At 57.9% G+C, this 57,671-nt stretch carries 45 protein-coding genes, 2 tRNA genes and 1 other RNA gene (1 of these 48 running past the window's edge); 28 read left to right on the top strand and 20 right to left on the bottom strand.

Annotation, left to right across the window (positions count from 1 at the left end):
* The 6 genes from feoB to QZT71_RS02985 form a co-directional block, all read left to right on the top strand.
* Nucleotides 1-246, top strand: partial view of a ferrous iron transport protein B gene (gene feoB / locus QZT71_RS03010; RefSeq protein WP_295912247.1) — the final stretch only. It extends 2,415 nt beyond the left edge of the window; 246 of the gene's 2,661 nt are visible here — the last part of the coding sequence; its start codon lies off the left edge, out of view; it ends in the stop codon at nucleotides 244-246.
* 442 nt (nucleotides 247-688) lie between these two features.
* Entirely contained in the window at nucleotides 689-1,084 is a 396-nt protein-coding gene (locus tag QZT71_RS03005) for a CidA/LrgA family protein (RefSeq protein ID WP_295912246.1), read from the top strand.
* On the top strand, nucleotides 1,074-1,772 hold the full coding sequence (locus tag QZT71_RS03000) for an LrgB family protein (protein WP_295912245.1): 699 nt from the start codon (nucleotides 1,074-1,076) through the stop codon (nucleotides 1,770-1,772). The genes QZT71_RS03005 and QZT71_RS03000 overlap by 11 nt, the downstream gene beginning before the upstream one ends.
* A 279-nt stretch (nucleotides 1,773-2,051) precedes the next feature.
* Nucleotides 2,052-3,716 (top strand): putative transporter, encoded by a 1,665-nt coding sequence (locus QZT71_RS02995; RefSeq protein WP_295912244.1) that lies wholly within the window; start codon nucleotides 2,052-2,054, stop codon nucleotides 3,714-3,716.
* A 214-nt stretch (nucleotides 3,717-3,930) separates the two neighbouring features.
* Nucleotides 3,931-5,118 carry an aminotransferase class I/II-fold pyridoxal phosphate-dependent enzyme gene (locus QZT71_RS02990; protein WP_295912242.1) on the top strand — a complete coding sequence of 396 codons (1,188 nt, stop codon included), beginning with the start codon at nucleotides 3,931-3,933 and terminating at the stop codon, nucleotides 5,116-5,118.
* 298 nt (nucleotides 5,119-5,416) lie between these two features.
* Nucleotides 5,417-6,265, top strand: a complete 849-nt coding sequence (locus QZT71_RS02985) for a GNAT family N-acetyltransferase (RefSeq protein WP_295912240.1) — start codon at nucleotides 5,417-5,419, stop codon at nucleotides 6,263-6,265.
* Nucleotides 6,266-6,395: 130 nt separating this feature from the next.
* Here QZT71_RS02985 and QZT71_RS02980 read toward each other — a convergent pair whose 3' ends face one another.
* Together QZT71_RS02980 and purT are read right to left on the bottom strand one after the other, a co-directional pair.
* Nucleotides 6,396-6,836: a peptidylprolyl isomerase gene (locus QZT71_RS02980; RefSeq protein ID WP_295912239.1), complete on the bottom strand. Its 441-nt coding sequence runs from the start codon at nucleotides 6,834-6,836 to the stop codon at nucleotides 6,396-6,398.
* Nucleotides 6,837-6,857: 21 nt separating this feature from the next.
* Nucleotides 6,858-8,036 (bottom strand): formate-dependent phosphoribosylglycinamide formyltransferase, encoded by a 1,179-nt coding sequence (purT, locus tag QZT71_RS02975; RefSeq protein ID WP_295912237.1) that lies wholly within the window; start codon nucleotides 8,034-8,036, stop codon nucleotides 6,858-6,860.
* Between the two features lie 219 nt (nucleotides 8,037-8,255).
* Between purT and QZT71_RS02970 the strand changes: the two genes are divergently transcribed.
* Nucleotides 8,256-10,025 carry a PQQ-binding-like beta-propeller repeat protein gene (locus tag QZT71_RS02970; protein WP_295912234.1) on the top strand — a complete coding sequence of 590 codons (1,770 nt, stop codon included), beginning with the start codon at nucleotides 8,256-8,258 and terminating at the stop codon, nucleotides 10,023-10,025.
* 152 nt (nucleotides 10,026-10,177) lie between these two features.
* Entirely contained in the window at nucleotides 10,178-12,154 is a 1,977-nt protein-coding gene (locus QZT71_RS02965) for an LruC domain-containing protein (protein WP_295912231.1), read from the top strand.
* Between the two features lie 467 nt (nucleotides 12,155-12,621).
* On the opposite strand, the gene ssrA is transcribed toward QZT71_RS02965, so the two are convergent.
* Both ssrA and QZT71_RS02955 read right to left on the bottom strand, forming a co-directional pair.
* Nucleotides 12,622-13,025, bottom strand: a transfer-messenger RNA (tmRNA) gene (gene ssrA / locus QZT71_RS02960).
* Between the two features lie 121 nt (nucleotides 13,026-13,146).
* A complete protein-coding gene (locus tag QZT71_RS02955; RefSeq protein ID WP_295912228.1) occupies nucleotides 13,147-16,341 on the bottom strand; it encodes an ATP-binding protein in 3,195 nt (1,064 codons plus the stop codon).
* A gap of 251 nt (nucleotides 16,342-16,592) precedes the next feature.
* Here QZT71_RS02955 and QZT71_RS02950 point away from each other — a divergent pair, with 251 nt between their 5' ends.
* The 3 genes from QZT71_RS02950 (at nucleotide 16,593) to udk (ending at nucleotide 20,237) form a co-directional block, all read left to right on the top strand.
* Entirely contained in the window at nucleotides 16,593-17,330 is a 738-nt protein-coding gene (locus tag QZT71_RS02950) for a cell division ATP-binding protein FtsE (protein WP_295912225.1), read from the top strand.
* A gap of 255 nt (nucleotides 17,331-17,585) precedes the next feature.
* Nucleotides 17,586-19,541, top strand: a complete 1,956-nt coding sequence (gyrB, locus tag QZT71_RS02945) for a DNA topoisomerase (ATP-hydrolyzing) subunit B (protein ID WP_295912222.1) — start codon at nucleotides 17,586-17,588, stop codon at nucleotides 19,539-19,541.
* Between the two features lie 72 nt (nucleotides 19,542-19,613).
* The gene (gene udk, locus QZT71_RS02940) at nucleotides 19,614-20,237 is read left to right on the top strand and encodes a uridine kinase (RefSeq protein WP_295912219.1); all 624 of its coding nucleotides are present in this window, start codon (nucleotides 19,614-19,616) and stop codon (nucleotides 20,235-20,237) included.
* A gap of 154 nt (nucleotides 20,238-20,391) precedes the next feature.
* Here the strand turns inward: udk and QZT71_RS02935 are convergent, their stop codons facing one another.
* The 4 genes from QZT71_RS02935 to QZT71_RS02920 all read right to left on the bottom strand — a co-directional run bounded on the left by QZT71_RS02935 (nucleotide 20,392) and on the right by QZT71_RS02920 (nucleotide 26,381).
* Complete coding sequence (locus QZT71_RS02935) at nucleotides 20,392-21,528, bottom strand: WG repeat-containing protein (RefSeq protein ID WP_295912217.1); 1,137 nt, start codon at nucleotides 21,526-21,528, stop codon at nucleotides 20,392-20,394.
* Nucleotides 21,529-21,608: 80 nt separating this feature from the next.
* Nucleotides 21,609-24,239 carry a DNA mismatch repair protein MutS gene (gene mutS, locus QZT71_RS02930; protein WP_295912416.1) on the bottom strand — a complete coding sequence of 877 codons (2,631 nt, stop codon included), beginning with the start codon at nucleotides 24,237-24,239 and terminating at the stop codon, nucleotides 21,609-21,611.
* Between the two features lie 158 nt (nucleotides 24,240-24,397).
* On the bottom strand, nucleotides 24,398-24,973 hold the full coding sequence (locus tag QZT71_RS02925; RefSeq protein WP_295912215.1) for a uracil-DNA glycosylase family protein: 576 nt from the start codon (nucleotides 24,971-24,973) through the stop codon (nucleotides 24,398-24,400).
* A complete protein-coding gene (locus QZT71_RS02920; RefSeq protein ID WP_295912213.1) occupies nucleotides 24,966-26,381 on the bottom strand; it encodes an AAA family ATPase in 1,416 nt (471 codons plus the stop codon). Before QZT71_RS02920 ends, QZT71_RS02925 begins: the two co-directional genes overlap by 8 nt.
* A 53-nt stretch (nucleotides 26,382-26,434) precedes the next feature.
* Between QZT71_RS02920 and QZT71_RS02915 the strand changes: the two genes are divergently transcribed.
* The 5 genes from QZT71_RS02915 to QZT71_RS02895 all read left to right on the top strand — a co-directional run bounded on the left by QZT71_RS02915 (nucleotide 26,435) and on the right by QZT71_RS02895 (nucleotide 29,625).
* On the top strand, nucleotides 26,435-27,067 hold the full coding sequence (locus tag QZT71_RS02915; protein WP_295912211.1) for a hypothetical protein: 633 nt from the start codon (nucleotides 26,435-26,437) through the stop codon (nucleotides 27,065-27,067).
* Nucleotides 27,068-27,089: 22 nt separating this feature from the next.
* Nucleotides 27,090-27,656 (top strand): hypothetical protein, encoded by a 567-nt coding sequence (locus QZT71_RS02910; protein WP_295912210.1) that lies wholly within the window; start codon nucleotides 27,090-27,092, stop codon nucleotides 27,654-27,656.
* On the top strand, nucleotides 27,647-28,180 hold the full coding sequence (locus QZT71_RS02905) for an RsmD family RNA methyltransferase (protein WP_295912208.1): 534 nt from the start codon (nucleotides 27,647-27,649) through the stop codon (nucleotides 28,178-28,180). The genes QZT71_RS02910 and QZT71_RS02905 overlap by 10 nt, the downstream gene beginning before the upstream one ends.
* Before the next feature lie 58 nt (nucleotides 28,181-28,238).
* A tRNA-Asp gene (locus QZT71_RS02900) sits at nucleotides 28,239-28,312 on the top strand.
* A 152-nt stretch (nucleotides 28,313-28,464) separates the two neighbouring features.
* Nucleotides 28,465-29,625 carry a MalY/PatB family protein gene (locus QZT71_RS02895; RefSeq protein ID WP_295912206.1) on the top strand — a complete coding sequence of 387 codons (1,161 nt, stop codon included), beginning with the start codon at nucleotides 28,465-28,467 and terminating at the stop codon, nucleotides 29,623-29,625.
* A gap of 112 nt (nucleotides 29,626-29,737) precedes the next feature.
* Here QZT71_RS02895 and QZT71_RS02890 read toward each other — a convergent pair whose 3' ends face one another.
* Together QZT71_RS02890 and QZT71_RS02885 are read right to left on the bottom strand one after the other, a co-directional pair.
* Entirely contained in the window at nucleotides 29,738-30,673 is a 936-nt protein-coding gene (locus QZT71_RS02890; RefSeq protein ID WP_295912202.1) for a DUF1848 domain-containing protein, read from the bottom strand.
* A gap of 27 nt (nucleotides 30,674-30,700) precedes the next feature.
* On the bottom strand, nucleotides 30,701-31,606 hold the full coding sequence (locus QZT71_RS02885; RefSeq protein ID WP_295912200.1) for a DMT family transporter: 906 nt from the start codon (nucleotides 31,604-31,606) through the stop codon (nucleotides 30,701-30,703).
* Between the two features lie 283 nt (nucleotides 31,607-31,889).
* Here QZT71_RS02885 and QZT71_RS02880 point away from each other — a divergent pair, with 283 nt between their 5' ends.
* The 4 genes from QZT71_RS02880 to QZT71_RS02865 are packed head-to-tail and all read left to right on the top strand — an operon-like array spanning nucleotide 31,890 to nucleotide 34,998.
* Nucleotides 31,890-32,342, top strand: a complete 453-nt coding sequence (locus QZT71_RS02880) for a LexA family transcriptional regulator (RefSeq protein WP_295912196.1) — start codon at nucleotides 31,890-31,892, stop codon at nucleotides 32,340-32,342.
* A 6-nt stretch (nucleotides 32,343-32,348) separates the two neighbouring features.
* Nucleotides 32,349-33,095, top strand: coding sequence for an SDR family oxidoreductase (locus QZT71_RS02875; RefSeq protein WP_295912194.1), 747 nt, complete (start codon nucleotides 32,349-32,351; stop codon nucleotides 33,093-33,095).
* Between the two features lie 2 nt (nucleotides 33,096-33,097).
* Nucleotides 33,098-34,360 (top strand): Y-family DNA polymerase, encoded by a 1,263-nt coding sequence (locus QZT71_RS02870; protein WP_295912192.1) that lies wholly within the window; start codon nucleotides 33,098-33,100, stop codon nucleotides 34,358-34,360.
* 11 nt (nucleotides 34,361-34,371) lie between these two features.
* The gene (locus QZT71_RS02865; RefSeq protein WP_295912190.1) at nucleotides 34,372-34,998 is read left to right on the top strand and encodes a CatB-related O-acetyltransferase; all 627 of its coding nucleotides are present in this window, start codon (nucleotides 34,372-34,374) and stop codon (nucleotides 34,996-34,998) included.
* 207 nt (nucleotides 34,999-35,205) lie between these two features.
* Here QZT71_RS02865 and QZT71_RS02860 read toward each other — a convergent pair whose 3' ends face one another.
* From QZT71_RS02860 to QZT71_RS02815, 10 genes are all read right to left on the bottom strand, one after another.
* A complete protein-coding gene (locus QZT71_RS02860) occupies nucleotides 35,206-36,132 on the bottom strand; it encodes a bifunctional methionine sulfoxide reductase B/A protein (protein WP_295912189.1) in 927 nt (308 codons plus the stop codon).
* A gap of 81 nt (nucleotides 36,133-36,213) precedes the next feature.
* Nucleotides 36,214-37,455, bottom strand: coding sequence for an imidazolonepropionase (gene hutI, locus QZT71_RS02855; RefSeq protein WP_295912186.1), 1,242 nt, complete (start codon nucleotides 37,453-37,455; stop codon nucleotides 36,214-36,216).
* Nucleotides 37,452-38,933: a histidine ammonia-lyase gene (gene hutH, locus QZT71_RS02850; protein ID WP_295912182.1), complete on the bottom strand. Its 1,482-nt coding sequence runs from the start codon at nucleotides 38,931-38,933 to the stop codon at nucleotides 37,452-37,454. The genes hutI and hutH overlap by 4 nt, the downstream gene beginning before the upstream one ends.
* A gap of 16 nt (nucleotides 38,934-38,949) precedes the next feature.
* Nucleotides 38,950-40,971 (bottom strand): urocanate hydratase, encoded by a 2,022-nt coding sequence (locus QZT71_RS02845; RefSeq protein WP_295912179.1) that lies wholly within the window; start codon nucleotides 40,969-40,971, stop codon nucleotides 38,950-38,952.
* Between the two features lie 5 nt (nucleotides 40,972-40,976).
* Nucleotides 40,977-42,674, bottom strand: coding sequence for a glutamate formimidoyltransferase (gene ftcD / locus QZT71_RS02840; RefSeq protein ID WP_295912176.1), 1,698 nt, complete (start codon nucleotides 42,672-42,674; stop codon nucleotides 40,977-40,979).
* Between the two features lie 227 nt (nucleotides 42,675-42,901).
* Nucleotides 42,902-44,884 (bottom strand): TonB-dependent receptor, encoded by a 1,983-nt coding sequence (locus QZT71_RS02835; protein WP_295912173.1) that lies wholly within the window; start codon nucleotides 44,882-44,884, stop codon nucleotides 42,902-42,904.
* A 390-nt stretch (nucleotides 44,885-45,274) separates the two neighbouring features.
* Nucleotides 45,275-46,567 carry a cysteate synthase gene (locus QZT71_RS02830; RefSeq protein WP_295912170.1) on the bottom strand — a complete coding sequence of 431 codons (1,293 nt, stop codon included), beginning with the start codon at nucleotides 46,565-46,567 and terminating at the stop codon, nucleotides 45,275-45,277.
* 19 nt (nucleotides 46,568-46,586) lie between these two features.
* Nucleotides 46,587-47,717, bottom strand: coding sequence for a carboxynorspermidine decarboxylase (gene nspC / locus QZT71_RS02825; RefSeq protein WP_295912167.1), 1,131 nt, complete (start codon nucleotides 47,715-47,717; stop codon nucleotides 46,587-46,589).
* A 399-nt stretch (nucleotides 47,718-48,116) separates the two neighbouring features.
* Nucleotides 48,117-49,232 carry an OmpA family protein gene (locus QZT71_RS02820; protein ID WP_295912164.1) on the bottom strand — a complete coding sequence of 372 codons (1,116 nt, stop codon included), beginning with the start codon at nucleotides 49,230-49,232 and terminating at the stop codon, nucleotides 48,117-48,119.
* Nucleotides 49,233-49,616: 384 nt separating this feature from the next.
* Entirely contained in the window at nucleotides 49,617-50,807 is a 1,191-nt protein-coding gene (locus tag QZT71_RS02815; RefSeq protein WP_295912162.1) for a saccharopine dehydrogenase family protein, read from the bottom strand.
* A gap of 128 nt (nucleotides 50,808-50,935) precedes the next feature.
* Here QZT71_RS02815 and QZT71_RS02810 point away from each other — a divergent pair.
* The 8 genes from QZT71_RS02810 to QZT71_RS12495 form a co-directional block, all read left to right on the top strand.
* Nucleotides 50,936-51,008: transfer RNA gene (locus QZT71_RS02810), tRNA-Lys, on the top strand.
* Nucleotides 51,009-51,178: 170 nt separating this feature from the next.
* On the top strand, nucleotides 51,179-52,243 hold the full coding sequence (locus tag QZT71_RS02805) for a nucleotidyltransferase family protein (RefSeq protein ID WP_295912159.1): 1,065 nt from the start codon (nucleotides 51,179-51,181) through the stop codon (nucleotides 52,241-52,243).
* 472 nt (nucleotides 52,244-52,715) lie between these two features.
* Nucleotides 52,716-53,255, top strand: coding sequence for a UpxY family transcription antiterminator (locus QZT71_RS02800; RefSeq protein WP_295912156.1), 540 nt, complete (start codon nucleotides 52,716-52,718; stop codon nucleotides 53,253-53,255).
* A 45-nt stretch (nucleotides 53,256-53,300) separates the two neighbouring features.
* The gene (locus QZT71_RS02795; RefSeq protein WP_295912153.1) at nucleotides 53,301-54,692 is read left to right on the top strand and encodes an undecaprenyl-phosphate glucose phosphotransferase; all 1,392 of its coding nucleotides are present in this window, start codon (nucleotides 53,301-53,303) and stop codon (nucleotides 54,690-54,692) included.
* A gap of 14 nt (nucleotides 54,693-54,706) precedes the next feature.
* Nucleotides 54,707-55,426 carry a WecB/TagA/CpsF family glycosyltransferase gene (locus QZT71_RS02790; protein WP_295912151.1) on the top strand — a complete coding sequence of 240 codons (720 nt, stop codon included), beginning with the start codon at nucleotides 54,707-54,709 and terminating at the stop codon, nucleotides 55,424-55,426.
* Nucleotides 55,427-55,432: 6 nt separating this feature from the next.
* Nucleotides 55,433-56,515 (top strand): GDP-mannose 4,6-dehydratase, encoded by a 1,083-nt coding sequence (gmd, locus tag QZT71_RS02785; RefSeq protein WP_295912149.1) that lies wholly within the window; start codon nucleotides 55,433-55,435, stop codon nucleotides 56,513-56,515.
* A complete protein-coding gene (locus tag QZT71_RS02780) occupies nucleotides 56,516-57,595 on the top strand; it encodes a GDP-L-fucose synthase (protein ID WP_295912146.1) in 1,080 nt (359 codons plus the stop codon).
* A 19-nt stretch (nucleotides 57,596-57,614) separates the two neighbouring features.
* Nucleotides 57,615-57,671 (top strand): sugar phosphate nucleotidyltransferase (locus tag QZT71_RS12495; RefSeq protein ID WP_367112540.1); only part of this gene is annotated, 57 nt, incomplete at its 3' end.

The raw sequence follows: 57,671 nt of genomic DNA, 5'->3' as shown, positions 1-57,671 counted from the left end.
AGGCTCGCCGGAGAAGACGAGGAAACGGTAAACCTCTCCCGCAAACTGTTGGCCAGCGGCGATTTCACACCCGCCTCGGCGCTGGCGTTCCTCGTGTTCATCCTCCTGTACTTCCCCTGCATCGCCACAATCGCGGCCATCGGCGCCGAAGCCGGTTGGAAATGGGCCGCAGCGGCCGTAATCTACAATACGGCACTCGCCTGGGTGGCGGCGTGGGCGGTCTATCACCTCGTCATGTGGCTCTGACATGGACTGGCAGGATTATATTGTCTGGGCCATCGGCCTTGCCGTTGCGGCGTTGCTGGTACGGCGGCTCCGGTGCTTTGTCCGGGGCAGGCGCAAAGGCGGATGCGCATCGTGCGACAGCACGCACTGCCCGCTGAAAGCGGCACGGCGCGGGCATAAGACGGGCCGCCGTTGAAAATACGGAATACACGGCAGCCCTGTGCACAGCGTTGTGTCCACCCGGAAACAGCATGCGGCTACCGCATAAACATAACGCGAAAATGCGGGCTGCTGCCGAAAATACCCGCAGCGCCATTCGAACTGGTACATATACAGATTTGCATTTACATAGACACGGAGGCACCCCGGCACTCTCCGCCCGAAACCCGCATAAATCGCGGCCGAAGGTACAACTTCCGGCAGTAAACGCTATCTTTGCCCCCGGAATCAAGCGGACGACACGATGACCGGACTATTTTACATTCTCTTTTTCTGGCTGGCCGGCAATGCATTGAGCATGCTCACCGGCGGCTATGTTTCAGGTAACATCATCGGCATGATCCTGCTCTTCGCGGCCCTGTGCCTGCATTGGGTCAAAGCCGAAACCGTGCGTCCGGCGGCGAAATTCCTGCTCGGAGCCATGGCGCTGTTCTTCGTGCCCTACGGCGTGGGGCTGATGGACTCCTACCATGTAATCCTCGACAACCTGTGGGCCATCGTCATTTCGGGTATCGCATCGACAATCGTCGTACTGCTCGTGACGGGCCAGACGTTCCAGAGCCTGAACCGCCGTTCGCGCCTGCGCCGCATCAGGCATCTTCGTGAAATCCCCGTAAACGCTCCGGACAATGATCGATAAGGCTTTCCTCTCCAACGACCTCTTCCTGCTGACGCTCACCGTGGGGCTCTACTGCCTCGGGACGCTCATATACCGCCGTGTACGGACGCCGCTGCTGCACCCCGTGCTGCTTACGTTCCTCGCCGTAATCGTGTTCCTGCGCACGGCGGACATCGGATACGAACGCTACCGGGAGGCGACGGGCATGCTCGACTTCGCCCTCGGCATGTCGGTCGTAGCCCTCGGATACCTGCTCTACGAGCAGGTGGAACAACTGCGCGGCAGCCTGCTCCCCGTCGGCATCGCCACCCTCGCAGGGTGCGTAGCGGGCGTGTTGAGCGTCGTATACATCGCCATGGCGTTCGGCGCCGGACGCGAGATACTCAACTCGCTGGCTCCAAAATCCGTGACCGTGCCAATCGCCGTTTCGGTTTCGGGGCCGCTGGGCGGCATCATTCCCATCACGTCGGTCGTGGTATTCTGCGTGGGAATCTTCGGCAGCATCTTCGGCGAGTGGATTCTGCGCCGCTGCGGCGTGCGGGACGCCGAGGCCCGGGGATTTGCCCTGGGGGCCGCGGCACACGGCATCGGAACGGCGCGCGCCATCGAAATGGGTGCCGTCGAAGGTGCCTTGAGCGGACTGGCCATGGCCCTGATGGGACTGGCGACGGCCTTGCTCATACCCCTGATGGAGCGCTACCTCTACTGACACCGGCAAAACCCGGAAGCCGCACGTACCGCAAAAACCGCCGGGGCCGTATCGCTTCCCCGGCACGGGTCTGCCGGCCCCGCCATGCAAACCCGCATCCGGCGCAAAGCACCATTCCGGGAACTGCTCGATTCGGAAGCCGCCCCACAGCCGGTTTGCCGCGCAACATCTCCCGTTTGCAGCGACTGCACGGAAAAATCCCCGTTAAAGTTTTTAAAATTCTGTAATAAGCACTACTTTTGCACAATCTCTTGTCAAATCGCACAAAAGTAGGTTAATATGGAGTGGTTATATTCCCTGTTTTTCGGTAGCGGCATCGCCCATGCCGTGCTGACCTTCGCGTTGGTCATCACCATCGGCATCCTGCTGGGGAAAGTCAAAATCGGCGGAGTGTCGCTCGGAATCACGTGGATACTCTTCGTGGGCATCGTGTTGAGCCATTTCGGCATGACGGTTGACAACGAAGTACGGCATTTCGTACAGGAGTTCGGCCTGATACTCTTCGTCTTTTCCATCGGCATGCAGGTCGGCCCGGGATTCTTCGCCTCGTTCAAGCACGGCGGCATGACCCTCGTGGCATGTGCCACGGCCATCGTCCTGCTGGGCGTACTGACGGCTTACGTCGTACACCTCGTGACGGGCACGCCGATTCCGACGATGGTCGGCATCCTCTCGGGAGCCGTGACCAACACCCCCGGACTGGGCGCCGCACAGCAGGCATACGCCGACGCGTCGGGCATCAACGACCCCACCATCGCGCTGGGATACGCCGTGGCCTATCCGCTGGGCGTCGTGGGCATCATCTTCACGATGATATTCGTCCGCTATGCCCTGCGCGTGAAATTCGAGAAAGAGGACGAGGGGCTGGCGGCACTCTCCCGGGAGCAGAAATTCGCCGACAAAGTTTCGGTCGAATTCACCAACAAAATGCTCGACGGACGCACGGTGGCCTATATACGCGACCTGATAAACCGCCAGTTCGTCATTTCGCGCATCATGCGTCCCGACGGGACGATCACGATGGCCGACGCCGACAGCGTAATCCGGCTCGGCGACCGGCTGTGGGTCATTTCGCAGGCCGAGGACATCGAGGCAATCGTGGCTTTCTTCGGCCGCCGCGTGGAGCTGACCGACGAACAGTGGGGCAACAATACGCCCAACGCCGAACTGGTGTCGCGCCGTATCCTGATTACCAAATCGTCGCTCAACGGCAAGAAATTCTCCGATCTGCGCCTGCGCACCAAATACGGCATCACCATTACGCGCGTCAACCGCGCAGGCGTCGATCTGATTCCCTACCAGGGACTGGAGCTGCAGGTGGGCGACCGCGTGATGGTCGTAGGCCCTGAAAAGGCCGTGACACAGGTGGCCGACGTGCTGGGCAACTCGCTCAAGAAGCTCAACCAGCCGAACCTGGTGACGATTTTCGTCGGCATCGCTTTAGGCGTACTGCTGGGCTCTATTCCGCTGCTCAACGTCCCGCAGCCCGTAAAGTTGGGACTGGCGGGCGGCCCGCTCATCGTGGCGATTCTCATCGGACGCTTCGGCACCCATTTCCATCTGGTGACCTACACCACGATGAGCGCCAACCTGATGCTGCGCGAAATCGGCATCGCACTGTTCCTCGCGGCGGTGGGCATCGGCGCCGGCGACGGATTCATCGATGCAATCGCAGGCGGCGGCTACCGCTGGATCGGATACGGCGTCATCATCACCGTCGTGCCGCTGATAATCGTTGCGCTCGTGGCGCGCCTGTGGCTCAAGATGAATTACTACACGCTGATGGGACTGATTGCCGGCTCCACGACCGATCCCCCGGCGCTGGCCTACGCCAACGCCACGGCAGGCAACGACATGCCGGCAGTGGGCTATTCGACCGTCTATCCCGTGGTGATGTTCCTGCGGGTACTGACGGCCCAGATTTTCATCCTCTTCGCCCTGTAAAGCACAAGGGAGCGGCTCCGGCGGCTCCCTTTTTCATGGCGGCAGCGGAAAAAAGTTACAAACTGTTACATCGGCTAAAACAGACACAGACAGCGACATAGCACGCAAACAGAGGCTCGGCAGGCAATCGCGAAGCAGAAATTTTCACCTGCGGCTTTTAAATTTTAATCGGAATACCTATCTTTGCAAACAGCAAATCCAAACACCTTATACTATGGCAAAAGCAGTCAATATCGCCCGTTCCCATCGGTTGGACGGCATCGGAGAGTACTATTTTTCGCGCCGTCTGCGCGAGATCGCCGAAATCGAAGCGGCAACGGGCCGTCAGATCGTGAAACTTGCAATGGGTAGCCCCGACCTGCCCCCGCACCAGTCGGTCATCGACCGCCTCGCGAAAGAGGCACAGCGCCCCGACGTGCACAAATACATGTCTTACAAGGGTGAACCGATTCTGCGCAAGGCTTTTGCGGACTGGTATAAGAAATGGTACCGCACGGAACTGGATTACAACAACGAAGTACTGCCCCTGATCGGCTCGAAAGAGGGTATCATGCACATCTGCATGACGTTCCTCAATAAGGGCGACAAGGTGCTCGTGCCGAACCCCGGCTACCCCACCTACTCGGCGGCCGTACGCCTGGCCGGCGGAGAGATGGTGACCTACGCGCTGAACAAGCAGACCAACTTCTACCCCGATTTCGAGGCAATCGAGAAAGCCGGGCTGGACGGTGTGAAGATGATGCTCATCAACTACCCCAACATGCCGACAGGCCAGACCCCGACGATGGAGCTGTTCCAGGAAATCGTGGACTTCGGCGCCAAACACAACATCCTGATCGTACACGACAACCCCTACAGCTTTATCCGCAACGCCGCAGCCCCGATTTCGATTATGGAGGCCGAGGGCGCACGCGACGTGGTGCTGGAGATGAACTCGCTGTCGAAAGGCCACTCGATGGCCGGCTGGCGCGTGGGCGTCGTGGTCGGCAAGAAGGAGTGGATCGACTCGATTCTCACGTTCAAGTCCAACATGGACTCGGGTATGTTCTACCCCATCCAGGCCGCTGCCGATACGGCGTTGTCGCTGGGCGAGGAGTGGTTCAAGGAGTTGAACGACATCTACTACGGCCGTGAGAAGCAGGCGTATGCACTGCTCGACGCGCTGGGATGCAAGTACCGCGAGCATCAGGCCGGCCTGTTCGTGTGGGCCGAGCTGCCGGAGTCGTACGAGGGCGACAGTTTCGCATTCTCGGACGAGGTGATGGACAAGTGCGACGTGTTCCTGACCCCGGGCGCCATCTTCGGCTCGGAGGGCAAGCGCTACATCCGCATTACCCTTTGCTGCCCCGAGGAACTGCTCAAGAAAGCTACGGAAAACATCATCGCCAAATTCGGAAAATAATCCGGCCGAAGCGATAGCGACAAGTCGCCCCTTGGGATTCGGTTCCCAAGGGGCGATTTATTTCCGGAGCCTGCCGTTATACGGCTCTGCAGGCGGGGGTGCCGAAAAAAACAACTGTTCGAAGGGCAAAACCACTCCGGGAGTGATTATCTTCGGGTGCGGAAAGTCCGATTGCACCGCAGAATCCCGAAAAGTAAACACAGATGGAGCCGGGCAATACAGAGCTCGACACCGTATTCGAAGCATTCGACCGGACATATGCAAATTCGCCCCGCGGTAAAACCAAAACTCAAACCATATGGAAATAAAATCCCTCGGCAACACGGACTTCGACACGCTGTTCAAGGCTTTCGAAAGGGCTTTCGCCGATTACGACGTCCAGTTGGACAAAACACAGCTGCAAGCCATGCTGAAAAGGCGCGGCTTCGACCCCGGTCTCTCTTTCGCCGCATTCGACGGCGGAGAGATAGCCGCTTTCACGCTCAACGGCATCGGACATTTCGACGGAAAACCGACCGCCTACGACACCGGGACAGGCACCTTGAACGAGTACAGGGGACAGGGGTTGGCCGCGAAAATCTTCGAACACTCCATTCCGCATTTACGGGCTTCGGGCATCGGACTGTACCTGCTCGAAGTGTTGCAGCACAATGCTAAAGCCGTTTCCATATACAGCAAACTCGGGTTCGATACGACCCGCGAATTCAATTATTTCATCCAGCGGAACGACCGAATCGTGAACGGCGGTGAAATTCCCGCCGGGTATTCGATCCGGAGGCTCGGCGCCGGGGAGTTTTCACCGTGCGCGGATTTCCAGGATTTCAACCCCTCGTGGCAGAACAGTATCGACGCGATAAGGAGGGCCGCCGGGGATTTCATCGTCGTGGAGGCCGTAGCCGGGAAGGAGCTTGCCGGATACGGTGTTTTCGAGCCCGCCGCAGGGGATATAACCCAGCTCGCAGTCGGGAGGCGACACCGCAGGCGGGGCGTCGCATCGGCGCTGCTCCGGGAGATGCTCCGGCTGAACAGGAACGACAGCGTCAAAGTCGTGAATGCGGAGGTTTCGTGCAACGCCTTCACCCATTTTCTCGAAGCAAAAAATATCGGTGTCAGCGGACGGCAGTTCGAAATGACAAGGCTGCTATAGCCGGTTATTATTCCGGCCGGACCGGAACAGAAAAACAGCAGGCCGCGTCCGACTGCCGACACACGAAAAGCCCTCCGGGAATCCGGAGGGCTTTTCATACGAATATTTCGGCATCGAGGCGCAGCAGCCACTACTCTTCGACGATGCGAATTGAGTGTATTTCATCGCCCGGACGGATGTCGTCGATGACATCCAGCCCCTCGATCACCCGGCCGAAGCAGGTATGGCGGCCGTCGAGGTGCTGCGTGCTTTCGCGGCTGCAACAGATGAAGAACTGCGAACCGCCCGTGTCACGGCCGGCATGCGCCATCGAGAGCACGCCCCGGTCGTGGTACTGGCGCGGCGCCGACGTTTCGCATTTAATCGTGTAACCGGGGCCGCCCGTGCCGTCGCCCCGGGGGCAGCCGCCCTGAATGACGAATCCGGGAATCACCCGGTGGAACGTCAGTCCGTCGTAGAAGTTATGTCCGGCCAGCTCCACGAAATTCGCCACCGTACCGGGTGTTTCGTTCGTATAGAGCTCGGCTTTCATGTCGCCTTTTTCGGTCGAAATAATTGCATATTGTGCCATATCTGTCAAGGTATTAGGGTATTATGGTTTCAGCACTTCGATTTCGGCAGCCGCGGCCTTCACCCGGTCACGGAGCGCGTCGAGATCGCCGTCGAGCGGAGCATATCCCACGACGACGCCCATGCGGCGGTTGACACGTGCCGACGGCTTGCCGAAAATACGCACGTCGGTACGGGGATCGCAGGCCAGCGCGCGGTCGATACCCTCGTAACGGGGAGCCGTCGGACAGGCCAGCGGAGAGAGCACCACGGCCGAGGCTCCCAGGCGCTCGAACGTCACGGCCGGAATCGGCAGCCCGAGCACGGCGCGCAGGTGCAGTTCGAACTCATTGAGGTTCTGTGTGCCTGCGAGCGTAACCATGCCCGTGTCGTGCGGACGCGGTGAAAGTTCGGAGAAATAGACGCCGTTTTCGTGGCTCAAAAAGAACTCCACGCCCCACAGTCCGGCGCCCGTCAGGGCTTCGGTCACGGCCGCCGCCATGCGCTGCGCCTCGGCCAGGTGTTCGGGAGCGATAAACGGCGACTGGAAGCTCTCGCGGTAATCGCCCCCTTTCTGCACATGGCCGATCGGCGGGCAAAACAGCGTCGGGCCGTTTTTCTGGGTTACGGTCAGCAGCGTAATCTCGCTGTCGAAGCGGATAAATTCCTCGACAATCAACTCGCGGATGTCGCCGCGCGACCCTTCGCAGCCATACTGCCAGGCATGCTCCAGCTCTTCGGGGCCCTTGACGAGCGACTGTCCCTTGCCCGAGGAGGACATCAGCGGCTTCACCACACACGGGAAGCCGACCTTCGCAGCGGCCTCTTTCAGTTCGTCCAGCGAGCGGGCGTAAAAATATTTCGCCGTTTTCAGTCCCAGCTCCCGGGCCGCCAAATCGCGGATGGCCTTGCGGTTCATCGTGAAGTTTACGGCGCGGGCGCTCGGAACCACCTGGACACCCTCCCGCTCGAAGTCGTAGAGCCTCTCGGTGCGGATTGCCTCGATCTCGGGTACGATGATGTCGGGACGATGTTTGGCCACGGCCGCAGCGAGCGCATCGCCGTCGAGCATGCCGAACACCTCGCACTCGTCGGCCACCTGCATGGCGGGTGCACCCGCATACGAATCGCACGCCACGACGGTCTGCCCCAGCCGCTGTGCCGCAATCACGAACTCTTTGCCCAGTTCGCCCGAACCGAGCAGCATTATCTTTTTGGTCATAACTTGTATTTTTTAGTGACACAAAGATATGTTTTTTCGTCCTAAATTCGTATCTTGCAAGAATAAAACTATCCTGAAACCATGAAAAACCGTCTCCCCCGACTATGCTTTAGTGTGTTGTGGCTTCTTCTATTTCCGACACCCGGCAGCGCCGCGGGCCGAAACGGAAATCCCACTGCCGCACCTGCCGCTACAACGGCAGCAGCCACAGCGAATACCGTGGCTGCCGACACCCTGCACGTTATTTTCTTCACCGACATACACGTCACGCCGGGCAACCCGCAGGACTCGCTGTTCCGCATCGCCGTTGCGGAAGCAAACGCCTCGGACGCCGATCTGGTAATCTTCGGCGGCGACCTTACCAACATGGGCAGCGACAGCGAGCTGCCGCACGTATACGAACTGATGTCGCGGCTCGAAAAACCGTGGTTCACCGTCATGGGCAACCACGAAACGACCTGGTCGGAAAGCGGCTGCACGACGTTCCGCCATATTTTCGGCCACGACGGCCGCGTCGCCCACCGCGCGGGAGGCTACCTCTTCCTCGGCTACAACTGCGGCCCTTACATGAAAATGGCCGACGGCGTAATACGCACGGAAGACCTCGCATGGCTCGAGCGTCAGGTTGCGGAAGCGCGTCCCGGCGAGCGGCTCATAAGCCTCTGCCACTACCCGTTAAACAAAGACCTGACGAACAGGCAGCAGGTGACGGAAACGCTGAAGCGGCTGGGAATCACCGCCTCGCTCTACGGACACTACCATTGCCTCGATTTACGTAATTTCGACGGCATTGCGGGCATCCCCGGCCGGGCGCTGGCGGGCAGGCCGGGCGAACCGCCGGGATACACGCTGCTCGACTTCTACGCCGACTCGGTGCGCATCCGCGAGAAAATACTCGGAAAGGCCCCCCGCACCCGCTACGCAATCCGCCTGAAAGACGACCCGCAGATACTGTCGCTGCCGTGCGACCCGATGCCTCCGGCCCCCGATTACGGGCAGCGCATGGAGCTGATACTGCAGGACAGCGCCATGGTGCTCACGGGAGCTGCATTCTGCGGCGAGATACTCTACTACGGCAATTCGCAGGGCGTACTGCGTGCCTATGACACCCGCAAAGGCCGTGAAGCGTGGCGGCACAAGTTCCCGGACGGGCTCTACACCACCCCGCTCTGCACGGACAAACTGGTTGTCGTCGGGGCGGCATCGGGCGGCATTTGGGCATTCGACGCCCGCACCGGGCGGGAAAAATGGCACGTACCCACCGAAACAGCCGTCGTCGGCGACGGCCTGGCGGACGGCGATGCACTCTACATCGGGCTGGGAATCGGCTCACTCGGGAAAATCGACCTGCGAAGCGGAAAACTCCTCTGGCGGTACGACTACGGACACGGGCAGGCACAGGGCCGGCCCACGCTGGCAGGCGACAAACTCGTATTCGGGGCGTGGAACCGCTTTCTCTACTGCCTCGACGCAGGGACCGGCAACCGGCTCTGGTCGTGGAACAACGGAAGCCGCAGCGTGTTCCTGTCGCCGGGACACGTCGTTCCCCGCATTGCCGGCGACAAGGTCTTCATCGTGGCGCCCGACCGCTTCACCACGTGCCTCGACCTCGCGACAGGCCACGGGATATGGCGCGACAACAGCCGCAAGTCCCGCGAAACGACCGGAATCAGCGACGACGGAAAGCTATTCTATTACAAGACGATGGACGGAGAGCTCGTGGCGCTGGACACCACGGCGGACAGCTACCGCGAAGTGTGGTGCACGGATCTCGGCTGGGGTTACGAATACAACTCCTGCCCCGCTTTCGAGCGCGACGGCATCGTCTACGTGACCGGGAGGCTGGGACAGGTGGCCGCCGTACGCACAGACGGCAAACTGCTGTGGAGCGTCAAATGCTGCAACTCGGCCGGGAACGATTTCCGGCAGGCACCCGACGGCTCGCTGTGGATCACATTCGCCGAGGGAAAAGTCTTCCGAATCCCTTGAAACGCTGTTAAAACGCTTTTCTTCAATATTTTCAAACTTTTTTGCGACTTGGCGAACAACGGGCGATAAATTTTCATACCTTTGCAGCAGATATACATTTTCGCCCAAAAACCCCACATTTTAGGGCTGATGTAAACATATCATATTAAAGTATGAAAAAAGCGTCACTTGTAATTGCGTTCATGGCTGCGCTCGCCATGACGGGAGGCTGCGCCCGTGACAACAGCATGCCGACACCTCCGGCCCCGGAAAACGGGGAATACAACGAATACGACTATACGACGAGCACGCCGACCTCCGTCGTCATCGATTACGGCGACATGGGCGGACTTCCCGCCCCGGTCTACTTCGAAGTGTACGACACCTGTCCGGTCGAGGAAAACGAAAGCGGCACGGCTTATGTCAAAGTCGAAAGCGCAGAGCCGCTTTATGCGGGCTACACCGATGCGGAGGGACATTTCAACGGAACGCTCGAGTTGCCGTCCTACGTCGAAAAAGCCTATGTATACACTCCGGCTTTCTATGCACAGACACTGCTGGAAGCCGTACGCACCGGTGAAACACTGACGGCGACCGCCGCGTCGGGCTCAACGGACGTTCAGGCTGCAGGCACGACCCGCGCCGGGTACGAATCGCAGGCCGTCACCCGGGACGGCTGGCTGACGTGGTTGGGAACCTACGACAGCAACAACGGTAAAATCGGATACGCCTACGACGGCGTCCTGAAAGTCAAGAATTACGCCAAGCTTTTCAAAGCGCATGCAAGCGTATTCGACACGACCAAAAAGTGCCCGCAGGAGTACCGCTCGTCGCGCGACCTCAAACTCGACGAATCGGCCGAAGTGGTCATCACGATGCTGGGCGGCAACACCTGCTGGAACAGTTCGATGGGCTACTATTACTACAAAGAAGGCAATAAACCCGCGTCGCTCGCCGAAGCGAACGTCGTGATGATTTTCCCCAACACACAGGACGGCGGATGGAGTAACGGTAATGGGATTGCAAAAAAATACATCGGCGTAACCCGCGGCACGGCCGTACAGTTGATGTACTATCCGAATATCGCTCAAAAAAGCCCGGAAGGCGCAACGAGCGTATTCCCCGAAGGATACCGTATCGGCTTCGTACTGGCAACCAACGCCTGGACCAAGCGGATAATGAAAGATGACAAGAAATACCGTGCCGCAACGTCCGACGGCTTGAGCGTCAACAACAAAGGCATTGCCTACCAGTCGCCCCGCACCGCCGTATTCCGCTATACGGACAAGGCGAGCGGCATCAACTCGGTGCTCTTCTCGTTCGAAGACCATGTTAACGACGAAAACTTCAGCGACGTAGTATTCACGATGACCTCCAATCCGGTGGACGCCGTAACCGACATCCCTACGGTCGACGACAACGACGGCATGAAAACGGCGTCGCTCCGCAAGGGCGTCTACGCATTCGAGGATCTCTGGCCCAGCCGCGGCGATTATGACATGAACGACGTGCTGGTACGCAGCGACTACGAAAAGATATTCAATGAGAAAGGCATCTACGAAGAGTCGTTCCTGCTGAAAACCTTTGCCAACTATGCCGGCAACGAGAACGGGCTTGCCGTCACCCTCACGGGTGCCGCAGCCACGGCCAACCTCGAATTCAGCGTTCTCAAACCCGAAACCGGGGAGTTCGAAGCCGCAGAGTTCGAGCGGGAAGGCAATGTCGTACTGCTGACCCCGAACGTAAAAGAACTGATGGGCTCAACATACAAAATCACGGCGAAGTACGCAACACCCGTAAGCGAGGAGAAAGCCGGAACCGTCAAGCCCTTCATCTACCGCACCAAACGCGACGGTGTGAGCGAGGGCAGGCGCTGGGAGGTACACATTCCTTACGAGATACCTACGAGCCGCGCTGAAATGTCGTTCTTCGGCACGGGCGACGACAAGTCGGATCCCGAAAAGGGTGTCTACTACGTACGCGCCGAGGAGTATCCGTTTGCATTCTTCCTCTCGGGAGCCACCGACACGGACATCTCCAAACTGCTCGACCCGGCCAACGAGAAAACGCCTGTCGACCAGGTTTATCCCGGCTATTCGGGCTGGGTAAGCTCACAGGGCAAACTGAATACCGACTGGTACAAGAAATAGCCCGACAACCAGATAAAAACACCCCTGTAACTGTGCAGTTACAGGGGTGTTTTATTCGATATAGGATTGAGGGACATCCGACGCCCGGGCTCCGACATATGCACCAACCGCGCACCGCAGTCGACATGAGACGGGGAGGGGCCAACCGCGCAAAAAAGTGTCACGGAGAATACGGACGATAAATAGTATTGAAATCATTTTATGGCTCATTTGAAATAATTAATGACAATTTTTTAAGCTATTTCCATCTCGACCTACTCCATACATCAATTTAGTTATCAGCACAATACATGACTTCGCGTGGAAATTTTTCAAGAAACGGATTTTCCACGAATCGTCCATGAGGGATGTATTTGAAATGCCTTTGGAATGCATTCCAGAAGGGGTATGATAAGACAGGAGGATATAAAAGAAATCCCCGTAATCGCTTGGATCACAGGGAAATTCATCGAAAAACAATTGATTTTCAGTGGAGGTGGCGGGAGTCGAACCCGCGTCCAAACAGGGAACCCGAAAGCTTTCTACACGCTTATCCGTCATTTGATCCTTCTACCCGGGCCTGGCAGGCGGCAACCGAACCCGGGTCCCAGTCCCTAAAATTTCGCACGCAGACCGGGACATTCCCGCGCACTATCTCTAAATTGATGATACCCCGAATGGAAAGCGGTTAAAGAGCGGAACCTCTCTCCGGGATACTCGTCGCAAGACCTCCTCGGGCCTCGGGATTAAGCTAATTTTCTCTGAAAATTAGGCAGCGAGTGCATAGCTGTTATTGCCATTTGAATCTTGAGCATCGGGATTAACGAGCCGCCACACAGCGCTCGGCGTGCTTACAATCAAACTCTGCCTGCTGTCAAAACCGGGCACCCCCGTTTTACTCCGGGACAAAGCCGTTGGAAACAGTGCAAAGATAGTACAATTTTTCGGAATCCCACCCGCCATACGGCGGAAAATACACCAACAGCCAGACGGAACGCAGCTCCGGAGCCACTTTATTCGGACTTGTCCGAAAGCAGTCCGCGCAACATCTGACGTAACTGCTCGCCTTTGAGCGGCTTCGAAAGGTACTCGTCGGCTCCGGCAGCAAGGGCCCGCTGGCGGTCACGGTCGTAGGCGAACGCCGTAACGGCGATAACAGGTACCGAAGCGTCGAATGTACGAATCTGCCGCGTAGCCTCGAGCCCGTCCATAACCGGCATCTTGATGTCCATCAGGATAGCGGCAGGCTTCATCTCGCGGCACATCCGCACGGCCTCCTCGCCGTTGACGGCACGCACGATTTCGAACTCTTTGCGAAGCATCAGCGAAACAAGCAGGAAGTTGCTGTCCGTATCCTCGGCCACGAGCAACAGGGGGAGTTTCCCGTCGGCCGTACACACTACGCGGGGCAAGGCAATCTTGTCGGACACCTCTTCCTCTGCCGCACCGCATGCTGCGGCCGGCACCGTGAACCAGAAGCGCGATCCGCGCCCCCTCTCCGACTCCACACCGATATGCCCGCCCATCTGCTCGACAATACTTTTCGAAATGGAAAGTCCGAGCCCGGTACCCTGTGCAAAGCTGTTGAGTTTTACGAAACGATCGAAAATGCTGGCCTGATGCTCCTCGGAAATACCGGCCCCGGTGTCTTCGACATAAAAGAGCAGGTCGTCGCTTTCCCGGCGGTATCCCAACGTTATGGAGCCCTCGTCGGTGAACTTCACGGCATTATTGATGAAGTTGGTTATAACCTGCATCAGGCGGTTCTTGTCGCCGAAAATGCTGCATTCCTCCTCGTGCTCCCCGAAAAGCAGTTCGACGGGTTTGTCCTGCACCTTGAGGCTCAACGAACGGACGGTTTCCTCGCACATGCGGTTGACATCGACCCTGCCGTAGTTGAACTCGAAAGTTCCGGCCTCGATTTTCGACAGGTCGAGAATGTCGGAAATCAGCTTGAGCAGCAGGTCGTTGTTTTCCTCCACGACCTGCATGTACTCGCGGCGCTCCCCCACATCGTCGGTTTCGGCCAGCAGGTTCGAAAATCCCACGATAGCATTGAGCGGCGTACGTATCTCATGGCTCATATTGGCCAGGAACGCCGATTTCAGGCGGTCGCTGACCTCGGCTTTGTTCTTGGCCTCAATCAGGTTCTTCTCGGTCTCCTTGAGCTGTGTAACATCGAAATTCACGCACACCATCTCAATCTTCGAAGGGTCCGTATTCTGGGGGTTTCGCAGCACGTTGACGCGCGTCCACTTCAGCCCCTCGCCCCCGGACGTTATCCGCAGGTCGAGCGTAAAACCGTCGGTTTCACCCGATTTGACACGCCGAATCTCCCGGAAAATCGACTCGCGGTCTTCGGGGTCTACATAGTTGTAGACGCCAATCACCTGCGGCAGCGGCGTATCGCTTTCCTCGCCGAGGTTGCGGTACCACTGCGGCACGGCATATCCGTCGCGGGTGACCAGGTCGAAACGGGCGTATCCGACTTTACCGTAGCGGCTTACCAGCTCGAACGAGCTCTCGAATTCGGCCAGTTTGCTGTGGGCCCGGTTGATCTCCGTGTTGTCGATGTTGATGAGCACGAAATTGACCAGCTCGCCTTTCATGTCGTAGAGCATGTTAATCGTAGAGAAAATCTCCAGGTAACCGGTCTTCCCCGATTTATAATACCCATGCAACTGTTCGAACGGATAATTGAGCTTGAATGCCTGGTTTTTTCCGGCACGCACCTCTTCCTTGACATGCTTGGGGACAAGCGGATTTTCGAAGAAATTGACCCCGACTACATCCTCTTTCGCCGAGATGCCGAAAATCTCGAGGTCTTTGTTATTAAGGTCGACCAACACCCCGTCCTTGTCGTACAGCTCCACGCCGACCTGCACGTTGTCGAAGATATTGCGCAGCAGCTTTTCACTGTTGAAGAGTGCCTCGTGGGCCGCGTGCACATCGGTCGTATCGGAAAAGAGGCCGATTACCTCGTCCTTGTGGACGGAATAGAGAGTCGAGTGCAGCCAGCGGTTCTCATCTCCTTCGCAAGTGTCGCGTTCGACATATCCGCCGCCGTTGAGCACCTCCATCAAAACCGGGATATACCGGTTCATGTCGATATGCAGTTCAGAGGCTTTTTTACCGATATACTCTTCTCGGGAGGCACCCGTGATCATGTCTGCGGCAAAGTTCGAGTCGAGAACCACGAAATCGTCGGGTACGCCTTTTTCGTCGTAGATTACCCGCAGGCGCACGTATCCGAGCGGCATGTGGCGGTAGAGGCTTTCGAGGTAGGTGCGCTCGGACTGCGCCTCCTTTTCGGAGCGCTGCAGTTCGATGCACAGGCTGATGATGTTCATCAGCGCCGCAAACCACTGGTAATCCTCCCCCGTCCACGTCCGCGGCTCGTTTACGATGTCGATACCTGCATATCCCCACACCTTGTCGCGCGAAGCGAGCGGTACGGCAATCAGCGACTTTATGTCCTGCATGCCGAGCACACTCTTCTCCCGGAATGCTTCGTCCGGCAAATCGTCCAGCGTCGAAAGGATAATGGGGGCACGGTTCCGAATGCGGTTAGTCCACCAGGGCACCTCCTCCATCGAGACACTGCTTACAAGCTCGCGCTCGCTCGACACGCTGTCGGCCGTAACTTCGTAGGTGCATCCGTACATGCGGCGCTCCCAGTCGGACTCGATAATATAGGCCCGGCCGCCGTGGAACATGGTCAGGACATCGGCGAGTATCTTATTGACGACGACATCCAAATCGTTGGTTCGCAGCAGGGAAAGCAGCGTATGCGATATGCTGTTGAGCCGGAACAACAGGTCGTTAATCCGCTCCCGCTCGGGCGAACGATCTTTGTCCGACGGCGGGTCGGCAACCCGGAAATATCCGGTCAGCAACATGCCACCGTCCTCGGCGACCTCTTCGCGCAGCAGTTTCCAGTAACACCAGACATCGCCATAGCGGCCTTGCAGCGGATAAAGGTGCTCTGCCTTGTCGCCCCCGCGCAGCCCCACCGAGGCGAAAGCATACTCCCGGTAAGCAGGAACAATCATCTCCCGGAATTCCTCGTAACTCACCTGGCAGGAAGCAAGTCCCAACAGATCGCGAAGTCCCTCCGATATATTGAATACGCGCCGGTTGCGGTCGGCCTGCCACCAACCTATTTTGGCATCCCGCATGATTTCCTGCAGGATTTCATTTTCTTTCATCAAGTAAATTTTAATGTATTACAGGCCGATGCGTCACGATCTGCTTATGCAAATTTAAGCATGCTCGGGCGGAAAAACAAATTATACGTTCTTTTTCATGCAGATCAAACGGGCGCACCGATATACAAATACGTTTACAGGCCCATCTGTCCTCCCCGGACGAACCGGGCGGCAACTATTTTTTTCACCCCGGAACTTCCCGGTACGGATATTTTGACTACCTTTGGGAAAATTATTCAGCGACCGGAACCATGAGCGAAAAATACGTCGTAAGGCTGAAAAACGCAGCAATCTACCACGCAGACAACCCGTTCGGCAACACCTCGGCCGACAAACTGATACAGCGGGGCGAAATGGTACTTTCGGATGTCGACCTGTGCGTATCGCCGGGGGAATTCGTCTACCTGCTCGGACGCGTCGGCAGCGGAAAAAGCACCTTACTCAAAACTTTATACGCCGAAGTGCAACTACTTGCTGGCGAGGGGCATGTGGCAGGATATGACCTGCGCCGCCTCAAACGCCGCGACATCCCCTACCTGCGCCGCAGAATCGGCATCGTATTCCAGGACTACCAACTGTTGACCGACCGCAACGTATTCATGAACCTGTACTACGTCATGAAAGCCACGGGCTGGAAACGCGAGGAGGAAATCCGCGAGCGCATCGACCAGGTGCTCAAGCTCGTAGACCTGGGGGCCAAAAGCTACAAGATGCCGTTCGAACTTTCGGGCGGCGAGCAGCAGCGGCTGGTTATCGCGCGCGCCCTGCTGAACAATCCGCAGGTGCTGCTGGCCGACGAACCCACAGGCAACCTCGACCCGGTGACGGCCGAGGGCATCATGCAGCTCTTTCAGGAGATCGCCGACCGCGGCTGCGCCGTGGTGATGTCCACGCATAACACCGCACTGATTGAAAACCACCCGGCACGAGCGATTCTCTTTTCACAGGGGAAAATCCGCGAAGTAGACCTTAAGGCGGAACTGGGATAAACTCCGCAGTCTATTGCAACAAGCCCGGCCATCCAGCCCCCTGCCCGTGCGCCGGGTGCTTAATCGCGCAAAAAACCGAATGAATCGTTGTCGGCTCAGAGTTACTGCGGCGCGGGAATCACGGAATGGCCATCCGGCGTTCCGACAGCGAAAAAACGCGCCGAAACGACGCGAAAATCCTCCCGAAAGGTTTTTCACACTATTGGATTATTCGGAAATATTTCGTATATTTGTACGATATTTTAAAGACAACAGATGAGTACCGAATTAGAAAACGTAAAAAAGCAAGAAGAGGAATATTCCGCGTCGAATATTCAGGTCCTCGAGGGCCTCGAAGCGGTGCGCAAGCGCCCCGCCATGTATATCGGCGATATAGGTGAGAAAGGTCTGCACCATCTGGTCTACGAGGTGGTCGACAACTCGATCGACGAGGCGCTGGCCGGCTACTGTACGGATATCGACGTTACAATCAACGAGGATAACTCCATCACCGTAAGGGACAATGGCCGCGGCATCCCGACCGACTTCCACGAAAAGGAGGGCCGCTCGGCACTCGAGGTCGTGCTGACCGTGCTTCATGCCGGCGGTAAGTTCGACAAGGGCAGCTACAAGGTTTCGGGCGGTCTGCACGGCGTGGGCGTATCGTGCGTAAACGCACTGTCGACCCTGCTGATTGCGGAAATCCACCGGGAGGGCAAAATTTACCGCCAGTCCTACAGCAAGGGCGCTCCCACATCGCAGGTCGAAATCGTCGGTGAATGCTCGGACCGCGGTACTACCGTGACCTTCAAACCCGACGGCAGCATCTTCACGCTCACGACGGAATACAAATACGACATCCTGGCCAACCGCCTGCGCGAACTGGCGTTCCTGAACAAGGGCATCCGCCTGAATCTCTACGACAAGCGCCCGGATGCCGAAGGCAATACCCGCGAAGACCACTTCTACTCGGAAGAGGGACTCAAGGAGTTCGTGCAGTACCTCGACGCTACGCGCGGCACGCCGATTATCGACCAAATCATCTACCTCGACACCGAGAAAAACGGCGTCCCGGTGGAGGTGGCCATGCAGTACAACGACTCGTTCTCGGAGAACGTGCACTCCTATGTAAATAACATCAACACCATCGAGGGCGGTACGCACCTGACGGGTTTCCGCCGCGCGCTGACCCGCACGCTCAAGAAGTACGCCGAGGATTCGGGCATGCTCGCCAAGCTGAAATTCGACATCAACGGCGACGACTTCCGCGAGGGCCTTACAGCCGTGGTTTCGGTAAAGGTGCAGGAACCGCAGTTCGAGGGGCAGACCAAAACCAAGCTCGGCAACGACGAGGTTTCGGCCGCCGTCGACCAGGCGATGTCCGCGGCGCTGGGCCACTACCTGGAGGAGAACCCCAAGGACGCCAAAGCCATCGTGCAGAAAGTCATCTTGGCCGCCACGGCACGCCATGCGGCACGCCACGCCCGCGAGATGGTGCAGCGCAAGACGGTGCTTTCGGGCGCCGGCCTGCCCGGCAAGCTCGCCGACTGTTCGAGCCGCGACCGCTCGATTGCCGAAATCTTCTTCGTCGAGGGTGACTCGGCAGGCGGCACGGCCAAATCGGGCCGCGACCGTAATTTCCAGGCCATCATGCCGCTGCGCGGTAAAATCCTGAACATCGAAAAGGCGCAGGAACACCGCATGTGGGAGAACGAGGAGATCAAGAACATGTTCACGGCGCTGGGCGTGACGATCGGCACCGAGGAGGACAGCAAGGCGCTGAACCTCGAAAAGCTCCGCTACGACAAAATCATCATCATGACCGATGCCGACGTCGACGGAAGCCATATCGCGACGCTGATGCTGACGTTCTTCTTCCGCAAGATGAAAGAGTTGATCGAGAACGGCCATATCTACATCGCCACCCCGCCCCTCTACCTCGTGAAGAAAGGCAAACAGGAGCGTTACTGCTGGACTGAAAAGGAGCGCGACACCATCTCCGCCGAATTCGGCAAAGGCGTGCACATACAGCGCTACAAAGGTCTTGGCGAGATGAACGCCCACCAGTTGTGGGAAACGACGATGAATCCCGACACGCGCATCCTGCGCCAGGTCAACATCGAAAATGCCGCCGAGGCAGACCGTATTTTCTCGATGCTGATGGGCGACGAAGTGCCGCCGCGCCGCGAATTCATCGAAAAGAACGCACATTACGCCAATATCGACGCATAACCGACAGGAAAAGGATTGCCCTTGCAGAAAAGGAGCAATCCTTTTTTATATAACCAATTACCAACCGACACTATGCAAGTTACCGTAATCGGAGTCGCCGGAGGCACCGGCTCGGGAAAATCAACGCTCGTCAAACGACTGCAGGAAGCTTTCGTGGGCGACGACGTCGTGACGCTCTGCCATGACTATTATTACAAAGCCCACCCCGAACTGACCTACGAGGAGCGTACGAAACTCAACTACGACCATCCGCAGGCGTTCGATACGCAGATGCTGGTGGACCACATCAAGGCGCTCAAGGAAAATGTTCCCATCGAGCATCCGGTCTACTCGTTCGTCGAGCACGACCGGACATCGGAAACCATATGCGTCAAGCCCTCGAAAGTAATCATCGTCGACGGCATCCTGATTTTCGAAAACAAGGAGCTGCGCGACCTGATGGACATCAAGGTATACGTAGACACCGATGCCGATATCCGCCTCGCACGGCGTATCCTGCGCGACGTCTGCGAACGCGGCCGCACGATGCAGTCGGTCATCACGCAGTACACCTCGACCGTAAAGCCGATGCACGAGGAGTTCGTCGAGCCGTCGAAAAAATATGCCGACGTGATTATCCCCGAGGGCGGCTTCAACTCGGTAGCCGTGTCGATGCTGATTCAGAACATCAGTTCGCTGATCGCCCGCAACGAATAGACGGTACAACCGGCCGAAAACAAACTCCCCGGCGCGAATGCGCCGGGGAGTTATATTTAGCGGGCAGGTCGGGAGTGTTTCAGAAGATGCGGAGATCCATGCGCGGCATCCGGCAAATCAAGGCTATGCAGCGCGGGAATCGACAGCGCCCAGCCTACTCGTCCCGCTTGGAAATATCGAAACTGAATTCCACGCCGTCTTTCTTACCCATGGCGCTCTCCTGCCAGCGGTTGTTCTCCTCGTCCCATCCCGAGAAAATCGACACATGATCGTACTCGAAAGGTAAAATGATTTTCCCGTCGTTGCCGACGATTCCGTAGCGCCTGCTGCCGTCTTCCATGACGATTGCAGCGGCGGCCTGTCCGTATTTTCCACCGTCCTGCAAATTTACCACGGCGAACGGCAGCACGGCATTGCCGTCGGGGTCTATCAGGGCATAAACATACTCCCCGTTATTCAACACTCCCACCCACGCATTGGGAAAATTAAAAGGGGAAGCCGTATCGAAGCGGCAGGGGACAACCTCTTTTCCACTGCGGTCGATAAACCCGTAGGCGAGTTTCCCGCCCTCGACGACCCGGCACACAACGGCCCGGTCATGTTGGAACGATCCGACACTGTAAAAATCGCAGGGAATTACAAATTGCCCCGACCTGTCGATGAACCCCCATTTGACATAGTATTTACCCTGCATGCCGGCCGGCGCCAGCCCGTCGGACGCAAAATCGCCGGCTTCGTCGAACTGCACGGGAATGGCCGGTTCTCCGTCGGGCGTTATATACCCGAATTTTCCTTGGAATTCATACCCCGACGGTTTGCGGCCGGGCACTTTCTCATTCTCTACATATGTGCCGACGCCGACTCGCGCCAGTCCCCGTGAAAAATCGTCGCAATAGTTATATTCGAGCCGGCGGACATTGCCGAGCGTGTCGACCAGCGAAAAGACACGCTCATTGCCCTCGCCGTTATAGGCCACGCAGACCCCGTCGCGGACATTCCCCAAGTGCTCCCACTCCAGCGGCACGACGACCCGGCCGGTGCGGTCGATCAGGCCCGAAAGGAGCTTGCCCGAGTCGTTTTTCATGCCGACAATAGCGTGCCCGTTGAAAAAACGCGAAGCATAGTCATAGACCGGCGGCACGACGACCTGCCCAAGCGTATCGACAAAACCGAACCTGCCATTGGATTTCCGGCGCCAGTCGGGAACGCGCTGGCCACCCTTGTTGACCATCATCAAACCGCAGTCCGCAGGCCAGACGACGTCGTATTTCGATTTGAGTTTACGCAGCATCTGCGGGCTCTGGGCCGAAGCGTTTCCGAATAAGGCCGCACCGCACAACAAGGCGGCGGCAGACCTGCAGCAACGCCTAATCATATTCCGGTTATCTTCTTGATTTCGTTCAGTTTATTGAGCGCTTCAATCGGGGTCAGGGCATTGATGTCGAGTCCTTTGATCTGGTCGCGAATCTGCACCAGCACGGGATCGTCCAACTGGAACATCGACAATTGCATGTTCTGCGGGGCGCCGCTTTCGGCCGCCTCCCTGACCGAAGGCGAGGGTTTCTTGCCGCGGCTCTTGAGGCTGCGGCTCGGCACAATCTCGTTGTTGCCGTACACCAGTTCGAGGTTGCGCAGGATTTCATCGGCACGCGACACCACCGACATCGGCATACCGGCCATACGGGCCACGTGGATACCGAACGAGTGTTCCGTGCCGCCGCGTTCGAGTTTACGCAGGAAAACAATCGTATTGCCCATCTCCTTGACGCTCACATGGTAGTTCTTCACGCGCGGACACATCTGCTCCATCTCGTTCAATTCGTGGTAATGCGTGGCGAAAAGCGTCTTGGCATGCGCCGTCGAGTGGTTGTGCAGGTATTCGACCATGGCCCACGCAATCGAAATACCGTCGTAGGTGCTCGTACCGCGGCCGATTTCGTCCAGCAGCACGATGCTGCGGTCGGAAATGTTATTGAGGATGCTGGCCGACTCGAGCATTTCGACCATAAAGGTCGACTCGCCCTGCGAAATATTGTCCGAAGCTCCCACCCGCGTGAAAATTTTGTCCACGACACCGATGTGCGCCGAGCGGGCAGGCACGTACGAGCCCATCTGCGCCATGAGGATAATCAACGCAGTCTGCCGCAGCAAGGCCGACTTACCCGACATATTGGGGCCCGTAATCATCATAATCTGCTGCTCCTTGTCGTCGAGCATCACATCGTTGGGAACATACTCCTCCCCCACGGGCATCAAGGTTTCGATAACCGGATGACGGCCCTGGCGGATGTCGATGCGTTTGCCGTCGTCGAGCACGGGACGCACATAGCGGCGCTCGCAGGCGATGCGCGCAAAGGACTGCAGGCAGTCAATACGCGCCACGACGGCCGCGTCGCGCAGCAATACAGCCAGCGAACGGCTGATCGCCGCGATAATGTCGGCATAGATGCGCTGTTCGATCACCAGCATCTTCTCCTCCGCGCCGAGGATTTTCTCCTCGTACTCTTTCAGCTCCTCGGTAATATAACGCTCGGCATTGGCGAGTGTCTGTTTGCGTATCCACGTTTCGGGAACCTTGTCCTTGTGGGCGTTGCGCACCTCGATATAATAACCGAAAACGTTGTTGTAGCTGATTTTGAGCGACGGGATACCCGTCGTTTCGCTCTCGCGCTGCTGGATGCGGGCAAGGTAATCCTTGCCGTGGAGTGCGATGCGGCGCAGGTCGTCCAGTTCGGGATCGACGCCGTCGGCAATCACGCCGCCTTTCTGTATCTGGTTGTTGAGCGGATCGGGGTATATCTCGCGGGCAATGCGGTCGCGCACCTCCGTCAGCAGGTCGACCTGCGCGGCCAGCGCATGCAGTTGTTCGTCGTCGGTCGATTCGAGCGCCGCTTTCAGCAACTCGATTGCGAAAAGCGAATTTTTCAGCTGCACCAGTTCACGGGGCGTCACCCTTGCTGCAGCGATACGGGATGCAATCCGTTCCATATCGCCGACCAAAGCCACCTGCTCGCGCACGGTATCGGCAAGGTCGGCGTCCTTGACAAACCGCTCGACGACGTCCAATCGCTTGTTAATCTGCACCGGGTCTTTGATGGGCATGGCAATCCACCGCTTCAGCAGGCGGCCGCCCATCGGGGTAAGCGTACGGTCGATAACATCGGCGAAACTGCATTTCTCACGTGCGCCGTTCGATGAAAAGAGTTCGAGGTTGCGAATCGTGAACTTGTCGACCCAGACATAGTCGTCCTGGTCGATGCGCGAAATCGACGTGATGTGCGCAATATCGCGGTGCTCGGTGAACTCGAGGTAATACAGAATGGCCCCGGCAGCGGAAACACCGCTCGTAAAGTGGTCGACGCCGTAACCCTTGAGCGACCGGGTGCCGAACTGCTTGCAGAGTTTCTCCCGGTTGACCTCCTCAGAAAAGACCCACTCGTCGAGCCGGTAAGTATAATGCTTGGTTCCGAAAGCGTCCGAAAAACGATCCTCGTAGCCGCGCTGGTAGATAATCTCCTTGGGAGCGAGGTTCGAGATGAGTTTGTCGATATAGTTATCAGGGCCTTCGGCCACATAAAATTCGCCCGTAGAAATGTCGAGGAATGCCACGCCCGTACTCTGCCGTCCGAAATAAACCGACGCGAGGAATGCATTCTCCTTGTTGGCCAATATGTTGTCGCCCAGAACGACGCCCGGCGTAACCAGCTCGATGACGCCGCGTTTGACCAGCCCCCGCACCAGTTTGGGATCCTCGAGCTGCTCGCAGATGGCGACGCGCTCGCCCGCCCGCACCAGCTTGGGCAGGTAGGTGTCGATGGCGTGGTAAGGAAAGCCCGCCAACTCGACATAGGTCGCCGACCCGTTGGCCCGGCGCGTAAGCGTAATGCCCAGTATGCCGCTGGCCTTGATAGCGTCGTCGCCGAAAGTTTCGTAAAAATCCCCCACACGGAAGAGCAGGATGGCATCGGGATGCACCGCCTTGATCGAATAATACTGCTTCATCAGCGGCGTTTCGACATATTTTTTCTCTATTTTCTTTTCTGCGTTCACAATAAAAAATTGTATGTAATTCTCATACAAAGATAACGGAATTTGACCGTTTCGCCAAGCCGGAACAGGAATTTATTTTTTTATTTTTTACCACGACGCAAAACCGTATATTACAGAATTTCATTCATTTCAAACACTTTGCGATAAAATTCGGCTTTCCATTCGACCGGACGCGGATAAGCCCGCGACGAAGAGGGCATGCGCCACAGCCGCATGCTCCGCCCGGCATACTCGAACCCGACGCTGTCGCCCACTGCAGGCTCACCGCAGCCCGTAATCGCACGCAGCGTATCGGTCGCTTTCTGGCCGGTGGTTATAATCGTCCGGCATGCGGGAATACGCGCCAGCAAAGCCGTGAGGTCTACTTCGCGCACGACTTGAAGAAAATTATCCGAAGCATTGTCTTTCAGCCTTATAACCTCGACAGCCGTATCATAGAGTGCGATTCCGCGGCTACAACAGAACGCCTCGATACGTTCCTTGTCGAATTTCCGGCCGCCGGGCATCAGGAAATGCGACTTGTCACCCGTGGCGAGATAGCCTACAATACGCCACATGTCGTTCTGCAGGTTCGGGTAGAAAAATTCCATCGACCACCGGATGCGCTTGGGAGGGAAACTGCCCAGCATCAGCACACGGGCATTCGCAGGCAGGAAAGGTTCGAGGGGATGCAGCTCGCTATTCATAGAATTCTTTGTCGAAATTTACAAGATACAATTTATCCGTGGCACGCGTCAGCGCCGTGTAGAGCCAGCGCAGCATGTCGCGCGTCATCGGCTCGTCGCCGAACAGGCAGCGGTCGACGAAAACCGCCTTCCACTGCCCGCCCTGCGCCTTGTGGCACGTAACGGCGTAGGAAAACTTCACCTGAAGCGCGTTAAAATGCGGATTTTCACGTATTTCCTTAAAGCGTTTCAGTTTACTTTTAAGGTCGAGGTAATCCTTTTCCACCTCATAAAAAAGGCGCGTCGACTCCTCGCGCGTAAGCGACGGCGATTCCGAAGCAATCGTATCCAGGAGTATCTTGCATTCGATCTCCGCATCCTCGTAATCGGGAAATTCGAGTACGACGTCAGCGAAACGAAACCCGTAGAAATCTTCGTAGCGGCGCAGCCGTTTCAGCCGCGCGATGTCACCGTTGGCAATGAAGTGCATCGGACAATTCTCGGTATGCTCCGTGTAGTAATAGTTATTTTTCACCACCATCAGCATATCGTTGCTCTCGATCTCCTCCTCGGCATAGGTCACATTGCGGCGAATCCCCTCGTTATAGCGATTCGCGCGCTTGTTCGAGCGGGTGATGACAATGGTTTCGCCCCGGCCGTATCTGGCATAGCAGTCCTGCAGTTTTTCGAGAAATTCCCCGCCCTCGACCGCCTCGATATCGGGATAATCCATATCGAAATGCGGAATCTCGTAGATGCCGTTTTCGAGCATGCAGCGCACCAGCGTGGCATTGAACAGAATACCCGACTCGGCTTCCTGGCGCACGACCTCGTCCATCGCGGCATACTCCACATCGCCGAACCGCGCGAGCGAAGCGGGGTCGAGCGCCGGACTGCAATCGGCCCCAACGGGCGGCAGCTGAGCGCTGTCGCCGACGAGAATCAGCCGGCATTCCCGGCCGCTGCGCACATATTGCACGAGATCCTCGAGCAACGAACCGCTGCCGAACAGCGCCCCGTCGCCCGAGCCGTCGGAGAGCATCGAGGCCTCGTCGACGATAAAGACCGCCCCCTTTTCCGTATTGAAGTTGAGCGAATATTTCGATTCGTAATCGGCATTCGTACGCTGCCGGTAGATGCGTTTGTGGATTGTAAGCGCCTTTTCTTGAGCATATTGAGCCAGCACTTTGGCCGCCCGCCCCGTCGGTGCAAGGAGCACAGGTTTGATATTCAACTCCTTAAGCGCACCGACCAGCGCGGCAATCAGCGTCGTCTTACCTGTGCCGGCATACCCGTTCAGCACGAAAATCCGCGAAAAATCGTCGTCTGCGATATATTCGGACAACTTTTCTATGATTTTTTTTTGCCCAGAAGTTGTTTCAAAACAAATTTTAGCGTAAATTTGGGTCGCAATACGTGTGCTGAACATGCGGTTTTTAAATTTGTACAAAATTAACAACAAATATTAGAATAGCTTAAAAAATGAAAAAAATTGCTCAAATCATTCTTGCGGTAGTTATCGTGGCGCTGGTCTACGTTATCTACGACCAGATTTCGACCCCGATCAAGTTCGAAAATGAGTTGAAAGCCAAAAAAGCCAAGGTAATCGACCGCATCAAGGACATCCGCACTGCACAGCGCGCATTCAAGTCGAAATACCAGCGCTTTACAGGCAGCTTCGATACGCTGGCTGCGTTCATCCTGACCGACACGCTCGAATTGGAGCGCAAGATCGTCGACGAAGACGACTCGGTTGCCATGGCACAGCTCAAGAAGATGGGCAAAAAGAACATCGAGAAATTCAAGATCGCCGTAATCGACACCATTTTCTCGCCCAAGCGCCTTTCGCGTCAGGATGTCGAGGATCTGCGCTACATCCCCACCACCGACAAGCAGGCACAGTTCATCATGGAGGCCGGCACGGCTGTGGCTTCGAGCGTAACGGTGCCTATCGTGGAGTGCCGCGCACCGTATAAACTGTTCCTCGACACGGTGGCATACCGTCAGGAAATCATCAACCAGATCGACGACGACATCAACAACTTCAACCGTTATCCGGGCGTCAAGTTCGGCTCGATGGAAGCAGCGAACAATGAAGCAGGCAACTGGGAGTAACACTCCGCAAACCATACAGAAAGTGTCCATTCAGCTTGCGTTGGATGGACACTCTTTTTCAGCGCCGGCGCTCGACGGGGAATTTCCGGGCGACGCCCCGGTGGAGGTGGAGGTGCTGACGCCGCGGACGATGCTCGTCCCGGCCGAAGTGTTCGACACCGGCATAGCTGCCGAGCTGCTCGCCGCAAACGGCATGACCCCGGCCGACGGGGAGTGCGCCGTATGGAGCGACCCGCAGCAGGAGATCATAGCGGTGATGGCCGTAAACAACGAAACAAAACGCATGGTCGACGAAAAACTGGGGGCGCGGGCACGCTACACCACCCCACTGCTGCACAGGCTGTCAGCCGCCGCACCCACGGTATGGATGCGGCACACGGCGGGCTTGCTATATATAAAGGTATGGGAGGGAAAACTGCGCTTTGCCGGGGTCTTCCCCGCACAGGAAGAGGCAGACATACTCTACTGTTTCGAGCGGCTCGGCAGCGAATTCAAGCTCGGCGGATACGAGTTGCAGATAGCCCGCGACAACTACAAGCGCCTTCGTAAACTGCTGAACGTCTATTTCAAACAAATCGCATGCGAATAATCAGCGGCAAATACAAGGGCCGGGCCATCAACCCGCCACGTAACCTGCGGGCACGTCCGACGACCGATTTCGCCAAGGAGAACCTCTTCAACGTGCTCGGCAACCTGGTGGATTTCGACGAATGCGACGTACTGGACCTCTTTGCAGGCACCGGCTCGATAAGCTACGAATTCGCCTCGCGGGGAGCCCGGAGCGTCACGGCCGTGGAAATCAACGCCGTGCATTACAACTTCATCCGGCAAACGGCGGCACAGCTCGGCATTACGAACCTCTATGCCGTAAAGGCGAACGTGTTCCTCTACCTGAAAAGCTGTGCCAAACAGTTCGACATCATTTTTTCAGACGCTCCCTACGATCTGGAGGAGAGCGGACAGGTCGTAAATCTGGTTCTCGAAGGCGACCTGCTGCGTCCGGAGGGTATTTTCATTTTCGAGCACTCGAAAAAAATGGATTTTTCCTACAGACCGGAGTTCTGGCAATTAAGGAGTTACGGAAGCGTGCAATTTTCTTTCTTCAAAAAGTGAAAAAAATATTTGGAGATAAAAAAATTTGTACTACCTTTGCATTCGCAATCAGCAATAAGGTGCGTTAGTTCAGCTGGTTAGAATACGTGCCTGTCACGCACGGGGTCAGGGGTTCGAGTCCCCTACGCACCGCAAAACGACAGAAGTCGAATGACGAAAAACCTGCAATTCGAATTGCAGGTTTTTTCTTTTCATACATCCTGCCGCACATTTCCAGTTGCCACAGAAAACTTTCCGACTCATCCGTGAAACTTCCGGGACATGTCCTGCGTATTGTAAACAATATGAAGTACGATTTCGATGAAATAATCCCGCGCCGCGGGACAAATTCAATCAAGTGGGATCTGGACGAAGACCCCGGGATACTGCCCATGTGGGTGGCAGATATGGATTTCCGCACGGCACCGGCTGTCGCCGAGGCATTGCGGCGACGGGTGGAGCACGGCGTTTTCGGCTATGCAAAGGCTCCGCAGGCATACTACGACGCCATTGTCGGCTGGTTTGCACGGCGGCACGACTGGCAGCTCCGACCGGAGTGGATACTCCACACCACGGGCGTCATTCCGGCCCTGTCGGCCATCATCAAAGCCCTGACCCGTCCGGGCGACAAGGTGCTGGTGCAGACTCCGGTATACAACCATTTCTTTATCTCGATTCGCAACAGCGGTTGTGAAACGGCCGAAAGCGAACTGCTCTACCGCAACGGCACCTATACGGCCGATTTCGACGACCTGGAGCGTAAAGCCGCCGATCCGCGGGTGAAGCTGATGCTGTTGTGCAACCCGCACAACCCGGCCGGGCGCGTATGGTCGCCGGAGGAACTGCGGCGCATCGGGGAGATATGCCTGCGCAACGACGTTTTCATCGTAGCCGACGAGATACACTGCGAGCTGGTAATGCCGGGCTACCGCTATACGCCGTTCGCATCGCTGTCGGAAGAGTTCCTGCACCGGTCTGTCACCTGCGCCTCCCCGAGCAAGGCGTTCAACCTCGCCGGACTGCAGGTCGCCAATATCTTCGCCGCAGACAAGGCGGTGCGGGAAAAAATCGACCGTTCGCTCGACATCAACGAAACGGGCGAAATAGGTCCGCTGGCCATCGCCGCCCTGATTGCAGCCTACAACGAGGGCGCGGAGTGGCTCGATGCGCTCAACGAATACCTCGCCGGAAATTACCGTTTCCTGCGGGAATATTTCGGGAAGCACCTGCCGCAGTATCCCGTACTGCCGCTGGAGGGAACCTACCTGGTCTGGGTCGACTGTTCGGCATCGGGGCTGACGTCCGGTGAGCTCGAAACCCGGCTGCTCGAACGGGAAAAGCTGCGTATCAATCCCGGCGCGATGTACGGCGGGGCAGGCCGGAATTTCATCCGCCTGAATATTGCCTGCCCGCGGCAATTGCTCGCCGAAGGGCTCGAAAGGCTGCGGCGCGGTCTGGAAGAATAATCCGAAGGAGTTCGGACAACAGGGCTTCCCCGCGGCAAAGCGGGAGGCGCACCGGAAAAATGCCGGGCTGTGCAAAGCAGTCCCGGCATTTCAACTTCATACAGCATCCCGGCTAAAACAACGTGCGTTGGCCGCTGCGGAGGCTCCTCATCGCCCGATCCCGAATCACGTCGCCCTCTTCGACATGCCCGAGCATCAGCGGGGATTCGGGTTCATGTTTCCAGCGGTTGTATTGGGCCGTATTATAGTTCCCCTTAATCGCGTAACAATAGACACAACCGTTCAGACAACTCTCATAGGTGCCGATGTCGATGCTTTCGAGGCAGTTGCAGATTTGCCGCTGGTTTTTATCCTTTTTCGCAGAAACGGTATAGCCTGCAATACGCTCGATTAGCCTGCCGTCGATGCACATACCCGCCGGAATATCCAGATGCTGCAGGTCGATCTTAACGGTACAGGTATTCAGGGCAATCGAAGCATTCAGGGCCGACTGCCGGAACGATACGGCCATCCGTTCGATTTCGTCCCGGCGCAAAGCCCCGATGCCGAGGGCCCCGAGCGCGCTGCGGATATGGCGGTAATGGTTGATGAATCCCAGCATGCAGGTTTCGGTATGCCCCCGCAGGGCATGTGCGATTCGGTCGAAAGCCTCGCAATGGAAATTCACGTCGTATTTTTCGTTCGTCAGAATCGGATCGTAGCGCCATACCACCCTTTCGCGCCCGATTTTATCCGACAGGCGTTTGAAAATTTCGATTCGCCGGGCAAGCGGCGGCAGGTGCCTCTCGATGTCGGTTCCATAAGGGTTCAGCGTAAACTGGAAATAGTATTTATACGAGGCGAGCTCCCCGAGGCGCGGAAGCATCGGCGCAGGGTTTTTCGTCCAGAATACGATACAGTCCACGACATCCGGATTGAGGCTGACGCGGCTGATTGCCGACGGGTTGAACGGATTGGGCACGAGGACATATCCTTCCCGCAGGCGGTTGAAGAACCACGGCGCATAAAATGCCGGAATGTCCGTCCGGCGGCTGGCACTGATAATCATACGATATAAACGGATTTACCCCCGCTCCTATTTTGTCCGCCGCATTGTTTCAGGCTTCCGGCGGCCGCTGTGCAGGATAACGATGCTGACGGCGGCGACGATAAGCAGGATGCCGGCAGCTCCCTGCATTGTAAAAGGCTCGCCGAACACCGCCACGCCGATAACGACAGCCGTTAGCGGTTCCATTGCCCCGAAAATCGAGGTCAGCGTGGGGCCGATGCGCTTGATGGCCTGCACCAGCGTCATATTGGATACGGCCGTGGCGGGAAGCGCAAGGCCGAGGATACAGAGCCATGTCGTGCCGTCGGTTTCGAGGCGGATGCCTCCCGTGAAGAGCCCGCCGACAATGAAATAGAGGGCCCCGAATCCCATCACATAGCAGGTCAGCACCGTGGAATCAATCTCCACGGCACGGCTCTTTCGCACACCGACGATATAGCCGCCGTAGGAAACGACCGAAACCGAAGCCGAAACAATGCCCAATGCGGTATTGCCCTGCGTGAAGTCGATATTGCCCAGCGAGAGCAGCACGGCACCGACGATCGACATGCCGATGGCCGCAAAGACCCACATGGAGCCTTTTTCCCGGAATAGACACATCATCGCAAGGGCGACGGCCAGCGGATACATGAAATGAATGGTCGACGCAACGCCGCTGGCGATATGCTGGTAAGCGATAACGAGGCTCAACGACGTGGCGGCACGGAACAGGCTCAAAAAAAATACCGTGGCGAACTCCCCGCGGATCAGGCGGAAACTGCGGCCCGACAACACCCCGAGGCCGCCCAGGAACAGCGAAGCTACGCCCCAGCGATAGGAAAGCACTTCGAACGAAGAATACCCCGCAGCGAGCAGCAGCAGGGTGAAAAGCGGCGCCAGTCCGAAAGTCGACGACGACAGCGCCGCATAGAGAATACCTTTTACACGTTCCATGAAACCGGATTTCCGGATACAAAGGTAAAAAATATATCCCGGGCTGAAACCGCGCGCCGACAGGAAAATTCCGCCATAACAACAAAACACACGGGTATGCATCTTACAGTCACGGCATTCGGTCGTTGTTCTTCAAACGCGATACGACGATGAATGGCTATTCAATGTCCGACCGAACCACAGGAGCACTTACGGGACTGTAGCGGGACATCGGACAACCCAGGCATATTTCTTGACCCGAAGCGCGGATATGCCCGATTTTTTTTGCAATTTTGCAGGGACTATGAACAACCGGATGGACAACCCAGAAGAGATACGACTTCAATTCATACGGCCCGACACCACGACGGAGGCCGAGCTCCCGATGGCGACGAGCGGCGTTTCGGCAGGCTTCCCCTCGCCGGTCGACGACCACCTCGAACCTTCGCTCGACCTGAACCGGGCGCTAATCCGCAATCCGGGGGCAACGTTCTTCGCACGGGTCGCGGGCGACAGCATGCAGGATGACGGCATCGCCGACGGCGATTTGCTGGTTGTCGACAAGTCCGCAGAGCCCTTCGACGGCTGCGTGGCGGTCTGCTTCCTCGACGGGGAATTCACCCTCAAGCGGGTGCGAATCGCTCCCGACCGGATTGTCCTCGTCCCTGCAAACAAACGTTACAAACCGATAGAGGTCGGCCGCGACCGCAACTTTGCAGTCTGGGGAGTGGTCACCTATTCGATCAAAAAAATCTGATTCGCCATGAACGATTTCAAGGACAAATGCGTATTCGTCACGGGCGGTGCGCACGGCATCGGCCGCAGCATCGTCGAGGCGTTCCGCAAGGCGGGCGCCAGGGTGGCATTCTGCGATCTCGACCGCATGCAGGGCGAGGCCGCAGCCCGCGATACCGGGGCGGCGTTCTACCCTGCCGATGTAGCCGACGCAGCAGCGCTGCGCGGAGTGTTCGATGCCGTCTGCGAGCGCTTCGGGGAGATCGGCATCCTCGTCAACAATGCCGGAATCAGCGAATTTTCACCGCTTGCGGACACCGCTGCCGAACAATTCGACCGGATACTGGCCGTGAACCTGCGGCCCGTGTTCGTTACGGCACAGCATATGGCCGCACGGCGCAACACCCCGGAAGGGAAACGGCTGTACGGCAGGATTATAAACATCGCTTCGACGCGCTGGCTGCAAAGCGAGCCCGGCAGCGAAGCATACGCCGCATCGAAAGGCGGCATGGTAGCACTGACGCATGCGCTGGCACTGTCGTTTTCGGAATATAACGTCACGGTCAACTGCATCAGCCCGGGATGGATAGACAACGGCAATTTCGGGGAACTCACGGAGCGCGACCGTCGCCAGCACCCTTCGGGGCGTGTCGGCGTGCCCGGTGACATTGCCCGCGCCTGCCTGTTCCTCGCCGATCCGGCCAACGATTTCATCGATGGCCAGAACCTCGTCATCGACGGAGGCATGACCAAAAAGATGATATACGTGGAGTAGCGATGTACGGGCTTTGCGACTGCAACAACTTTTTCGCTTCGTGCGAACGGGTATTCCGTCCCGAACTGGAGGGGCAGCCCGTCATCGTGCTGTCGAACAACGACGGCTGCGTCATCGCACGCTCGAACGAGGCAAAAGCGCTCGGCATCCGCATGGGACACCCCTATTTCCAGATACGACACCTCGAAAAACGGTACGGTATCGCCGTCTTTTCGAGCAATTTCAACCTCTACGGCGACATGTCGCGGCGTGTTATCTGGACGCTGCGGAGCATGGTACCCGCCGCCGAAGTCTACTCCATCGACGAGGCGTTCCTCGATTTGCGGGGTATCGGCATCGGGCAGCTCGAAGATCTGGGGCACCGTATCAGCTGCACGGTGCGCCGCAATACGGGCATCCCGGTGAGCATCGGCATCGCCCCGACCAAGACACTGGCCAAAATCGCGTCGAAACTCTGCAAGCACTACCCCAAACTTCAGGGGGCCTGCCTGATGTATCGCCCGCAGGATATCGAAAAAGTACTTCGCAAATTCCCGATCGAGGACGTATGGGGCATCGGGCGCAAGCACCGCCGCATGCTGCAGGGCGCAGGCATACAGACGGCATGGGACTTCACGCAGCGTCCCGAAGCATGGGTGCGCGGCCGAATGGGGGTTACGGGCCTGCGCACGTGGAAAGAGCTGCAGGGCGAAGCATGCATCGACTTCGAAAACGCACCGCCGGCCAAGCAGCAAATCACCGTATCGCGCAGCTTTGCACACGAACTGACCGAATACGAGGACATTCGCACCTCCGTAGCCGCTTTCACTTCGATGGCCGCCGAAAAACTGCGCCGCCAGCAAAGCCTCTGCGGCGAACTGACGGTCTACATCCTCACCAACCGCCACCGCGAGGAGCTGCCGCAGTACTTCGAAAGCGAAACGATACGCCCCATCATGGCTACGGACGATACGCTGGAGCTGGTTCCGCTCGCCACGCAGGCCCTGCAGCGAATCTTCCGCAAGGGCTACGGCTACAAGAAAGCCGGAATAATGCTCTCGGAGATCTCGTCCCGCACGGGACTGCAAACCGACCTGTTCGACCCGGTCGACCGGGCCAGGCACGCCCGGTTGATGGACGCTCTGGACGCAGCGAACCGCACCTACGGCCGCAACCGAATCGTGGTGGCCTCGCAGGGATTCGGCCCGCTGAAAATGACCCGCGAGCACCTCTCACGCAGCTACACGACCGACTGGAACGACATCATCACCGTAAAAACCGACTGAAACCCCACACCATGAATACGAAAACCTATCCCCGCACAAACGACCGCCAGACAATCTACCTGAACTCCGTCATCGACAACCCCAATATTGAAGTCGGCGACTATACGATTTACAACGACTTCGTGAACGACCCGACGCAATTCGAAAAGAACAACGTCCTGTATCACTACCCGATTAACAAAGACCGGCTGATAATCGGCAAATTCTGCTCCATCGCCTGCGGCGCCCGGTTCCTGTTCAACAGCGCCAACCACACGCTGCATTCCCTCGCGAACTACACGTTCCCGCTCTTCTTCGAAGAGTGGGGACTGGACAAAAAGGACGTAACCTCGGCTTGGGACAACAAGGGCGACATCGTCATCGGAAACGACGTATGGATTGGCTACGAGGCCGTCGTCATGGCGGGCGTGCACATCGGCGACGGGGCAATCGTCGCAGCACGGGCCGTCGTCACCAAGGACGTCGAGCCCTACACCATCGTCGGGGGAGTCCCGGCAAAGGCAATCCGGCCCCGTTTCGACGCCGACACGGCAGCACGCCTGCAAGAGCTGCAATGGTGGAACTGGCCCGCCGAAAAGATACGTGAATACCTGCCCCGCATCATGAACGGCGAAATCGACCGTCTGCCCTGCGAATAGCAGGCTCCGGGAAAACAACCGCCGCAGGGCATGGTTACAACCACGCCCCCGGTTGAAATCTCTCCGTAAATCCGCATCGGTAACACCTTCCGCAAACGCCCGAAACGAATAATCCCCGCTTTATGCGGGGATTTTGGTGTCCGAAACCCTCCGGGCAGCAGACTTTATCCGGCCCATAAATCGGACGCCGGGCATGCCTGCCGGTAATCAGAACCGTTTCGTATAGTAATGGCAGTACGGCAGCGTACCTTTATGCTCGTAGTAACGCTGGTGGTAATCCTCCGCAGGCCAGAATCGGCCTGCAGGCGTAACTTCGGTCACAACGTCGTAACCCTTTTCCCGCAGCAGGGCAATCAGCTTTTCTGCGGTCTGCTGCTGTTCGGGCGTCGTATAGAATACCTCGGAGCGATACTGGTCGCCGAGGTCGGGGCCCTGCCCGCCGATCTGCGTAGGATCGTGGATTTCGAAAAAGAAGCGCGCTATCTTTTCATACGGCACTTTCGCCGGGTCGAACACCACACGCACCGCTTCGGCATGTCCCGTACGGTGGCTGCAAACCTCCTCGTAAGTGGGATTTTCGGTCGTACCGCCCGTATACCCCGACTCGACTTTCAGCACGCCGGGAATCTTCGACAACAGGTATTCCACGCCCCAGAAACAGCCTCCGGCAAAAATCGCCGTTTCGGTATGCCCTTTCGGCTGCGCCGCAGACGGTTCGGGTGCCTGCGCGGCAGTTCCCGGCATCCCTGTTTGTCCGGCTTCGAGCCGCTGCCCGGCTTTGGCTTCGGGTTCGAAGTCGAGCGAAAGGGAGTTGACGCAGTGGCGCGTATTCCTGGGCGTGAAGCCCTCGCCCGTAAAGACATGGCCCAAGTGGCCGCCGCAGCGGGCACAGGTGATTTCGGTACGCCGGCCGTCGGCATCGGGCGTACGTTTCACGGCACCCGGTATCTGGTCGTCGAAACTGGGCCAGCCGCAGCCGGCATCGAATTTATCCTGCGAGCGGTACAGCGGCGCACCGCACTGGCGGCAACGGTACACGCCCGGCTCGCTATGGTTGTAATAACGTCCCGAGAAAGGCGCTTCGGTGCCCTTGTCGACAATCACACGTTTCTCTTCCGGTGTCAACGGCTTCATATCCTGTGCTTTTACGGCCCCGGACAGCGCCAGGCCAATTAGTATAATCAGTAATCTCATACATGCGTTCGGGGTCAAAAACTACGCCACGAACTCCTCGCCGGCAAGAAATACGCGGCGGATAAGCGGCGTGGTATAGGCATAAGGCATGAACGCTACCGACGGCATCGGCGCGGTAATGAAGAAATTGGCGACCTTGCCGGCCGTAATGGAGCCGTAGTCGCGGCTCAACCCCATGGCATAGGCCCCGTTGAGCGTCGCGGCATTGAGCGCCTCGGCAGGGGTCATTTTCATGCGGATGCAGGCCAGCGAAACGACCATGCGCATATCGCCCGACGGCGACGAGCCGGGATTGTAGTCCGAGGCCAGCGCCACGCCCAGTCCCGCGTTTATCATCTCGCGGGCCGGGGGATAGCTCATGCCGAGGAAGAACGCCGCGCCGGGCAGCATCGTCGGCGAAGTCACCGCACCGTGCAGGGCCGCAATCTCCTCCCCGCCCATGCGTTCGAGGTGGTCGACCGAAAGGGCGTCGTACTCCACCCCGACCTGCACGCCGCCGGAAACGGCCAGTTCGTTGGCATGTATCTTGGCCCGGAGCCCCAGTTTGCGCCCGGCTTTCAGGATACGGGCCGTCTGCGCCACCGTAAAGAAACCCTCGTCGCAGAACACGTCGACGAAATCGGCCAGTCCTTCGGCCGCCACGGCAGGCAGCATTTCGCTGCAGACCAGCTCCACATACTCCTCCTGCCGGCCGATATAGTCGCGCGGCACGGCATGCGCCCCGAGGAACGTGGCCCGCACGGCCAGCGACGCCGTTTCGCGGATGCGGCGGACGACGCGCAGCATCTTCAGTTCATCGGCCGTCGTAAGCCCGTAACCGCTCTTTATCTCCACGGCTCCGGTACCCTTGGCGGCGATTTCGCGGACACGCTCCATCGCCTGCCGGTAAAGTTCCTCCTCGGAAGTTGCGTGCAGCAGATCGGCGGAATTGAGGATGCCCCCGCCGCGGCGGGCAATCTCTTCGTAGCTCAACCCGTGTATCTTGTCGAGGAACTCCTGCTCGCGGCTTCCGGCATAGACCAGGTGCGTATGCGAATCGCAGAACGACGGGAAAAGCATCCCCCCTTCCGCATCGACGACCTTGTCCACGGCCATATCGCCCAGCGTTTCCATAAAACCGAATGCGGCGATGCGGCCGCCGTCACAGAGCAGCCACGCATCGTCGCAGGTTTCCAGCCGGTCCATCTCTTCGCCGCACAGCCGCATGCAGCCGGCGGTTTCGATACCGACAATCGTACCGATGTTCTTTACCAGAAGCCTCATAATGTCCGGATAAACTGAATGGATGATTCGATATGGGGGTACATCACCGAGTCGTTGTCGATGAACGGCACCCGTTTGCGGTAATCGGCCACAATCCGCTCGATGGCCGCGGACGAACGTGCCGGACGGCGGAATTCGAGCGCCTGCGCAGCGTTGAACAGTTCGATGGCCAGCACCCGCTCGGTGTTGAGCACCACGCGGTAGAGTTTGGTCGCCGCATTGGAACCCATGCTCACATGGTCTTCCTGCCCCTGCGACGAAGGAATCGAGTCGACCGAGGCGGGCATGCATAGCCCCTTGGATTGGCTGACGATCGACGCGGCGGTATACTGCGGAATCATGAACCCGCTGTTCAGCCCCGGCTTGGCGACGAGGAATTTCGGCAATTCGCGCGCACCGGAAATCAGTTTGTAAGTACGCCGTTCCGAGATGTTGCCCAGCTCGGCAAGGGCGATGGCCAGGAAGTCCATCGCCAGCGCAATCGGCTGTCCGTGGAAATTGCCCGCCGAAACGACCATATCCTCCTCGGGAAAGACCGTCGGGTTGTCGGTCGTACTGTTGATTTCGGTGGTCAGCACGCTTTCGACATAGTCGACGGTATCTTTCGAAGCTCCGTGCACCTGCGGAATACAACGGAACGAATAGGGATCCTGCACGTGCTGCTTGTTCCGGGCAATCAGTTCGCTGCCCTCCAGCAGGCGGCGGATGTTCCGGGCCGTCGTGAGCTGTCCCCGATGGGCGCGAATCATATGCACCTGATCGCAGAAAGGCTCGATACGCCCGTCGAAAGCATCGAGCGAAAGGGCCCCGATACGGTCGGCCCACTCGCCCAGACGACGGGCCTGAATCAGCGCCCACACCCCGTAGGCGCTCATGAACTGGGTGCCGTTGAGCAGCGCCAGCCCCTCTTTCGACTGCAGGTCGATCGGCTGCCAGCCCAATTCCGCCAGCACGCCGGCGGCGGATCGGACGGCGCCCTGATACTCCACTTCGCCCAATCCCAGCAACGGCAGGCTCATGTGCGCCAGCGGCGCCAGATCGCCCGAGGCCCCGAGCGACCCCTGCTGGTAAACGACGGGCAGGATATCGTGGTTGAAGAAATCGATCAGCCGCTCCACGGTTTTGAGCTGGACTCCCGAATGGCCGTACGACAGCGACTGTATCTTGAGCAGCAGGATGAGTTTCACAATCTCCGAAGGCACCCGCTCCCCGGTGCCGCAGGCGTGCGACATCACGAGGTTTTTCTGCAGCCGGGCAAGTTCGTCGAATCCCACCGAAATGTCGCACAGCGAGCCGAAGCCGGTGGTGATGCCGTAGATCGGCCGTTCGGGGTTCTCCATTTTGCGGTCGAGGTACTCGCGGCATCGGACGATACGTGCGCGGGCATCGTCGCTTAAGGTCAGCGGGAGGCGGCGTTCGAGGATTTCACGGACGCGGTCTACGGAAAGATGTTCCGCGGAGATATGATGATGTTCCATGTAAGGTAATCTGGGTTTATTCGTTTTCTTTTAATATGTTACGGATTAATTCTTCGTCGGCGGCATTAGGCAGGGTGACCTGCAGCCCGGGCGTGCGTTCCATTTCGCGGCGGATGGCCGACATGGCTCCCTCGTTACGCGCCCAGCTGCGGCGTGCGATGCCGTTGTTGACGTCCCACAGCAGCATTTCGCGGATGTGACGGTCGGCATCTTCCGAACCGTCGACCACCATGCCGAAACCGCCGTTGATGACCTCGCCCCAGCCTACGCCGCCGCCGTTGTGTATCGACACCCATGTAGCGCCGCGGAACGAATCGCCGATGACGTTCTGCACGGCCATGTCCGCCGTGAGGTTCGAACCGTCGTAGATATTCGACGTTTCGCGGTAAGGCGAATCGGTGCCCGACACGTCGTGGTGGTCGCGGCCCAGCACGACGGGAGCCGACAGGCGTCCGTCGGCAACCGCCCGGTTGAAAGCCTGCGCGATTTTGGTGCGTCCCTCGCTGTCGGCATAGAGGATACGGGCCTGCGAACCGACGACAAGGCAGTTGCGGCCGGCCTCGCGAATCCAATGGATGTTGTCGTCGAGCTGTCCGGCAATTTCGGCGGGCGCCGTGGCACGAATCTCCTCCAGCGCTTCGGCCGCAAGGCGGTCGGTGAGTTCGAGGTCTTCGGGCCTGCCCGAGGTGCAAACCCAGCGGAACGGCCCGAAACCGTAGTCGAAGAACATCGGGCCCATGATGTCCTGCACGTAGGAGGGATAGCGGAAACGCCCGCCCTCGCCCATCACGGCGGCCCCGGCGCGCGAAGCCTCCAGCAGGAACGCATTGCCATAGTCGAAGAAGTACATGCCCCGGGCGGTCAGCTTGTTGATGGCATCCACCTGACGGCGCAGCGACTCCTGCACGCACTCGCGGAAACGGGCGGGCTCCTCGGCCATCATCTTGTTCGAAGCCTCGTAGCTGACGTCCACGGGATAGTATCCTCCGGCCCACGGATTGTGGAGCGAGGTCTGGTCGGAACCGAGGTCTACGGGAACATCTTCGGCTGCAAGCCGCTCCCAAAGGTCGACGACATTGCCCACATAAGCCAGGGAAACCACTTCCCGGGCCGCACAGGCACGGCGGATACGGGGAATCAGTTCGTCGAGCGATTCGTGCAGTTCGTCGACCCACCCCTGCTCGTAGCGCTTCTGCGCCGCCTTGGGATTGATTTCGGCGATGACGCTCACCACGCCCGAGATATTGCCCGCCTTGGGCTGTGCGCCCGACATGCCGCCCAGTCCGGACGAAACGAAGAGCATACCCCGGGCATCCCGGCGGTCGGCGGTAAAACGCTTGCGCGCAGCGTTCATCACCGTGATGGTCGTGCCGTGGACGATGCCCTGCGGGCCGATATACATATAGGAACCGGCCGTCATCTGGCCGTATTGCGACACGCCGAGGGCGTTCAGGCGCTCCCAGTCGTCGGGCTTCGAATAGTTGGGAATCACCATGCCGTTGGTCACCACCACGCGCGGAGCGTCGGGATGCGACGGGAAAAGTCCGAGCGGATGGCCCGAGTACATCACCAGCGTCTGGCGGTCGCTCATCTCCGACAGGTACTTCATCGTCAGGCGGTACTGCGCCCAGTTCTGGAACACGGCGCCGTTGCCGCCGTAGGTAATCAACTCGTGCGGATGCTGCGCCACGGCCTTATCGAGGTTATTCTGAATCATCAGCATAATCGCGGCGGCCTGGCGGCACCGGCAGGGATATTCGTCGATCGGCCGCGCATACATCTCGTAGTCGGGCCGCAGGCGGTACATATAGATACGCCCGTACTTGCGCAGCTCCTCGGCAAACTCTTTCGCCAATACGGCGTGGTGTTTGGCCGGAAAGTAGCGCAGGGCGTTCCGGACAGCCAGCACCTCTTCCTCGGGCGTGAGTATCTCCTTGCGTTTGGGCGCATGGTTGATTTGTTTGTCATAAGGCTTCGCGGCGGGCAACCGGTCGGGAATACCCGCGCGGATATCGTTCTGGAACTCTTGCAGTGTCATAGGGCTTAAATTTTACTTTCCACGATGTTCAGCACCTCCCGTTCGGCGCATTCGGCGTCGGCCGCAATCGCATCGGCCTCGGCGACCAGCGCCTCGGCTACGGCGCGGTCTTTCAGTCCCGCGGCGTTGATGCGGACGTTAAGGGCGGCACCCAACACGGCGCTGCGGGCGGCCAATGCCCCCACGCCTGCGTCGGAAACCGAATTGGGATTGCCTCCGGCGGCCATGGCACGCACGATTTCGAAGACCCTGAACGCGGTTTTCATCGTCCGCAGGGGCACCTGCGTGGCATAGCGCGTAGCCTCCTGCAAAGCGGCGCTGCGGGCCGCCTTCTCCTCGTCGGTCGACTTGGGCATGGCGAAGACATCCATGATGCGGTTGAACGCCGCCGTATCCTCGTCCACGAGGTGCAGCAATTCGGCAAGCAATGCCTGCCCTTTGTCGGCCCAGTCGGAGAACTCCTCCCAGCGGTCGTCCCATCCCGCCTTGTGCGACGAGAGGTTGGCGACCATCGTGCCGAGGGCAGCCCCCAGCGCCCCCATATAGGCTGCAATCGAACCGCCGCCCGGCGCAGGAGATTCGCTCGCCGTTTCTTCGGCGAATCCCTTGCATGTCATATCGATAAGGCGCTTTTGCTTATCCTCCGCTTCAAGCAGGTATTCGATTACCTTTTCTGCGGGATCGAACGGTTTCAAATCGTCCAGCCCCATCGATTTGACGGCGATGCGGACGATTTCCTGTTCGGCGATACCCGTCGATCGGCGCTGCTTGCGGAGAAAATACTTGCCCGCCTCCACCAGGGCGCGTTTCGGTACGAGACCCACGATTTCGGTACCCGTCACGCGCACGCCGCGGGCATCGGCCTTGCGGCACACCTCGTCGAAAGCGACATGGAGTGGCGTCGTGGCAATGTCGGTAATGTTCATCGAAACCTGCGCAATGCCGTACTCCTCGATAAACCACCCGATGGCTTTCGTAGCACGGAGCGTACCGGGCTGCATGACAGGATTTCCGTCGGCGTCTTTCACCACCTTGCCCGTAATCGGATTGCCCTCGCGGACAGGGCGTCCTTTCTCGCGTACGTCGAACGCAATGGCGTTGGCGCGGCGCGTGGAGGTGGTATTGAGGTTGAAGTTCACGGCAATCAGGAAGTCGCGCGCCCCGACGACCGTGGCACCCGTGCGGGCAACCCCCTCGTCGAACGGCCGTGCACCGAAATCGGGCGCCGTATCTCCGTGCGCCAGTTTGTCGGGCAGCGCCTCGTATTCGCCCGCACGGCAAACCGCGAGGTTGCGCCGTTCGGGTGTACGGGCCGCAGCTTCGTAACAGTAGGTCGGGATGCGAAGCTCCGCAGCAATACGTTCGGCCAGTTTGCGGGCCAGTGCGGCGCACTCTTCGAGCGTGATGCCGGAAATCGGAATCAGGGGCAGCACGTCGGTAGCGCCCATGCGGGGATGCGCACCCTTGTGCCGGCGCATGTCGATCACTTCGGCAGCTTTCTTCACACCGGCGAAAGCCGCTTCGACGACAGCCTCGGGCGAGCCGACGAACGTAACGACGGTGCGGTTGGTCGCCTCGCCGGGATCGACGTCCAGCAATTTGACGCCCCCAGAGGATTCGATGGCCGATGTGATTTGCCGGATTACCGCCTTGTCGCGCCCCTCGCTGAAATTAGGAACGCATTCCACGATTCTTTTCTCCATATAGTTATGCTGATTTGATTTCTTATGCTTCAAATATAACAATTTTCCGAAATAAATCGTGTAAATCCGTAACGAAAAAAGGCCTTTCTTATTTTGAAATAACAGGATTCGGGAGATTTCGGCAGGATCAGAAGAGTGAAAGCCACTCCGGGAAGTCCCATACGACCAAAAAAGCCCGGCGCATCTGACGCCGGGCCGGAGTTGCAACCGGATAAAAAAGGAATCGCCTAACGGCCGATGGTCAGCACGACGCCGCCCGTAACCCACGCCCCGGGCAGGCGGATGCCGCCCAGGTCGCAGTAACGCGAATCGGTGATGTTCGTCGCATCGAGGTAGAGGCGGCAGACGCCTTTTTCCCACTGGAGCCGGCCGTCGAGCAGGAAATAGGGCTCGTAGTCGCGAATCCGGGAAACGGATGCATCGCCCGGAACCGGATAGTGGGTATAGCTGCCGTTGCGGTCGTAAACCGAAGCGGTCAGTACCAGCGACATCCTGCGCAGGAAATGCACCCCGACGGCCAGCGACGCCTTATGGCGCATGAAATCCATGGCGCTTTTGGCGACGATATCCGTATTGCGGTCGGTGGAAATATAACCGTACGACATGGTCACGCTCCGCAGGAAACCCTCGGGAGCCACATAACCGCCCGAAAGCTCGACGCCGTAGGTGTCGAGGCGGCTGGCCTGCTCGGAATGCCATTTACCGTCCATATCCTCGCGCCACACCCAGTCGATGATGTCGCGTCCGGCACGGTAGTAGGTTTGCAGCGAGGCGCTCCAGCGGCCTTTCGCATAATCTGCGCCGATACGGTAGGTGACGGCCTTTTCCGGCGTCAGGTCGAGGTTGTTGACCTGTGCCGGGGAGGAGTAATAGAGGTCGGTGAAAGTCGGCAGGCGCATGGACTGAAACACCCCGGCTCCGAGGTGCAGCCCGGCGAGGGGTTCGTAACCGCCCGCGATGCTCCACAGCGCCGAAGTGCCGTAGGGCGTGAAGCTGCCCCCGGCGGAAACCGCAGCATCGAACCGCCGCCACCGTTTGGCGTGGCGCAGCCAGAGGTTGCCCGTATGGCGGGCCTTGGCATGCGTATAGTGTCCGTGCGGTTTCGAAAGCGCTTCGCCGAGGTTGGTGCTGTAAATGTGGTTGAAAGCGTAATCGCCGCCGAGCGAAGTCGTACCCGCAAGCCAGCCGCAGTCGACCCACAGTTTCGCGCCGGCATTGTCGGTATTGTGGCGGTTCATGGCGGTGCCGCGCGTCCAGTCGTAGCGGTCGAAGTTCTTGCGGTAACTCGCTGCGGCGCCGAACGAAAAGCGTCCGGTATCTTTCAGCCACCGCAGCGACGCCAAAGCCGTGGATGTGCCCTCCCACTGATCGGGATTGTAGGCGGCATAAAATCCGTTGGAGCCGAACGCCCGATCCTGATAACCTGCCTGCAGGTCGAAGTATCCGGCGCGGCGCGCATCGTAGGCCGCACGCACGAAAGCGTTGTAGTTGGTGAAATCGGTATTGTGACGGTAGCCGTCGCTGCGACGGTAGGAGCCCGCCGCCAACACGGACAGGCGTCCCGAGGTCACTGCGCCCGAAAGATTCGCATAGGCGTAGCCGTGCTGTCCTCCCGTCCCCTCGAAACGCAGGTAAGTGGGTTTGAGTGGCGCCGTGCGGATATTCACCGCTCCGGCGAAAGCCCCGACGCCCGGCACGCCGTCCAGCAAATCGACCGCCGAAATGCAGTCGATGTCGACGGGCAGCGAGTGGGACTGGTGCCCGGTGCGGGCGTCCGTAAAATCAATCCCGTTGAGAAGTACCATGGTTTGGTCGAAAGAGCCTCCCCGGATGAAGATGTCGGCCTGCATGCCCTTGCCCCCGCGTTCGCGGATATCGACCGACGGTACGAGGCGCAGGGCGGACTCCAGGGTCTGGACGGGCGCTGCGGCCTGTGCTTTCCGGTCGAAAAGCGGGGTTTGCGATTGTACGTTGCGCGTCGGGGCAGACTGGCTGCCCGATATGCCGACCTCGTCAATCCTCAAAGTCTTGAGGATGGCGGCCGTATCGGCATCGTGCGCAGACGCACTGTGCGTCGCGAGCAAGAGAATCGACATCGTCACGGCGAGGACTCCGATGGTCACATGGCGGTGCAGGCTCGCAAAGGCCGACCAGCCTTTGCGGCTCCAACGCCTGAAGCAGGGAGTCTGCTTGGTTCGGATGTTTTTCATCTTGAATTTTGTTGGGTTAATAAAAAAATCAGCGGTTCGGGGAGGGCCCGGCTGCACGCCCTGTTTCCAAACCGCTGCAAAGGTATATTTTTCCGGCAGTTTTCCGGCGGTTCCGGCCATTTTCTTTTCCGGCGCCCTGCGTTTCCGGAGTTTCATCCCGACACTGGCACAGGAAACAGCCGTGCGGGAAATTGGAGCAGGACGGTATCCGGCATGATCAGGCACCGTAAGTAAAACGGATGTTCGGGCAGGCGCCGGCATAGTCCCACACCGCCCCCTGCCGGCACATTTCATCACTGCGGACAAAGCAGGTTGCCCGGCAAGTGTGCGGGCCGCTCAAAACTCGTCAATAAAACAATAATCCGGCTGATAGCCGGATTATATGAAAAATCAGTTGAACAGGGCCTCGACCTTGGCGACCACGTCGTCGACATCGGGTTCGAGCGGGAAGACATGGCTGGGTTTGAGGTACCAGAGCTCCTTGCCCTCCTTGAAATGCTCCTCGCCGCCGCCCGTGATGTTGAGCATGACGGTAGCGTCCTTTTCGACCTTGCCCGCGGCAACCGCATTGACAAGCGACGCCAGCGCAACGCCCGCCGCGGAGTAGATATCCACGCCTTCCAGCTCCTTGAAGAGTTTGCGGGCCTTGCGGGCCATGGCGTTCGTCGCAACGAAGAACTCGCCGCCGGTAGCTTTCAGCGCATCGTACAGGCCACCGGTGATACCGTAAGGGGGCCGGCGGTTGGAGAGCACCTTGGCGTCGATAATCTCCGCATCGCGGCGCGCCTTGTCGTCCTCGTAAGGCAGCATCTTGCGCGAATCGGCCTGCCATGCGTCGTACATCGGCACGAAAGGCGCATTCTGCGACACCATGATTTTCATGGTATTCGACCCGAAACGGCCGTCCTCAATCAGGCGCATGTTGGCCTCCCAGGCGGCAATGGCGCCCGTGCCGCTGCCCACGGCCTGGAAATAGTAATCGGGAATACGGCCGATGGTCGTAACGGCCGAAAGCACCGTGCAGGCCATGCCGTCACGGCGGGCAATATTCTTCGCGCCGCCCTCGGCATAAAAACCGGGGCCTTTCAGGGCGATGTCGCTCAAATGGATGGCATCGAAATAGTCGCCGCCTTTATCGCAGGAAATGAGTTTCACGCAGGGATTCAGCGGATGTTCGAACCACAGCGCCTCGATATTGTCGTAGGGAACCGACAACAGCAGTTTGATATTATTGTCGGAGCAGACCTTGGCGAACGCGCGCGCCGTATTGCCGGCCGAAGCCACGACGAGCACCCTCTCTTCGTGTTCGGCGGCACGGCCGCAAACCGAAAAGGCTTCGGTTTCCTTGAACGAGCAGGTCGACATCGTAGCGCCGATAGCCGGATAGTAGCCGTTGAACGTAATCCAGAGGTTTTCCAGCCCGAGATGCGCGGCCAGCCCTTTGCTCTTGTAGGTCACGGGAGCCGAGGAGCCTTTGAGGATACGCCGCACCGGCATCCAGTCGCAGAACTTGTAAAGGCCGTATTCGGCAGGTTTCACTTCGAGCTGCCTGCGGGCATATTTGGCACGGATAAGCGACGGGGTCTTGCACTGCGGATCGGCGAGCATCCAGCCCGCATCCTCGAATTCACGGCCCGTAGCAACGCACTCGAGCGTGTAGGGAGTAGGTGTAAAATCTTTCATTTATCTTAGTTTGTACTGTTTACGACATGCGGTTCCTGAAATCCTCGTAGCCGAACTCACGGACGACGTCCACGCGTCCGTCGCGGCGCACAATGACGATCGCGGGATGCGCCACGCCATTGAACATCGTGGTTTTGACCATCGTATAGTGAATCATATCTTCGAAAACGATGCGCTCGCCCACTTTCAGTTCATGGTCGAAAGCCCAGTCGCCGTAGTAGTCGCCCGCGAGGCAGCTCGTACCGCCCATGCGCCAGCGCTTTTCCCCTGCAGCGGGCTCGTGCGCCCCGACAATGGCGGGCTTGTAGGGCATTTCGAGGCAGTCGGGCATGTGGCAGGCGAACGACACATCGAGCATGGCCGTATGCACGCCGCTGTTTTCGACAATATCCTCGACCGTCGACACCAGGCACCCCGTGCGCCAGGTGAAAGCGCTGCCCGGCTCGAGAATCAAGCGCAGGTGCGGATGGCGTGCACGGAAATCCCGCAGGATGGCAATCAGCTCGTCGCAATCGTATTCGGCATGGGTCATCAGGTGCCCGCCGCCCATATTGAGCCATTTGATGCGGTCGAGATACTGCCCGAAATGTTTCTCGACAGCCTCCAGCGCCAGTTTCAGGTGGTGCGGGCGCGACTCGCACAACACATGGAAATGCAATCCCTCGACTCCGTCCGGAAGTTCTTTCAGCTCATCGGCCGTAATGCCGAGGCGCGAGCCGGGAACACAGGGGTTGTAGAGGTCGGTTTCCACGGGCGAATATTGCGGATTGATGCGCAGGCCGCATGAAATGCCGCGCAGCAGGGCCATCGGGCCGAAGCGCTCGAACTGTGCGACGGAGTTGAACGTGATGTGGTCGCTGCAACGCAGTATCTCCCCGATATTGCGGTCGGTATAGACCGGAGCGTATGTGTGGGCGGGTTTGCCGTACTCCTCGAAAACGAGCCTCGCCTCGGCGGCGGAACTGGCCGTCGCACCGTCGGAGTGCTTCGCCAGTTCGGGAAAAATGCTCCACATGGCGCAAGCCTTCAGGGCAACGATAATTTCGGCGCCCGATTCGCGGCGTACACGGTCGATTATCGCCAAGTTACGATCCAGCAACGCCTCGTCGAGGACGTAGCACGGAGAAGGCAGTTTCAAGAAGTCAATCATCGAAGTGTTTTCAGTTGGATTTCATCCGTCGTTTTCCCGGTACGGCACACTCCGGAAAAGTCCGGATGCCGTTTTCGCACGGCGAAAACTTTCAAAACAGTTGCAAAAATAGCAATTTCCACGCTAAAACCGCGCGGCAGACAACGGGAATTTCAACGAAATAGGTATTTATACTTACCGCACGGAAACCCGGCAGGAGGCATTCGTCGTTCCGCCAAACTCAACGACCGGGCGAAGCCGAAGGTGTAAAGGCGGAAGGTGGGACCGCAGGACGGATAACAGAGGAGCGGATAGCGCAAACAAACACGCGGGACACCGCATGCGTCGTGTCCGACGCCGAAGGCAAATAAAATGCGGCGGCAGGAATCCTGCCGCCGCATACCCGAGTCCGACACCGGACTATTTTGCGATACAGATGCTCACGCGGTTTTTCTCGACCCCGGGGAAAGGCTGGACGGTATCGCCCTTGCCGTCGACACGGATACGCCCGGCGGCGATACCCGCAGCTTTGAGGGCTGCAGCGACGCTTTCGGCGCGCTGGCGGGAGATTTTCAGGTTGACGGCGTTCGAACCCGTCGCGGCATCGGCATAACCGGTAACTTCGACGTTCGCGTCCGGGTTGGCTTTCAGGTATTCAACCAGCGCCGTAATTTTCGACTTTTCCGTGTCGCGCACCTGTGCGGAACCAATCCGGAAGAAAATATCCTCACGCAGGGGTGCGGGTTTTTCGGCCACGGCAGGCTTTTCAGCCGCAACGGGAGCAGCCTCCTGCACGGCCGGTGTCCGGGGCTTTTCAGCCGGGGGTGTCGTCTGAACCGGAGCCGCAACGACGGCAGCGGGCTGCGACTTTTTATGGTTTTTACCGAAACGGAACGTCAATCCGGCCAGCGCATTGAACTGCCAGTCGAGATTGCCCGCCTTTTTCGAATTATACTTGTCGGAGAGCATGTTCGTATTCACCTCCACACCCAGCAGCACACAGTCCGAGAGGCGGAAGTTCACACCCGCGCCCAAACGCCCGGCGACGAACGCCTTGCTGCCCGACCAGATGTTGCCCAACGCATACCCTTTGTCGTTCAGCGCATTGGCTTCGTCGTTATCGAACGCCCCGTTCACGCCCACACCGGCGAACAGGTAGGGATTGACAGTACGCACGGGATTGAAACGTCCGAACAGGTTGGCTAAATCGAGCGTTGCCTCGACATTCCCCTGCAGGTACTTGTATTGGTAGACGTTTTCGGGGGACACCCACGCCCCCTTGCTCTGCCAGCCGCTCAAACCGAAGCGCAGGCCCCACACGGGCGAGAACTGATACCCGGCCGAAAACGCCGCGGCAGGCGACACCAGTTTGCCGAAACTTCCCTCCCCCAACGTATAGGAGGCTCCGCCTTGCAACTGCATGAACCAATGCCGGTTGAATTCCGTTTTTTCACTCTCTTTCGCAGATCCTGCGAAAGCGGTCGCCGTGCACATCGCAAGCGCACCAGCAGCACATAGGATACATTTCATTTTCATAGCATACAAATGGGTTTGTTGACGGCCCAAAGATAATAAAAACGTATCATTTATCATACACATAATACAATGAAAAATAGTGCCCGGGCCGGAAAAGGAAACGGAGAAACCGGAAAAAGCTCGACACACCCAGCGCAGCCGTTTCCGCTCCGGCGATGAAGAGAGGGCATGCACCATGCCGGACGCAGCGTCAAGCCGGAACGGGAAGAACGACAGTACCGCAGGAGCGGACGGCAAACGGACAAAAAACAGGCATGTAAGCTGGCGCAGAAACAAACAGCAAACCGTCGAATAGACAAACAGACAAATACGTGCTGTCACAAAAAAAGCGCAGACAGGATTACCCTGTTTGCGCTTTTCAGACTTGCAACCGATGTTTGCCAATCAGACTTCGATGTCCACATCGAACAGTTCATGCCACGGGAGCCCCTGCTCGCCCAGTTCGGCCAGGAACGGATCGGGATCGAACTCTTCGACATTGAACACCCCGGCGCCGCGCCAGAGCCCCTTGGCCCACATCGATGCGCCCAACGCGGCAGGTACGCCCGTCGTAAAGCTAACAGCCTGCGTGCCGGTTTCCTTGAAAGCCTGCTCGTGGTCGCAGTTATTATAAATATAGTAAGTACGCTCCTTGCCGTCCTTGATACCGCGGATGCGGCAGCCGATGGAAGTCTGGCCGTGATAGTTGGCACCCAGCGACTTGGGATCGGGAAGCACGGCCTTGAGGAACTGAATCGGAACGATCTCGACGCCATTGTAGATAATCGGGTCGATACGGGCCATACCGATATTCTGAATCACGCGCAGGTGCGTGAGGTACTCCTGCCCGAACGTCATCCAGAAGCGCGCACGCTTGATAGTCGGATAATTCTTGACGAGCGACTCCAACTCTTCGTGGTAGATTACATAGGACTCGCGTTCGCCGATACCCGGGTAGTTGAGCGAGCGGTGTATCTCGTGCGGTTCGGTCACCACCCACTCGCCGTTTTCGAAATAACGACCTTTCTGCGTCACCTCACGGATATTAATCTCGGGGTTGAAATTCGTGGCGAAAGCCATGCCGTGATTGCCGGCATTGCAGTCCACGATGTCGAGGTAGTGGATTTCGTCGAAATGGTGCTTGGCGGCGTAAGCCGTGAAAATAGCCGTGACGCCCGGGTCGAAACCGCAGCCGAGGATTGCCGTAAGGCCGGCAGCCTTGAAGCGATCCTGATAGGCCCACTGCCACGAATATTCGAAATGCGCCTCGTCCTTGGGCTCGTAGTTCGCCGTATCGAGGTAGTTGCAGCCGCACTCGAGGCAGGCGTCCATAATGGTCAGATCCTGGTAAGGAAGCGCCACATTGACGACGATGTCGGGCTTGAACGCACGGAACAGCTCGCACAGTTCGGACACGTTGTCGGCATCGACCTGCGCGGTCTTCACGCGGTTGCCGCCGATAACCGCCGCCACGGCATCGCATTTGGATTTGGTACGGCTGGCCAGCATCACGTCCGTAAAGACGGGATTGGCGGCGATTTTCTGGGTGACGACCGTTCCGACGCCTCCGGCACCGATAATTAACGCTTTACACATAGGTAATATGGGTTTAAATTAATTTTTTCGCTATAACGCCTACAAAAATATCGTTTTATTTTGGTAAAACAAAAATATTATCTACATTTGCACCACCAAAAACGGGAAACCCCCTGCTTGGTATCGGAGATTCCGTAGCTCAGCTGGTAGAGCACAACACTTTTAATGTTGGGGTCCTGGGTTCGAGCCCCAGCGGGATCACGGAAAAAGAGTGGAAAACTCACAAAACGCCCTATCCACAGGGCGTTTTTTCTGTTTCTATTCAAACCGGCCCGCATACGAAAACACGGCGTTCGCATCCGGAACGCATTGATTATTCGGAGAAATTCCGTATCTTTGCCCCACGACGCTCAACCATTCACCACACACCGATGCCTTTGGACAAAGACACGCAACATTTCCTGCAACTGCTGTGCTGCGGACTGAAAACCGCACCTCCCCCGGCAACAGGCGAGGCCGTTTCCCCCGAATCGTGGGAACACATCTACCGTACAGCAGTGAACCAGGGCGTATGTGCCATTACGTGGGACGGCGTACAGCGTTTGCCCGCAGACCGGCAGCCGCCCCGGGAATTGCGCCTCCGGTGGGCGTTGGCGGCCGATGAACTGGAGAAACGATACCTCCGCCAGCGGCAAACGGCCTCGGCGCTGGCGGCACGCTTCGCAGAAAACGGGCTCCGCATGCTGGTGCTGAAAGGAGTCGGTTTGAGCGAGGACTACCCTATCCCGGCACACCGGGAATGCGGGGACATCGACATCTATTCTTTCGGGAAGGCGGAGCAAGCAGACCGCGTGTTACAGAAAATCGGAGCGCAACTGTACAGCGACGTCCCGAAGCATTCGGAATACCTCTGGCAGGGGGTGCAAATCGAAAACCACCGAACGCTTCTGAACGTCAAGCGCAACCGCACCGAGCAGGAACTGAACGCGCTACTGACCGGCCTGCTGTACCGGGAAGGCACGCACGAGGCGGGCAACGGCATGGAAACGCCGCCGGCGACTTTCAATGCGATTTTTCTGATCCGCCATGCCGCCGTACATTTCCCGAAAGAGGGCATCGTATTAAGACACCTCTGCGACTGGGCCTGCTTCCTCGAGCGCCACTGGCCCGAGGTCGACCACCGTCAATTCGAATCGGCAATGGCAGCCGGCCGTATGGAGCGGTTCGCAGCGCTGATGACAGCCGCCGCAATCCGGTATCTGGGGGCAGGCGTTCCCGAGCCGGAACACGATGCCGCCCGGCTCGAACGGTTCATGCAGGAGGTATTCACCGCCGGCCCCGTATCGGACAAACCGCTCGCCAAACTGTACAGGAAATTTTGCGGCCCCCTGCACAACCGCTGGCGCCTGCGCTACGCGCTGCGGACGCCCTTGCGGCGCTTCTACTGGGATACGCTCCGGGCACAATGGAACGAAAAATTCACCGTGTTCAAATAACGCCTCTTTCCGGGCAACGGAAGCCCCGTACACGGACAATGCTTCCGCCACATGACACAAATCAGCCCGGAAAATCCCCGAAAACAAGAAATTACGGGCGATTTTCGCGCCTCCATGACGGAAAAACAGCAGGCCGTGTTTGGGGATTCAAAATAAAGAGTTATATTTGCATCGTAAAAAAACGCAAAATATGCACTGTTTAGTGCGTACGAGCAAAACACGAGGACATAAAGAGGCGCAAAACTGGTAAGTCCAGCCCTTTTTGTGTCCTTTATTGTTTACAGCGCAAACGGAAACGAGCACCCGGGCCTAACGGCCGGATTGGCGGATATGGAAAATTTCGTATCTTTGCGTTCACGGGAAAAAGATGCGCAGGCCCTATCGTAGGGATGCGCATGAGAGAGTGACCAAAATCCAATTTCGACAAGTAACAACCGCGCCTTTTTTGCGGAGGTGTCCCCAGGGTATGCCCATGGCAGAAACAACGGAAAAGATACAACAATGGTACGCGATACGCGTCACGTACAGTCGGGAGCTGCTCGTGAAAAGCCATCTGGACAATATCGGCATCGAAAACTACGTGCCGATGCACTTCGCCGAACGCACGTACGGCAATAAAAGGCGCAAAGTTTGGGAACCGCTCGTCCACAACCTGCTGTTCATCCGCACGTCGGCGGACAACCTGAAAAAACTCAAAGCCGACACTACCCTGCCGATCCGCTACATCATGGACCGGGAAACCCGGGTGCCGACGGTGATTCCCGAACGGCAGATGCAGGATTTCATGGCGGTCGTGGCCACGCGGAACGAACACGTGGAAATCGTGTCACCGCAGGACGTCGACCTGACAAGCGGCGACAAAGTCCGGGTCACGGACGGAATCTTCGCCGGAATCGAAGGCCGGTACATCCGCCACAAGGGGCACAGCAAAGTGGCCGTGGCGATCGGCAATGTGGCAACGGCGCTGACTGCTTACGTCCCGTCAAAATTCATCGAGAAAATCAACGAATAACAAACGCGGTTAATACGAAAATTAACGCCTCTAAATTTTCGGTATATGAAACAAGTCATGCAGGAGTCTTTACTCATAAAGCTTCCTGTCATCATCGGAGATCTATTTATACTGAATCTATCCTGGATATTCGCGCTCACGCTGTATCCGCAGCCCGCCTATATCGCCCACTCGCTGGAGATATTCGCCTGCCTCAATATCTGTTTCATACCGGGCCTTTCCTGGTTCGGCGTAGTGCTTTCATCACGCATCGTTCCCTACGAGGAAATCATCCGCCGCGTATTCTACGTCGTACTCTGCCATTTAGGATTCTACACGCTCATCCAGACCGTATGGAGCTACGGCCTGCTGCCGCTGCACCTGATAGGGACATTCTACATAGCGCTAACGGTCATGCTGATGCTGTGGCGCTACATCTGCCGCGTCGTGGTGAAAATCACCCGCGGGCACGGCCGCAATACGCGCCATGTAGTCATCATCGGCAGCAAGGACAATGCGCTCGAGGTATACCACGAAATGGTGGACAACACCAGTACGGGATACCGCGTAGTCGGATTTTTCAGCAACCACGAGGATCGTCCGCTGCCCGACACCCCGCGCCTCGGCACCGTGGAAGACGCCCTGCCGTGGCTGCAAGACCACCGGGTCGACGAGGTATACTGCTGCCTGTCGACCGACCGCTACGGAGAAGAAATCTTTCCCATCATGGATCTCTGCGAGAACAACTTTATCCGCTTCTTCTACGTACCCAACCTGCGCAACTACATGAAGCGTGCGATGAACCTCGAACTGTTGGGCAATGTGCCGATTCTCTACATCCGGGAGGAGCCGCTGCGACAGGCCTCGAACCGTTTCATCAAACGGGCGTTCGACATCGTGGTTTCGTCCGTATTCCTCTGCACCGCATTCCCGTTCGTATATATCTTCGTCGCCATCGGCACCAAGCTGACTTCGAAAGGGCCGGTATTCTTCATACAGGAGCGCAGCGGCGAAAACGGGCAGACATTCGGCTGCATCAAATTCCGGTCGATGCGCGTCAACGACGATGCGGACAGGCTCCAGGCAACCAAGGACGATCCCCGCAAAACCAAATTCGGCGATTTCCTGCGCCGCTCGAGCATCGACGAACTTCCCCAGTTCATCAACGTGCTGAAAGGCGACATGTCCCTCGTAGGGCCGCGTCCGCACATGCTCCAGCACACCGAACAATACTCGAAACTCATCAACAAATATATGGTACGCCACCTGATTAAGCCCGGCATCACCGGATGGGCGCAGGTAACCGGCTACCGCGGCGAAACCCACGAGTTGAGCCAGATGGAGGGCCGTGTGCGCCGCGACATCTGGTATCTTGAGAACTGGTCGCTGCTGCTCGACATCCGCATCATATTCAAAACGATGCTGAATGCGCTGAAGCAGGATGAAAATGCCTATTGACGATTAATCGTAACATGTTGCGTCTGCGAGAAATCCGGCTGCTGGGCAGCCGGCAGGCCCTGTCGGCCCTGCCCGACGGGAAACTTCTGATAAACACAATCAACGCGCACTCCTACAATACGGCCCGGAAAGACCCCGTATTCGCGGAGGCTTTGTGCAACGGCGGCGTCCTGATACCCGACGGGGCGGGCATCGTCAAAGCCGTCAAATACCTGAAAAAAGAGTCCCTGGAACGAATCGCCGGAGCCGATCTCTTCGCCTATGAAATGGAAAAACTCAACGCGAAAGGCGGCACCTGTTTCTTCCTCGGCAGCAGCGAAAAAGTGCTGGAACTGATTCGCAGGCGCGCCGCGGCGGATTACCCCTCAATCCGGGTAATAACGCTCTCGCCGCCCTTCAAGGCGGAATTCTCCGACGCCGAGAACCGTGCGATGATCGACGCAGTAAATGCGGCTGCGCCCGATTTGCTGTGGATAGGCATGACCGCCCCGAAGCAGGAGAAGTGGGCCTACACGCACCTGCCGGAACTCAAGGTGAACTGCCATATCGGAACCATCGGCGCCGTTTTCGATTTTTATGCGGGTACGGTACGGCGTGCCCCGCTCGCATGGCAGGAGCACGGCTTCGAATGGCTGTACCGGCTGTTGAAAGAGCCTCGCAGGATGTGGCGGCGCTACCTGCTCGGAAACACCGCATTCATCTGGAATATCCTAAAAGAAAAATACAATTTCTAAATTATCATGGCTAAAATTGCACTAATCACCGGCATTACGGGACAGGACGGATCGTTCCTGGCGGAATTCTTATTGGAAAAAGGGTACGAAGTCCACGGCATCATCCGCCGTTCGTCGTCGTTCAACACCGGACGTATCGAGCACCTCTACCTCGACGAATGGGTACGCGACATGAAGCAGAAACGCCTCATCAACCTCCACTACGGCGACATGACCGACTCGTCGTCGCTCGTGCGCATCATCCAGACCGTGCAGCCGGACGAAATCTACAACCTCGCGGCACAGTCGCACGTCAAGGTGTCGTTCGACGTACCCGAATACACGGCCGATGCCGACGCCGTGGGCACGCTGCGCCTGTTGGAGGCCGTGCGCATCCTCGGGCTCGAGAAAAAATGCCGCATCTACCAGGCTTCGACCTCGGAACTGTTCGGCAAAGTGCAGGAAGTCCCCCAAAAGGAAACCACGCCGTTCTATCCCCGTTCCCCCTACGGCGTCGCGAAACAATACGGATTCTGGATTACCAAGAACTACCGCGAATCGTACGGCATGTATGCCGTGAACGGCATCCTGTTCAACCACGAATCGGAGCGACGCGGCGAAACGTTCGTCACACGCAAAATCTCGCTGGCCGCAGCACGTATCGCACAGGGCTTCCAGGACAAACTCTATCTGGGCAACCTCAATTCGCTGCGCGACTGGGGATACGCCAGGGATTACGTGGAGTGCATGTGGCTAATCCTGCAGCACGACACCCCGGAAGACTTCGTGATCGCCACGGGCGAATATCATACCGTACGCGAATTCACGACGCTGGCATTCAGCGAAGTCGGCATCTCGCTCCGTTGGGAGGGCGAAGGCGCAGACGAGAAAGGCATCGACGCGAAGAGCGGCAAGGTGCTCGTGGAGGTCGACCCGAAGTACTTCCGCCCCGCCGAAGTGGAGCAGCTGTTGGGCGACCCGACCAAGGCCCGGACACTGCTCGGATGGAATCCCCGCAAGACGTCGTTCCCCGAACTGGTGAGAATCATGGTGGAACACGACATGAAATTCGTGAAAAAACTTTATCTTCGTTCGAAACTGGAGGCATAAATGGAAAAATCCGCAAAAATATACGTAGCCGGACACCGCGGTCTGGTCGGCTCCGCAATCTGGAACAACCTGCTCGCAAAAGGCTATACGAACCTAATCGGCCGCACGCACAGGGAACTGGATCTGATGGACTGCATGGCTGTAAAGCGGTTCTTCGACGAAGAGCGGCCCGACTACGTCATACTCGCGGCGGCGCACGTGGGCGGCATCATGGCCAACAACACTTATCGGGCGGATTTCATCTACGAGAACCTGCAGATACAGCAGAACGTCATCGGCGAGGCATTCCGCCACGACGTAAAAAAACTGCTGGCACTCGGCTCGACCTGCATCTATCCGCGCGACTGTCCCCAGCCGATCAAGGAGGAATACCTGCTGACGGGCGAACTGGAGTATACCAACGAGCCCTATGCCCTCTCGAAAATCGTTGGCCTGAAAATGTGTGAAAGTTTCAATCTCCAGTACGGTACCAACTACATCGCCGTGATGCCGACGAACCTGTACGGGCCCAACGACAATTTCCATCTGGAGAACTCGCACGTCATGCCGGCCATGATTCGCAAAGTGTTCCTCTCGCACTGCATGCGCCAAGGAAACTGGGACGCCGTCCGGGCCGACATGAACCTCCGGCCGGTAGAGGGCACCAACGGATCGGCCACGCAGGAACAGATAACAGCCGTGCTCGCCAAATACGGCATCGCAGCCGACACGGTGACCCTGTGGGGCACGGGCAAACCATTGCGCGAATTCCTCTGGTCGGAAGAGATGGCCGACGCAAGCGTCTTCATCATGGAGCACGTCGATTTCAAGGATGTGCGCGGCGAAGGCAAAGAGGTGCGCAACTGCCACATCAACATAGGTACAGGCAAAGAGATCGCCATCGGCGATTTGGCCCGCCTGATTGTGAAGACCGTGGGCTACGGCGGTGAACTGCGTTTCGACACATCGAAACCCGACGGAACGCCCCGCAAGCTGTGCGACGTCACGAAACTCCACACCCTCGGCTGGCATCACAAAATCGAAATCGAAGAGGGCGTGCGCAAACTTTACGAATGGTATCGCCGGAGTATTGAGGCATAAACAATTCTAAACACCCGACATGATGAAAGGCATTGTATTGGCAGGGGGTAGCGGTAGTCGCCTGTATCCTATAACG

The organism is uncultured Alistipes sp. (genome assembly GCF_902388705.1).
Lineage (GTDB): Bacteria > Bacteroidota > Bacteroidia > Bacteroidales > Rikenellaceae > Alistipes.
The sequence above is the reverse complement of the archived record's forward strand: the minus strand, read 5'-3'. Positions and strand labels throughout refer to the sequence as shown.

Excerpts from the sequence above, each read along its gene's own strand:
- QZT71_RS03005 (WP_295912246.1), top strand. The coding sequence starts at position 689 with ATGACCGGACTATTTTACATTCTCTTTTTCTGGCTGGCCGGCAATGCA.
- QZT71_RS03000 (WP_295912245.1), top strand. The coding sequence starts at position 1,074 with ATGATCGATAAGGCTTTCCTCTCCAACGACCTCTTCCTGCTGACGCTC.
- QZT71_RS02995 (WP_295912244.1), top strand. The coding sequence starts at position 2,052 with ATGGAGTGGTTATATTCCCTGTTTTTCGGTAGCGGCATCGCCCATGCC.
- QZT71_RS02990 (WP_295912242.1), top strand. The coding sequence starts at position 3,931 with ATGGCAAAAGCAGTCAATATCGCCCGTTCCCATCGGTTGGACGGCATC.
- QZT71_RS02985 (WP_295912240.1), top strand. The coding sequence starts at position 5,417 with ATGGAAATAAAATCCCTCGGCAACACGGACTTCGACACGCTGTTCAAG.
- QZT71_RS02980 (WP_295912239.1), bottom strand. The coding sequence starts at position 6,836 with ATGGCACAATATGCAATTATTTCGACCGAAAAAGGCGACATGAAAGCC.
- purT (WP_295912237.1), bottom strand. The coding sequence starts at position 8,036 with ATGACCAAAAAGATAATGCTGCTCGGTTCGGGCGAACTGGGCAAAGAG.
- QZT71_RS02965 (WP_295912231.1), top strand. The coding sequence starts at position 10,178 with ATGAAAAAAGCGTCACTTGTAATTGCGTTCATGGCTGCGCTCGCCATG.
- QZT71_RS02955 (WP_295912228.1), bottom strand. The coding sequence starts at position 16,341 with ATGAAAGAAAATGAAATCCTGCAGGAAATCATGCGGGATGCCAAAATA.
- QZT71_RS02950 (WP_295912225.1), top strand. The coding sequence starts at position 16,593 with ATGAGCGAAAAATACGTCGTAAGGCTGAAAAACGCAGCAATCTACCAC.
- gyrB (WP_295912222.1), top strand. The coding sequence starts at position 17,586 with ATGAGTACCGAATTAGAAAACGTAAAAAAGCAAGAAGAGGAATATTCC.
- udk (WP_295912219.1), top strand. The coding sequence starts at position 19,614 with ATGCAAGTTACCGTAATCGGAGTCGCCGGAGGCACCGGCTCGGGAAAA.
- QZT71_RS02935 (WP_295912217.1), bottom strand. The coding sequence starts at position 21,528 with ATGCTGCGTAAACTCAAATCGAAATACGACGTCGTCTGGCCTGCGGAC.
- mutS (WP_295912416.1), bottom strand. The coding sequence starts at position 24,239 with ATGAAGCAGTATTATTCGATCAAGGCGGTGCATCCCGATGCCATCCTG.
- QZT71_RS02925 (WP_295912215.1), bottom strand. The coding sequence starts at position 24,973 with ATGAATAGCGAGCTGCATCCCCTCGAACCTTTCCTGCCTGCGAATGCC.
- QZT71_RS02920 (WP_295912213.1), bottom strand. The coding sequence starts at position 26,381 with ATGTTCAGCACACGTATTGCGACCCAAATTTACGCTAAAATTTGTTTT.
- QZT71_RS02915 (WP_295912211.1), top strand. The coding sequence starts at position 26,435 with ATGAAAAAAATTGCTCAAATCATTCTTGCGGTAGTTATCGTGGCGCTG.
- QZT71_RS02905 (WP_295912208.1), top strand. The coding sequence starts at position 27,647 with ATGCGAATAATCAGCGGCAAATACAAGGGCCGGGCCATCAACCCGCCA.
- QZT71_RS02895 (WP_295912206.1), top strand. The coding sequence starts at position 28,465 with ATGAAGTACGATTTCGATGAAATAATCCCGCGCCGCGGGACAAATTCA.
- QZT71_RS02890 (WP_295912202.1), bottom strand. The coding sequence starts at position 30,673 with ATGATTATCAGTGCCAGCCGCCGGACGGACATTCCGGCATTTTATGCG.
- QZT71_RS02885 (WP_295912200.1), bottom strand. The coding sequence starts at position 31,606 with ATGGAACGTGTAAAAGGTATTCTCTATGCGGCGCTGTCGTCGTCGACT.
- QZT71_RS02880 (WP_295912196.1), top strand. The coding sequence starts at position 31,890 with ATGAACAACCGGATGGACAACCCAGAAGAGATACGACTTCAATTCATA.
- QZT71_RS02875 (WP_295912194.1), top strand. The coding sequence starts at position 32,349 with ATGAACGATTTCAAGGACAAATGCGTATTCGTCACGGGCGGTGCGCAC.
- QZT71_RS02870 (WP_295912192.1), top strand. The coding sequence starts at position 33,098 with ATGTACGGGCTTTGCGACTGCAACAACTTTTTCGCTTCGTGCGAACGG.
- QZT71_RS02865 (WP_295912190.1), top strand. The coding sequence starts at position 34,372 with ATGAATACGAAAACCTATCCCCGCACAAACGACCGCCAGACAATCTAC.
- QZT71_RS02860 (WP_295912189.1), bottom strand. The coding sequence starts at position 36,132 with ATGAAGCCGTTGACACCGGAAGAGAAACGTGTGATTGTCGACAAGGGC.
- hutI (WP_295912186.1), bottom strand. The coding sequence starts at position 37,455 with ATGAGGCTTCTGGTAAAGAACATCGGTACGATTGTCGGTATCGAAACC.
- hutH (WP_295912182.1), bottom strand. The coding sequence starts at position 38,933 with ATGGAACATCATCATATCTCCGCGGAACATCTTTCCGTAGACCGCGTC.
- QZT71_RS02845 (WP_295912179.1), bottom strand. The coding sequence starts at position 40,971 with ATGACACTGCAAGAGTTCCAGAACGATATCCGCGCGGGTATTCCCGAC.
- ftcD (WP_295912176.1), bottom strand. The coding sequence starts at position 42,674 with ATGGAGAAAAGAATCGTGGAATGCGTTCCTAATTTCAGCGAGGGGCGC.
- QZT71_RS02835 (WP_295912173.1), bottom strand. The coding sequence starts at position 44,884 with ATGAAAAACATCCGAACCAAGCAGACTCCCTGCTTCAGGCGTTGGAGC.
- QZT71_RS02830 (WP_295912170.1), bottom strand. The coding sequence starts at position 46,567 with ATGAAAGATTTTACACCTACTCCCTACACGCTCGAGTGCGTTGCTACG.
- nspC (WP_295912167.1), bottom strand. The coding sequence starts at position 47,717 with ATGATTGACTTCTTGAAACTGCCTTCTCCGTGCTACGTCCTCGACGAG.
- QZT71_RS02820 (WP_295912164.1), bottom strand. The coding sequence starts at position 49,232 with ATGAAAATGAAATGTATCCTATGTGCTGCTGGTGCGCTTGCGATGTGC.
- QZT71_RS02815 (WP_295912162.1), bottom strand. The coding sequence starts at position 50,807 with ATGTGTAAAGCGTTAATTATCGGTGCCGGAGGCGTCGGAACGGTCGTC.
- QZT71_RS02805 (WP_295912159.1), top strand. The coding sequence starts at position 51,179 with ATGCCTTTGGACAAAGACACGCAACATTTCCTGCAACTGCTGTGCTGC.
- QZT71_RS02800 (WP_295912156.1), top strand. The coding sequence starts at position 52,716 with ATGGCAGAAACAACGGAAAAGATACAACAATGGTACGCGATACGCGTC.
- QZT71_RS02795 (WP_295912153.1), top strand. The coding sequence starts at position 53,301 with ATGAAACAAGTCATGCAGGAGTCTTTACTCATAAAGCTTCCTGTCATC.
- QZT71_RS02790 (WP_295912151.1), top strand. The coding sequence starts at position 54,707 with ATGTTGCGTCTGCGAGAAATCCGGCTGCTGGGCAGCCGGCAGGCCCTG.
- gmd (WP_295912149.1), top strand. The coding sequence starts at position 55,433 with ATGGCTAAAATTGCACTAATCACCGGCATTACGGGACAGGACGGATCG.
- QZT71_RS02780 (WP_295912146.1), top strand. The coding sequence starts at position 56,516 with ATGGAAAAATCCGCAAAAATATACGTAGCCGGACACCGCGGTCTGGTC.